The sequence below is a fragment of the Streptomyces sp. NPDC002446 genome (assembly GCF_053595675.1).
This window is the reverse complement of the sequence record NZ_JBSFYC010000013.1, coordinates 1-57,671: the sequence shown is the minus strand read 5'-3', so window position 1 is coordinate 57,671 and position 57,671 is coordinate 1. Positions and strand designations below refer to the sequence as shown.

Genomic DNA, 57,671 nt, shown 5'->3' with positions numbered 1-57,671 from the left:
CAGGGCGACGAGGTAGCTTGCGGCGTTCAGGATGATCTCCGGCTCTTCCGTGACTCCTAGGATCACGGGAAGCGTGGAGTTCACCACCGGTCGGTTGCTGACTTTGCCCAGGTGGAAGAGAAGCAGACCGTCGGCCTGGTCGTTGAGCTCGTCCGGACCTTGGATGTTCTTCGTCTCAGGGCTGGAGACGCGGACGAAGAACGCCCGCAGCATGCCTGTGACCTGGTTGTGGCGGCCAGCGGCGACGGCAAGCGGGAGATAGTCGCCCAGTCTCTTAATGACCGAGGGCGTGTCGAGGTGGTTGATGATCTCCTTGACACGGCCGTCGATGTCGAAGTCCGTGCCTCGCCACACCCGGTACTCGCCGCTGAATTGTCGATGAACGAGGAACCCTCGTGTCACCAAGTTCTGCAGCTGCTTCTCCAGGGCTGCGAATGCCTTGGGGTCTGCGCTTTCGGTGGGCTCGTGCAGGGCGAAATAGATCATCGCCGCAGTGGCACGCAGAGCGCCGTCGGCGTCGATGAGGTTGAGCATGCCAACGGTGCGCAGAAGCTTCCGGTCCGCGGGGGACATGCCGGCGGCTTCGTTGATGCGCGATTCGATCTCGATCCAGCGGCTGGCGTTGCTGGAGGCCAGCAGCGAGGTACGGCCGGAGTTGAGGAAGAAGTCGTACAGCTGCGGGAGCTGAATGGTGTCAGCCCGGCTGGGCTCGCGACTTGAGAACTGTTCCAGAGCGCGGCGCACCGTGTCGGGTTCGTCGCTGTTCAGGAAACCCGACAGGCTGCGGTCGTGCTGGCCGATCTGGGCAGCGAGCAGGGGGGCCGCGACGGCGGTCAGCGGGTGCAGGGGATAGAGGTCCTCGAAGTCTTGTGCCTTGAGGTCGACGAAGGCGTTGAGCCCGTGGTCGAGCCATGCAGCTTCTGCAGCTGCGGCCTGCGCCCGGATGAGCGTGCGCCCGGCATCGGATACACCGGACCGGTCGAGCCGGCGGCGCATCAACTGGACCGCGTCGCCGAGATGCGGCGTGAAGGTGATGTCCTCGAACCGGCCCTGGATTTTGGCCCACTCGCGAGTCTGGAGCTGGCTGGAATGGGCGGCGTAGTCCATGAACGACATGTGCTGCAGCGTCATCATGAACAGCGGGAGTCCCTGGGGACCGGCGCTCTTCTCAGCCAGTTCCTGCAGCAGGAACAGGTCGTCTTTGGCGCTGGTCAGATCGCTGTTTCCGGAGAGGTGCTCCAGCGTCTTGCCGAACTCGTCGATGATCAGCAGGAGTGGCTGCTGTTCGCAGAGGGCGACCACAGCGTCCAGGATGTCCTGTGACGTGGCGGTGGCGGGATCCGCGCAAGCGGCGAGGGCAGCTGTGACCGCCTTGGGCGTGCGGGTCTTCCAGCGGCGCCGTGCCGCGGTGTGAAGGGCCCGGGAAAGGGTGGCGACTAGAGGTTCACGGCGCGCGGTGGCAACGGCACCAAGGAAGCCCATAGGGGCGAGTTCCCCGCGACTGGCCGTGAGTCGCTGAACGAGGCCGATGCTGGTCGCACCGAGCACCGATTCAGCCTCGGTACGGCGGGCACTGTCAGGACCCAGGAGGGCTTCGATGAAGTTTGCCAAGGTGGACTTACCGGATCCGTAGGGTCCAGTGAACGACCACGATCGGGGGCGGCGAAGGTCACCGAGCGCGTTGGTGACGCGATCGACGACATCGACGGCCCGCGCTCCGACGTAGGGGGTGTGCAGCCCGTCCTCGACGTCGCGCTCCAGGTTGGTGGAGCGCATCTGGGAGCCAACGAGGCTGATGCCGTGCGGGAACTGCGGAGCTGCGGGGGCCTTCTGAACAGAGCCAGGCCGCGTGGGGGTTGCGGTGGTCACACGGTCTCCTCGGTCAGGGCGAGCTGCGGGTCGATGATGTCCAGCTGCTTGAGCTCGCGCTTTTCAGCCTCGGCGAGCTTGGGGTACCTGCGAGCCCAATTCTCACGGGTGGGGAAATTCGGCCTGTCGCGGACGTTGTCGTACTGCTCGTCCAGCACGTCCCAGGCAAGATCGAATGGGTTAGAGGTGAACGTCAGGCTCCGTTGGCCCACTGCCTCTACGAGCTGCAGTTCCTGGTGGCTAGCGGCGACCTTCCCCAGGGCCGCCGCGATGTCGGCCTCGCGGATGCGGAAGGCTCGTCCAGGAGCACCGGGCTCGTTTGCCAAGCGTGCCAAGGAGATCGAGCCTGCATTGCGGGTCGTGCGGGCTGCGTAGTCCAGGCACGCGTAGGCAATGATGCGGGCCGGCAGAGAGGGGCGGGAGCCGCTCGTGAATTCCCATTCGCTGCTGCCACGTTGGCCCACCTGCTCCATCAGCCCGAGCTCACGGAACGGGCAGGAGAGAAGATCTTCGAATGCCCCCGGCGCCCCGCCCCTCAGTCGCTGAGCAGGGACGTACATCTTGGTGATGCAGTCGACGTCCTTGGCGATGGAGGCTTCCACCGGGCCTTCAGGGAAGGAGAGGTTGACATGCCGCACGATGACCTGGGTCAGGTCCGCCAGCGTGAACCGGGAGAAGGGAGCTAGGTGGAACGCGACATACCACGAAGGTGCCCAACTCTTCGCCCCCGGCCGGGAAGACAGAAGCCACCAGTGAAGAAGCCACAGGCTGCCGAGCTCTTCCAGGTAGGGGTCGGCTCCATCCTCGTCAAGCAGCCACCGCGCCTCCCAGGTTGGGTAGGACAGCATGGCCCTGGAGTTGGTGTCGTCGCCGTAGTGCTCCCGGGTGAGCTTGAAGGCACGGGACCAGTAGCGCATGGCGTAGACCATGTTTTTGCCAACGCCAAGCTGCACGGGGGCATCATCCGCGAGGAATGCCTCGGGGTTGCTTTGCACCTGCATGTACGCCTTGTGGAGCCACCCGAAGCGCGGCGCGAAGGTCTCGTGGCGCGCGAAGGAGGAATGGGCGGCTTCGGCGAGCCGACTGTCTGACATGCGAGGAATCTCCGTGTACGTTCAGATTTTGGTGGGCGTCAGGACTGAATGCTTCAGGTCAGATCGGGATCGCCAAGGTGGCGCGCACCTGCCGGACTGCGCGGATCGTGGAGGCGATGGCCTGATCGACATCGGCGCGTGTTGACGCGTACCCAAGAGAGAACCGGACAGTGGAGTCTGCCTCTTCCCGGCTACGCCCCATGGCCAGGAGTACGTGGCTCGGGCTCGGTGCACCAGAGGAGCACGCACTTCCTTCGGAGGCAGCGACATCTGGCATCGCGGTGAGGACAGCGTCGGCAGGGGCGCCGTGGAATGTGATGCTGGTAACACCAGGTAGCCGGTAGTCGAGCGCACCGTTGATCCGGCAGTCGCCGAGTTGCTCAACGAGAGCACTCTCCAGCAAGTCACGGAGGCGTGCGACCCGTGCGATCTCTTCCGCCAGGCCGCGGTGCGCTGCTGCCGCTGCTGCTCCCGCCCCCGTGATGCCGGCGACGTTGAGCGTCCCGGCTCGCCAGCCGCGTTCTTGCCCTCCGCCGAAGATCAGCGGGTGGTACGGGATCGAGATGCCACGGCGGACAAAGAGGGCCCCCACTCCTTGCGGGCCGCCGAACTTGTGAGCTGACAGAGACAGCAAGTCCACGTCGACCTCGGCGAGGTCGATCGGCAGTCGGCCAACCATTTGCGTGGCGTCGGTGTGGAAAAGAGCCCCCGCCGCATGTGCCGCTTCCGCAAGCGGTGCGAGGTCGGCCAGGACGCCCGTCTCGTTGTTCGCGGCCATCAGGGAAACGATCGCCACGTCACCCGCAGACAGGGCGGCATGGAGGCCGTCTAGATCCACCAGGCCGTCCGCATCCACCGCCAACAGTTTGAGCGCGTCGGGCGCGGTTGCCGTAAGGTTCTTGGCGGTTTCCAGCACTGCGGGGTGCTCGACTGTGCTCGTAATCACAGTCCCGCCGACGCTGTGAGCGGCTCGCAGCGCGAGGTTGTTGGCCTCGGTGGCTCCAGAGGTGAAGATGATCTCGCCAGGGGAGCAGTTCAACAGATCAGAGACTTGACGGCGAGCCTCATCTACCCGTTGCGCGGCGTCGCGGCCGGAACGGTGCGTGCTTGACGCATTACCTACCGTCTGCATCGAGGTGAGAGTGGCCTCTCGTGCTTCGGGTCGCATGGGTGCCGTGGCGTTGTAATCGAGATAGGCCAGACCTGAACTAAGCGTCCGTTCTGTCACAATCCACCCCGCTTCTCTGTGATCCATCTGCGCAACTGGTGGCTGCTCACGGCGGTGCGGCAGCTTCCACCAGTTGTCAACGGTGATCCTAGCTGCCGGTGGATGCGGGTGAGGCGCAGGCGCGGTTTTCGCGCGTTTGGTGAGCGCATGCGACCGCCGCCGATTGAACATATGTTCGCATCACGACTGCTTCGTGACCACCGGTAAAAGCCATGAGAGTCCGGGGAGTTGAGTCACATGGACCCGGTCCGTCCGGCAGCTCCGACTGCCAATCCACGTGGATTGCGCCGAGCCGGCTTCGGCTGTCAGCGGTCAGGACTAGGGTTGATCACGCGCTGAACCCCCACTGAATGGGGTGTGGCGGATGAGGGGTAAACGATCTGGTAAGGGGATGGGGTTGCACGCGGTAGGGGCGCGGCGAGTAGATGCGACGCAGACGAACTGGGGGGTGTTGTGATCGGGTCCCCGGGCATCGCGTTTCAGGCCGTCCTTGATGCGGCCCCCCTGACGTACATACGGCGCCTGCTTGGCGAGCACGCCTGCGAACTCCTCGCATTGCTGCGGGAGGGGTCCGTTGAGGATGCCATCCGGACGGTCGCAGCCTCGGCCGTCTCTCCGGAGCAGTTGATCGGCGATCCCGAGGAGCGCGCGCAGCTGCTGGAGCTGCTTCCCGAGGGCAAGAAGGCGGAACTAGCAGAACGCCTTGGCTGGGACACGTCTTCGTCGCCGGCGGAATTCCTGTCTGCTCTGCCTTGGACGCTTGAAGAGCGCCGCGCATTCCTTGGCTTCCTTGGGCTCGTCGTTGATCGAGCGCCCGAGGCACCCGTGTCCTCACGGAGACCGTCCGAACCGAGTTATGGCCTCTTCCCGCATCAGCGGCGTGCGGCCGGCAAAGTGCGGCGTCTGCTCTACTCCAGTGAACGTCGCACGGTATTGCACTTGCCGACCGGGGTCGGCAAGACGCGCACCGGCATGGACTTGATCTGTGACCACCTTCGGCAGCATGAGCCCACTCTGGTCGTGTGGCTGGCCCGGGGCCGCGAGCTCCTCGAACAGGCCGCGCTCGAATTCGAGCGCGCATGGGCCTCTCTCGGTAATCGGGAGGTCACCGTAGCCCGGATGTGGGGGGACGCTCCCACCGATCTTGATGACATCACCGACGGCATTGTCGTACTCGGACTGGAGAAGGCGGGTGCCGCGGCAAAGAGTACGCCGGGCTTTCTCGACCAACTTGCGCTCCGTACCACGCTCACAGTCTTCGACGAGGCTCATCAAGCCATCGCGCCCACTTACCGCCGGGTGGTCGAAGCCCTCACGCTCCGTAGCGATTCGAGCCTCTTGGGGCTGACCGCCACGCCGGGAAGGACGTGGGCTGACATCTCGGAGGACGAGAAGCTCGCGGAATTCTTCGCATGCCAGAAGGTGATGCTGGAGATCGACGGGTACGACAACCCCGTCACCGCTCTCATCGAGCAGGGGTACCTCGCCCGCCCAGACTTTCGCACAGTCGCGGCTGACTCCGGGATGAAGCTCAGCGCACGGGACAAGCAGGCTCTCGCTGCGTCCTTTGACATCCCCGATGAACTGATCACGGGTCTTGCCGACAACGTGCAGTGGAACCTTCAGGTCGTCCGCACCGTGCTCGATCTCAGCGAACAGCACAGGCGCATCCTGCTGTTCGCCGCCTCGATCGAGCACAGCCGCCTGATCGTCGCCATCCTGAGCATGTTCGGAATCGATGCCGAGCAGGTCACGGGCGAATCCTCAACGCGTCATCGCGATCGAGTGATCAACCGCTTCAAGGGCCCTGGAACCCGACCAATGGTCCTCTCGAACTACGGCGTGCTCACCACTGGCTTCGATGCCCCCGCGGCGAGCGCCGCCGTGATTGCCCGCCCTACTCGCTCACTCGTGCTGTACAGCCAGATGGTGGGCCGCGTGATCCGCGGGCCCAAGGCCGGCGGCACCTCCACATGCGACGTCGTGACCGTCGTCGACCCCGCGCTCCCGGGCTTCGGAGACGTGGCAGAGGCATTCACCAACTGGGAAGACGTATGGAAGGCTCGATGACATCCAAGTACTCGATCGTCACATCCGACCTGACGGTCAAAGCCTTGCAGGACAGCGGATACAAGTCGACGGCACACGCCATCGCCGAACTGATCGACAACGGCATTGAAGCCGGGGCCGACCTCGTCGAGCTGTTCGTTGTTGAGTCGACGGACCGTCCGTCGCAGCGCTCGCGCCACCGAGTCGAGAAGATCGCCGTACTCGACAACGGTAGTGGCATGGACCCCGAGACGCTCCGACAATCCCTCCGCTTCGGTGCGGGAACGCGGCAACAGCGGAAGGGAATAGGACGCTTCGGAGTCGGCCTGCCCAACTCCAGCATCTCCCAGTGTGACCGCGTCGACGTCTGGTCCTGGACCAACGGACCCGACAATGCACTGCACACGTACCTTGATCTGACGGAGGTGCGCGGCGGGCTCGAGGAGGTCCCCGAGCCCAAGCTCGACGGCGTCCCGGACGAATGGCAAGCGCTGGCCGAAGGGCTCGGCACCAGTGGCACCTTGGTGCAGTGGACACAGTTGGAACGGGTCCAGTGGCGTGGCGCGGAGGCGACTCTGGCCAATACCGAGAGCTTGATCGGCCGCATCTACCGTCGGCTGATCGCCGAGGGAACGCGGATCAAGCTGGTACCTGCTCGCGGGTGGGCTCCCTTGCCCGGCGTTCGTGATGCACGCCCCAACGATCCGCTCTACCTGATGTCCCCCAGCGCGACGCCGGCCCCGTTCGACACCAGGCCGATGTTCCGCCCATTCGGTGCCGGCAACGTCGGCGAGATCGGCGTCGAGCGGTTCATGGTCCATGGAGCCGACAGCAACGAGTACCCCGTCTTCGTCCGTTCCTCGATCGCTGTCGATGCAGCGCGACGTCCGGACATCGGAGGCGAGGAATGGCCCAAAGCCGTATCTCCGAGTCTCAACCCCGGTGAAGCTCCGTGGGGCAAGCACGCCGCCAAGAACCTCGGTATCTCGCTGATCCGCGCCAACCGCGAACTCGACCTCGACACGGGCTGGACGAACTCCTATGACCCTGTGGAACGCTGGTGGGGCGTAGAGATCGATTTCCCACCCGCGTTGGACGAAGTCTTCGGGGTCACCAACAACAAGCAAGCCGCCACGATCTTCTCTGACCTTGCCCACTTCAACTGGCGGGAAGAGGCCGCTGGCCTTACCTGGGACGAGTTCCGGGAGCAGCTCCGCGAGGAGGGGGACCGGCGGCTCCCACTCATCGAGATCGTCTATCACATCCGTGAGAAGCTGCTCGGCAAACTGCGCTCCGACCTTGCTGACCAGACCCGGGGCACGCGCGCCAACCGGAAGCGGCACGAGGACGTGGAGACTAAGGCCGAGGAAGCGGTCAAGCGACGGCGTGTGGAGACGAAACCCAGCTTCACCGACACGCTCGCCGAGCAGGTCACCGAGGAAGAGAGCAAGGAGATTCAGCTCGAAAACCTCGTGGAGACTCATAAGTACACGCCTGCCGACGCTCAGCGGATCATTGAGGAGTCGATCCAACAGGGCAAGCACGTCCGTCTGCTGACAAGCCGCAACCCCGACTCGCCGGCCTTCTTCAACATCGACTACATCCCCAACCTGCTGCAGGTCACCCTCAACCAGGACCATCCGGTCTACGCCGACCTCATCGCCGTGCTCGACGGCGACATCGACGGCGCCAGCAAGGAAGAACTCGCAGAGCGGCTGCGGGGTGCGGCTGGAGCCTTCAAGCTCCTGCTCATGTCCTGGGCGCGGTTCGAGGACGAGCTGCCCGACAAACCCCGGGAGAGGGCGAAGAAGATGCGACAGGACTGGGGCCGCATCGCCAGCGACTTCCTCGGTGCGGACGAGGCCGACGACGAGGACGATGAGTGACCCGAGACCACGTCTGGCAGCAGATTGAGCAGCTCCTCCGCGGTGCGACTCGTGATGTGCTCCTGGTGGCCCCCTTCATCAAGAAGGAGACCTTCCAGGCGGCCCTCACGGCAGTGCCGACCAGCGTGGAACGCGTTCAGTGCGTGACGCGCTGGTCCGTCGCCGAGGTCGCGGCTGGCGTGTCCGACCCGGAGATCGCGGAACTTGCTGAAGCCGACGGTCGGGTGAGCATCTCGCTCTGCCACAGCCTCCACGCCAAGCTGTATGCCGCCGACGACCGTTGCCTTGTCGGTTCCGCCAACCTCACGGGCAAGGCAACCGGGCGAGTCCCAGCTCCTAACATCGAGTTGCTTATTGAAGCTGAACTCGCACACCCCGAGGTGCGCCGGATACTCGACGCCATCGACGTAGCCGCTGTGCCTGGGACGGTGGAACTGGCGGGCCAGATCCGTGAACAGGCCGACCTCCTACGTGACGATGAGGACGCCCCGCAGATGCTTGTGATCGGAGAGAGCGAGACGCGGGCGCGCTGGCTGCCGGAAACCAGGAACCCTGAGCGCCTCTACCGGGTGTACAACGGCCGGCACCGGAACATCTCCAGCGACGTCCTCGCCGGAGTGTTGCGTGATCTCGTCCGCATGGACATCCCTCCGGGGCTCTCCGAGCAGGACTTCGGGGCCGCGGTTCTTGACCGGCTGCGCGCCCTGCCCGAAGTCCGCACACTCGCGGAAAGCGGGGCTCTGAACCTCGACGACGCGAAGAGGACGCTGATCGACGGTGGTTTCCACACGGCGGACCAGGCGCAACGGGCGGTGGAAACGATCGCCAGGTGGCTGAGCTACTTCGACGAGGTGTACCTCGTTCCGGTTGGTCCCTGGGAGATCCGGCAGGGCAGAGAGATCACGTGATGCCACTGGCGGGCCGGCGGACGCGTCGAGCGTGTGCCGGCTCGTCGGCGCGACCGTGAGCAGAACGCCGGGAGGAGGACGGGTTTGCAGAGCGGGCGGTATCTTTAGCGGCCTCATACCTTCCTCCGGGGCCTTCTCCTGCCACGATGATCGAAAAGGTGCTGTGCATGGTGGCAGTACGCAAGCCGTATCTGCTTGGACACGCCGAGATCGCCGCCCTGTACGGAGTGGAACGTCAGACCTCGCAGAAGTGGAGAGCCGACGGGACCCTGGCGGAACCTGATCTGGTGATCTCGGGGAACCCCTACTGGCTGTTGCCCACGGTGCTTCAGCTCCGCCACGACGGTGTCCGGGAAGTCGCAGAGCAACGCTTGGCCGAGTACGAAGCCTCTGTCCCCGGCGGATACCGCGTCGAACGATCAGAGCGACTCCCGACCATCGTAGGGATCACGGAGGTTGCCAAGATCCTCGGTCGTGACAGGGGGACGATTTCCCGCTGGCGTCACCGGAAGCAGATCGCGGCAGCTGACTTCGAGCTGTCCGGTTCGCCCCTGTGGCTTATCGATACCGTTCTGGCCGATGCGAAGGCCCGTGGCCGTGGAGTGCTGCAGGAGGAAGTCGAGCGGCTTCGCGGCGGAGCGCGTGGTTCTCAGAAGCCTCGAGGACGCCGGAGTGCACCGCCGGCCCCTCATCCTCCTCGGCCACCTATGCCGAATGCTCGGACGTTCACGAGCGACGAGGGCGACGAAGCGGCGAGCTTTCTTGCCGCAGCCCTGGCACAGGGGCACTCAGTGGTAATCCGCCCCGTGCGCCGGAAGGCGTAGACGTCGCAGCCGTCTTGGCGACGGCCAACCTGTGGTGGCGTACGGAGGGAAGCTCGTCGGATTTTGGGCGTGGTCTCCTGCGTTCCGCGGCGGCCACGGTGGTGTCGCGCGTGTAGAGGAAGACGCTGCTCGGCACGTCGGGCCCGTTCTTGGCAGGCACCGGGGAATTGCACCCTGCCTGGAATAAACAGTTGATGATGGCGTTGTGATCCATAGAAGCTTTCATGGCCGGGTATGGCTGCACTAGATCGGGAGCCACATGTCAGACGTCCATCTCCGTGACCCGCAACGCGAAGACAACGACACCCCTTGCCGGGGGAGGGCCTCATGAAGGTCATCTCGTACGGTGGCGGAGTCCAGTCGACGGCCCTGCTGGTCCTCGCGGCTCGGCGCGAGATCGACTATCCGACTTTCCTGTTCGCGAACGTGGGTGACGACAGTGAGCACCCTGGGACCTTGGCGTACGTTCGCGAAGTGGCGCTGCCGTATGCCACCCGCGCTGGGCTTGACCTGCATCAGCTGGAGCGTCGCCGTCGAGACGGTTCGACCGAGACTCTGATGGAGAGGCTGAACAGGCCGGACATTCGGTCGATCCCGATCCCCGTCCGCATGGCCAACGGAGCTCCTGGGCGCCGTTCCTGTACTGCCGACTTCAAGATCAAAGTCGTGGGTCGCTGGCTACGCGAGCACGGTGCCACGGCCTTCACCCCAGCTACTGTGGGCATCGGCATATCTCTCGATGAAATCCACAGAGCGAACCGTCGCCGCTGTGAGGCACACGAGCAGATCGAGTACCCCCTCCTCGACCTTCGGCTGCGTAGAAGCGACTGCGAACGCATCATCGAGGATGCAGGGCTTCCGGTTCCGCCGAAGAGCGCTTGTTTCTTCTGCCCCTTTCGTACTGTTGAAGCCTGGCGCCGCCAGCGGCGGGTCGAGCCCGAGCTCTTCAATGTGGCCGTTCAGTTGGAGGAGACGATCAACAAGCGACGAGCGGCACTCGGAAGGGACTCCGTGTACTTGACTCGGTACGGCCGTCCCCTTGATGAGGCCATACCGGGGCCCGACGCTGAGGTTGGTGCCTTGGACGTCGGAGATGGTGACTGCGACTCCGGGTGGTGCATGACGTGATCCGCCGGCCCTGGTGGTGCTGGAGCCTGCATCAGCCTCCAGCACCACCAGGGATGCAGGGTCTCCCCGGTGGCTGGAAGCTGGCATCAGGGCTGATCCAGTCAACCGTCAGCGCGGCGGACCAGCCGGTGTCCCCGCAGCGATCGGCCGGTGCGCGAGAGTGCCCGCTCCCATCCTTCCTCGTTGCCGATCAAGTGCGGATGCTCATACAGGCCGGCGCGTACCTCCGCTTCCGTCAACCGTTGGTATTTCGGAACGTCGGGATCGTCCGGGGCCAGGAACTCGTGTTTGCGGTGGAGTAGAGGACGGTTCGTCGAGTCGGCGTACGACATGTGGGAAGACTTCAGGGTCTTCAAGTCGACCGCGTAAGAGGATGAGAGTCTGGGGTGGGGATCTGAGTCGAACTCGGGGTAATCGAGCCAGCTCACGCCACGGCCCTGGTGGCGGAGCTTGACGACGGACCATGAGGGAGGACGGCCAGCGGCGATGCTTGCGCACTGCTCGTACAGGCGGAGGATGGTCGGGATCCGAGACAGCGCCCGGCGGTGCACATACAGGGCGGTGGCAGTGAACTTCCCAGCCACTGACCCGTTCATGGCGCGGCGCACGTACGCGTCATCGCGGAGTTTGAAGAGGAGCCGATCCGCCCGCTTGCATACCTCTGCGTAGGACGAGAAGAAGGCGCGGATGTCCAATTGGACGGGGATTGGGAGACTGCTAGCCGGACCGCGGCCGTGGAAGAGCTCGACTGCGAGGAAGAGCAGGGTGTCGAGAGCTGAGCGCTTGGCGCCAGCCTCGACCTTCAAGGGATCGGCGGCCTGCTCGACGAGCCTCTTAAGTTCCTGTGGCCGCATGTGGCCAAGAAGTCCCATGACAGGTTGCGGCATCTCTTCCAGCTGCGGCAGCCGGCCACGCTGCTCGAGATGATCCACGACGGCAGCGATCGCGGACGCGGTGTCATCGGAAGCGAGCCAGGCGGCGTCAGGCGTGACCTGACGGGCGAGATATGAGAGGCGTGCTTCGTCGCTCCTGAAGGCGTAAACGATGCCAGGGGCTGCCGAGAGGCACCGGACTCCGGTCACGTCCTGGACGAGGTCCCGTAGCTCGCTCGCAGCGAAGAGGTGCTGAAAAGTGTTGCGGCTCGTAAGGATGCCGTCGCCGTATTCCGTGCCCTTGACCTGGTTCCGCTCCCAACGGAGCCGGGCGGAAACAACGAGAGCAGCTTTCGTGTGCTCCCACGCCTTCGCGAGGGTTGCGCGCCGTTCATCAGGCTTCTCGATGACGTTCAGGACGTATGTGAGAAGCACGATGTCGGAGGGCCTGAGTTCACCGTCAGGACGATGCACAGGGTCCCAGCCGGAGGCATCAAGACCGAGGTGCTCAAGAGCGCGAACATCGCCACCACGGCCACAGCCATAGTCCAGGACCTGAATGCCGTTGGTCATCTGCAGGTCCATCACAGCCTGACGAGCGGGAGCAGAGAGCCCCACCCTTCCGATGGCAGTCCGATGCCTCTGGCTGCTCCAGGGCTGCAGTGTCATCGGCGCTTCCCGCGGGTCGAGGGGCGGATCGACGTACAGAGGCATTGAACCGTATACCCACGCCGCGCTGGAAAGATCTACGCGACGGACACGGGGATCCGCCTCAACAACTGCGGGCTGGTCCCCGCCATCGAGATCGGCAGCATGGTTGGGATCGATGGCGAGGAGATTGGACCACGGAGGCGCGTGCGCGCAAGAGATCGTTGAGCACGCGCACCGGAGACGTCGGACACTGGGCCAGTCGGGCGTCGACCGCTCTCTCCCACTGCTCGGTCAGACCGAGCATGAGGCGTTTGCGCATGCCCGGGGTGACGTGGGCGTAGCGGGCCGAGACCGAGCCGTCGATGTGACCCATGCGGTCGTCCATGAGGACCTTCTCGGTGCCGAGGTCCTCCATCACGGTCCGGTGGGCGTGGCGAAGACCGTGGGGTGTGAGTCCCTTGGCGATCGGGAGCCAGCAGGCGTCGGCCCGCTTACTGGCGCCGCGTCCTCGGGCCGGGATACCGGGCCACGGCTCGCCGAGCAGCGGTACGGGGCGGGCCTGCTGCGGTGCCTTCTTCGGGTACCACCCGGAGACCGCCGGGGTAAACAGCCAGGTCGCGAAACCGTTTCGGCGCCAGTGGGCGGCGTGCTCCGACGCTGCGCCGCCGCGCACGAACCCCAGGTCCGCGATGGCCTGCTCCACCCTCAGCCGTTTGGCTTCGGTGACGCGGTCGGGGTGGTTGAGGACGTTGGACACCGTGCCAGCGGAGACTTCGGCGCGGCGCGCGACGTCGACGAGCTTTGCGCTCTGGTGGCCGCCGGTGCGAGCCGTGCCCTGCCCGCGGAAGACGTAGGTCTTGCCGTGACACGGGCAGGGTTTCGGCTTCGTTCGGGCGACGTGGTTGGCGACCAGGGCCGACAGCCAGTCCATCGAGTCGATGGTGCGGTAGCTGTCGTCCTTGGGTGGGCAGCGCACCAGCTCGCCGGTGTCGAGTTCGTACAGCTGCCACTCGACGCGGACGGAGCCTGGGCGGGCGAACTCGGTCTCCAAGCCGACGATTTCGCCCCAGCGCATGCCGGTGTAGCCCTTGAGGACGACGGCGACGAACTCGTCGTCGCGGCCGGAGAGCAGGGCGGCCCGTTCGGCGGTGAGCAGGATGCCGAGTGCGTCGGTGACGACCTTCTCCGGGCCGCGGTTGCGGGAGCGGCCGGCGCGTTTGCCGCGTCCGCGCCGTCTGGCGGCCGGGTTGGACGTGATCAGGCCCTCGTCGATCGCGTCTTCGAAGATCAGATGGAGCGTCGAGCGCCAGGTTCTGACGCTGGAGGCCGCGTAGACAGCCTTCTCCCTCTTCTCCCACAGGTCGACGTCCGTGCGCAGGATGCCGGCGAGCGCCTTGTCCTCGAACTCGGGGAGCAGGTGCTGCTCGATGTGACGCCGATAGTTCTGCATGGTCGAGGCGGCCAGGTCTTGGGCTTCGTACCAGCGGTTCGCGTACTCGCCGAAGGTCTCTTGGTCGAGGGCCGGGCCACGCCAGTCGCCGTGCTGGTACTTGGTCTCGGCATCAGCCGCCGCCCGTTGGGCCTCGCCCTTGGTGGCGAAGCGGATCGCCTCGCCGTTCGCGTCGACGACCGTGTTGTGCTTGCCGGGCGCGGTCTTGTATCGGCCGCACCAGTAGTTCCCGCGCTTCTCCGTGAAACCCAACTTCCGTCTTCCTCTCGCGTGAACTCATGGCTCGCGCAGGCTTTCCACGACACTCCCGGGCAACTCGACACGCCGCAGAAGATCACGCGAAGAGACCGAACAAGGTCATACGAAGGGCGGGGAGATCAAGCAGAGGTGGCGAAGCCCCTGCTCGCATTGTCCGATGGTGACAACCTGGCTGCAGCCAGGAAGTCGGGGTCGCTGTCCGGGACTGGAGTGTCACCGGCGGCGATCAGGGGAGCGCAAGGGGAGCGCGGACGCCTGTGGACGGTGCAACACAGGGTACGAACAGTGGGACCGTGACATGTGCTCTGATCTGGGAAAACGAGATCTGACACGGCCACGCGGCACGGCGCGACATGATCCCTAGCGGGCTCGTAATGCGTAGGTCTCGGGTTCGAATCCCGAAGGCGGCTCAGTAAAAAGGCCAGGTCACACAGCCCGTGACCTGGCCTTTTGCGTTGCTCCGGGCATGACGCGTCGCACGGCCGTGGTGCCGCGGGATGGCTGGCGTGAGCGATGCGTGAGCGGGGGCGCTCAGAGACCTACTTCTTGGGCTTCCGGAACTTGGCCTTCTTGTCGGCCTTGGGCTGGGCTTTCGCCTTGTTCTTCGGCTTGCAGCCCCTGTCCTTGCCGGCGTTCTCCGCCGCGGCCTTCTTGGCCTTCTCCTTCTTCGCGGCCTTGCGGGCCGCCTTCTCCGCCTCGGTCTTGCGCTGAAGTGGGACCAGCTTCGCCGTCGCCTCGGCGGCGCTCCTGCCGACCTGGGGCAGGACGCTCTGGTAGATATCCCGCGTGATGCGGGTATCACTGTGCCCGAGGGTGTCCGACACGATCTTGATGTCGATGTCGGCGGCCAGCATGAGCGTTGCTGCGCCGTGGCGCAGGTCATGCAGACGGATCGGCGGGAGGCCGGAGGCGGCGACGAGCCGCTCAAAGAGGTCGGTGATCTGTCGGTCTTGGGGTCGGATGCCTCGATGTCCCAGCCGTCCTGCACGAGCTGCGAGGAGGCGGTGAGGGAGTGTGTGTCGAGGTTCGTCTCCGACCACGGCTGCCCGCACGCCTCACCACGGCGCAGGCAACGGAAGGCGATCCGGTGCCACATCGCGTACAGCCGGTCCTCTGCTACGAAGCCGAGGAAGGCGCCGGTCTGTTGGGGCGTCCAGACCATCACGGGCGACGGCTTCTCGCCCGTCTGCTCCCACTTGGCGACCCGCTCGTCCGTCCACACCAGCGCCTTCGGCTTGCGCACGGGATCGATCTCGACATGAGCGGCCGGGTTGAACGTGATGATCTGCTGCCCGATCGCGTCGTTCAGGGCCGCGCGGAGCGTGGCTTTGACGTGCAGGCGCGTGGCGGGGCCGGTAATGCGACGGAAGGGAGGCATCTCGTCGATCGCGGCCTTCATCGCCTTGCGCCGGGCTCGGTTCTCCGCGCCCTTCCACGGCACGGTCGCCAGATCATCGATCGCGGCTCGCCGTTGAGCGTTCTGCTCCAGGATCTGGGCGTTGGCGTCGCGGATCTCCGTGAACATCTCGCTGAGGTGGCTGACGCGCAGCCGGTCGAGTCGCCGGTGCCCGATGTGCGGCTTGAGGTGCACGCGGATGTCGGTCTCGTAGCGGCTCAGGCCGGACTTGCGTATGCGCTTGCCCGCCATCCACCGGTCGAGCCACTCGCTCACGGTCAGGCTGCCGATGAGGTCCTGGCCGGTGTTGAGGCGCCGCCGGATCTCCTCGACGTCGGGCAGGGGAGTCTTCTCGCTGCTGACTTCGGTCAGCATGGCGGCGATCAGTTCCGTGCCCTCGGGATCGTCCGACTCGGCCAGGCCAAGGAGGGCGCGTACGTGGTCGAGGTCGGCCTGGGCGGCCTTGCGGCTGTCGTAGCCGCCACGGGCGAAGGACCTGCGACTGCCGTCCTCGCGGGGTGGCAGCTCCTGGCGTATGGAGTAGGTGCAGTGGTTCCTGCTGTTGCGCTTCGGGCAGGAAGTGCCGAGTTCCTTGCCGGTCTTCGGGTCGCGGCAGGAGCAGCGGCGGTAGGTGGAGCCCTTCAAAGATCGTTCTCCTCGGTGGGGTCGGTATCAGGCGGGTCGATGTCGGCGAGCTGCGAGGGCAGGTGTGGTGGGGTGCCGCCGCCTTCGCGGATGGCGTCGCGGTGATGGAGCAGCTCGCGCTTGGCTTCGGCTGCCTGGTCGGCGTATCGGGCCAAGGCGCGCTCGGCAGCTTCCCGTTGGACGCGGTTCGCGGCAGTCCTGACCTTCCAGCGTTCGTAGTCCTCGCTCTCCACGGCGGCCAGGGCCGAGCGGAGTTCGAGGTCGTGGGCCAGGAAGTGGTCGAGCATGTAGTCGGTAGCGCCCTCGGCGGGTGAGTTGCCGGTGAACCACTGCAAGGCGTCCCAGGTCGGTCGCGGGTCCTCGTAGGGGAGTTGGCGGACCTCTGCGACGTAACCGACCGGGTACAGCAGGCCGATCGGGGACATGCGCAGGGCTTTCGCGAGGACCATGACCTCGACCAGAGGGAGGACGGCGCGGCGGCCGGACTCCATGTTGGCGATCACATTGCGGGGGATCGGATAGCCGATCTCCTCGCACCTGTCGGCGAGGTCCTGTGCGCTCCACCGCAGTTCCTTCCGTCGTCTGCGGACCTCGCCGGCCACAGTGGCCATGACGTGGTCCTCCCATTCGAGGTCGTCGACCTCGCTGTCTTCCTCATATCCATGGTCGGAACGGCGTTGTGTCATAAAGACACATTAGCTTGCCTAGCGTTGATTCCATGGCCTGGAGACGAGCGCGATCGTCGCGTTCGCCGAGGGCTCAGTCATGGATGGAGCGCGTATGCGCGAGTACGAACCCGTTGGCCGGGTGAAGGGCATGAGCCGTGAGGAGCTGCTGGAGCTTCCCGCTGCCGTTGACCTGGAGACGGGCAACCGGGCGTTGGGGCTCGGGCGGAGCATGGGGTACGAGCTGGCCAAGCGCGGCCAGTACCCGTGCAAGGTGCTGCGACTGGGCAATGCCTACCGGGTGGTGACCGCCGACTTGCTGGCCTTGCTGGGGCTGGCCGCGTGAGAGCGGGGAGCCATAGCAGACCGTTCTGCGCTGAGCTGACACAGAAACGCTGGACTGTGGCGGGGCGTGGACGTACTGTCCGTGGTCCCTCGCAGTACGCGAACGCTCGCGAGAAGGGGGAGAGCCCCCGGCGGTGCAACGCCGGAGGCCCGATGACTCCCCACCAGTCCCATGTGAACCGACCCGGCGGCCAGGGCATGCGCGCCCGCAACCGCCAGAGGAGCTGCCTGGTGCAACCCGAGAACCCCGAGTCCTCTTCCGCCCCTGCCCAGGCTGTCTGGCCCGCAGCGGCCATCCCCGGCCAGCCCGGCGCCCACCTGCGCGCCGCGCAGGCTGACAGCGCCGATCCGGACCTGAGCGGCGATGCGGAGGCCCGTAGCGCCGACGAGGCGGAGGCGCCGAGCGAGCCGGTGGCGATACCCGACGTGGAGCCGACCTACGGCTCGGAACTGCTGGATGAACTGCGCGCGCAGATCGCCCAGTTCGTGATCCTCCCGAGCAAGGAGACGCTGGATGCGGTGACGTTGTGGGTGCTGGCGACGCATCTGCAGGCGGCGTGGCAGCACGCCCCGCGCCTGGCGGTGGTGGGGCCGGCGAAGCGGTGTGGCAAGTTGCGTCTCCTTGACGTACTGACCGAGACGGTCCACGACCCGATGCTCACCATCAACACCACACCAGCGGCGATCTTCCGGTCCATCGACGCGGACGATCCGCCCACGCTCCTGGTGGACGAGGCGGACACGATCTTCGGCTTTCCGAAGGTGGAGGAGAAGAACGAGGAGATGCGCGGCCTGCTCAATGCCGGGCATCAGCGGGGTCGTTACGTGACCCGGGTCGTCGGCAACGACCACATCCCGCACCGGTTCGCGACCTTCGCCATGGCGGCCATCGCGGGCATCGGCGACCTGCCCGACACGGTCATGGACCGGGCGGTGGTCATTCGCATGCGGCGCCGGGCGGAGGGGGAGAAGGTCAAGCCGTTCCGCTCCCGCCGCGACATCCCTGCCCTGCATGATCTGCGTGACCGCATCGCCGAGTGGGCCAGGCCACTGCTGGATGAGGCCGCCAACCTGGAACCGGCCATGCCGGTCGAGGACCGCGCCGCCGACACCTGGGAGCCCCTGGTGATCGTCGCTGACCTGGCGGGCGGCCACTGGCCGCGCCTGGCCAGGACCGCGTGCGCGCAGATGGTCGCCGCCGAACGTCAGGTTACGGCTACCTCTGCGCAGTGATCGTCGGCGTCCGCGGCTGGGACCACGGGAACGGTTGAGGGCGAAGTCCGCTGCGGTCCCGCCGAGCCCCGTAGGCGCGGGGCCGTATCGATGTGCAGCTCCGCCGCGTGGGCGCGACTGGCCACGACGGTGCCGCAGACGAGGAACGTCCGGCTACCCTGCGCTCAGGCCAGCAGTGCGGCCCGTAGTTCCGGGTCGCGCAGATGGTGGAGAGTCTCCTCGCCGAGGTCGAAGGCGAACGCGGCGGACGCCCTTGGCAGCATGGCCTGCCGCAACATGAACTGGGCGACGTCGGCAAAGGGCTGGTTCCGGATGGTCCGTACGGCGACGGCCATCTTCCGCTCGTTTCCCTGCTCTCTGCCGGACAGCCAGCCGTCCACACACATGACAACCCCGTCCCGCGCGATGCACCGGGCCTCGGGAAGGTCGTCCCGGTTGAGTCCGCAGACCCGCTCGGTCTGGCGGCCTTTCTCCGTTCGCCCGAGGTACAAGCCAGTGTCGAGGCCCAGGTATAGGTGATCGAAGGGATCCTCGGTCGTCGGGTCGATTAGCAGGGGTGCGCCGGTTTCGGGATCGCGTGGAAACCTGTCCTTCTTGTGAGTGCTATTGCACTCTGAGCAAGCCAACAGATGGTTGAGCCAGTCGAAGGTCCGCAGTGGGTTTTCGGCAATCGGCTCGAAGTGGTCGATGTCCGTGCTCAGATCATCGCCGCAGTACATGCAGCAGCGGTTTCCGTGAGCCATCTCGCGGAGCACCCCGCGCAGGGGAGTGACGAGGTTGCGCCGATGCGTCGTGTTCTTCCACAAGCCTCTCGCCTCGGAGACACGCACATCGCTGGAGAACTCGTTGATCTGCTCGGTCAGACGTACCGCCCGCGCGGCCAGTTGACGCGGCAGCTCGACACGCTGCACCCGAATCATTCGTCGAGAACTCCGAGGCGCTTCAGACGAGCCTGCAACTCGGTGGCGCGCGTCCGGGGGGAACTGCTCAACCTAGCGCGCAGCGTCGCGTGCCGGGCCTCCTCGTCGTCAGTCGCCTCGCCGGTGACGACACGCGCCTCCAACTCCACCAACTCCTGCCGGAGGGCACGGGCTTGTTCGGAGTAAGGGGTGTCGAGGCCGAACAGCTCGGAGAGGACGGCATCGTCACCGGTGCCGTACACGATGCGTTGCCGCAGCTCTTCGGAGACCGGCCCGGGGGAAGCGTTGTCGGTTGGGCCAGGTACGCGGATCAGGCCGCCTGGATCGGAAGCCTGGCAGACGTATGGGCTGTGTGTGGTGACGATGAACTGTACTGCGGGGAAACGGGACTTCAGCCAGTCCCCGATGCGTTGCTGCCACGAGGGATGCAGGTGAGCGTCCACCTCGTCGATGAGGACGACGCCGGGGTGCGGCAGGTAGGTGCGTTGGTGCTCCGTGCGGAACGTAAGCTCCCCGTAGGCGGCGTGCATCTGGCGCACGATGTCCAGAACCAGTGCCACCACGGTCCGTTGCCCATCGCTCATGCGGCGCAGCTCGATCAGGGGTCCCTCGGCACCGTCCTCACCGCCCAGGTGCCGTAGCCACATTCCGTCGGAGTCCACATCCTCGATGTGGTACGGCTCGGGCAGTAGCCCGCCGTTGAGGAAGTCGATGACCCCGTACTTGAGTGCGGCGGCTCCGGGCTTGTTCTCCAGCGCCCGCAGGTGGAGAGACAGCAGCCAGTCGAACGCCTCGGTCAGCGCGGACTGTTCCTCGAACAGGGTGCGCAAGGCGGCCGTACGGTCAGGTACCTGTGGCGTTCGCTCGTACAGACCGGTGCCGGTGAGCCGGCGGAAGGGCCCGTACGCGGCGTGGAACCAGCCCGGGGGTGGAGTCGACGACCACAGATAGTCGAGGACGCTGCGGGCGCTTCTCTCTCGGTCCTGCTGGAACACAAGTTCGACCGGAGGGTCGTCCTGACCGGGTTCCGACTCCCATTCCGGCTCCCAGAGCGCCACGGCGGTGATCTTGTCCGGCTCGCGAGTGCCTGTGTCCACGCCAGGGTCGGGCAGGACGTCGACCGCCAGCTTCCCCTGGGACGCTCCATAGGACAACTGGGTCTCCAGGTCCCCGTCGAGCTGCCCGGCCCGTCTCGGTCCTGCGAGCCCGATCGCGATCGACCGCAGCAGCGTCGTCTTCCCCGACCCGTTGCGCCCCGCAAGCACCGTCCAGCCCGCATATCCGCCGTCAGGCCGCTCGAAGTCGAGGTCACAGGCACGAGGCCCGTGGAATCCACGGAACCCGTTGATCCTGAGCCTCGCCACGTACACCGGCCGGTCCTCTCTTCTCCTCGTTCTGTACCGTCACCCACCGCTACCCGCAGTGACACCGCCCACTGTACGGAGCGGTTACGACACCCGCCGCCCGGGTCGGGATCTGTGCTGGCCCGATCCTGCCGTACCCCCGCGACCCGCGTACACCAGCTGTTCTAATCGGTGTACGCGCGGTGGGACAGAGTCAGCAGGGAGGGACCGTGAGCGGCACGGGGCCGGAGTGGGCAGGGAAGGCGGAGGCGGCGCTGACCGCCGCCGGATGGCGGGTGCACGAACCGGCCGACCGCAAACTCGGCGTCGAGTACGAGGCGGTGAGGGTCCGGCCAGAGGTCGATCGGGTGCTCTTCGTGCTCTATGTACGCCGCGCGATGTGCGGGATCGTCGTGTCCGGGCCGTCGGACAGTGACCCCGAGACGCTATTCGACGCGGCGGAGGCGTACGCCGCCAGAGTCGCCACTATCGACAAGAACCGCGTATGGCGGGAGCGCGGTCTGCCGCCCTTCCAATACGTCATCCACGGCGCCGCCTGGCACTTCCGCAACATCCTGGACGGAGAACGCCTGGACGGCACGTCCGCCCCCGACGCGCCCCAGGGAGGCGCCCACAGCCGCCGGGTCTTCGCCCCGCACCAGCCGACCACCCTGGACCGCTGGATGAGCGAGGCCGAGGAGAACCCGGACACGCCGACGCTGCGCGCCCGCCTGCGGCGGCTACCGGACAAACGTCTCGACCACAGGCGGCTCAGGGCCGCCCAGCGCCGCTCGATCAAGGGGCTGGAGCGGTCCTTCGCCAAGGGGCAGGAGAAGGCCCTGATCGTGATGGCGACCGGCTCGGGGAAGACGTACACCGTGGTGCAGAGCAGCTACCGCCTGCTCAGACACGCGCGAGCCCATCGGGTGCTCTTCCTCGTGGACCGCAACAACCTCGGTGAACAGGCGTACAACGCCTACCGCGGTTTCACTCCGCTTGGCTCTGAGCGACCGCTCCACCAGCAGATGCCGCTCAGGCTCTTCAACAAGGGTGAGGTCGCGGAGTCCGACAAGATCGTGATCTCCACGATCCAGCGGCTGTGGTGCAAGCTCGCCGGCATCCGGACGCCGAAGCCGGACGACGCGGAGTTCAGGGACGACGAGGACTTCAAAAAGGACCTCGACGGCTTCGGGGACTTCGAGACGAAGGCGGTGGACCGGCTGGCGGGCGACGTGGCACGCGTGAGCTACTGCCCCGAGCTGCCCCCCGACACCTTCGACGTGATCGTGGTCGACGAGTGCCACCGCTCCATCTACGGGCGGTGGCAGCCGGTCCTGGACTACTTCGACGCCCATGTGGTGGGCCTGACCGCGACGCCGATCGACGAGACCTTCGGCTTCTTCGACAACAACTTGGTCAGCCAGTACAGCTATCCGCAGGCCGTCGCCGACAGCGTCAACGTCGACTACGACATCTACAAGATCTGGACGAACATCACCGAACGTGGCTCGACCATCCCCGAGCTGAGCGAGAAGGTCCATCCCGACGGCCGGGTCGAGCGATATAACTCGGTCATCGCCAAGGTACACAAGGAGAGCAGGGCCGAACGCTGGCACACGGTGAAGGAGGCCGACCCGTACGCTCCCGTCGAGATCAACCAGCGGGTGCGTTCGAAGGACCAGATCCGCCTCGTCGTGGAGACCTTCCGGGACAAGCTGTTCACGGAGATCTTCCCGCCCGTGAATGACCGGGTGACGGGTGAGATCCAGAGCCGTGAGATCGTCCCGAAGACGCTGTTCTTCGCCCAGAACGACCTGCACGCCGACGCGATCGTGGCGGCGGTCCACACGGCGTTCGACGCGGGCCCCGGTTTCTGCCGGAAGATCACCAGCCAGGAGCCGCAGGCGAAGAAGGCGCTGAGCGACTTCCGCAACAAGCCCGGTATGCGCATTGCCGTCACCGTCGACATGATCGCCACGGGTACGGACATCCCCGCCCTGGAGTGCCTTGTCTTCATGCGGGACATCCACACCTGGTCGTACTTCGAGCAGATGAAGGGGCGCGGCGCCCGCACCATCAAGGACCACGACCTGCGGAAGGTCACCCGTGACGCCGTTCACAAGGACCGCTTCGTGATCGTCGACGCGGTGGGTGTGACCGAGCACCCGAAGGTGGACTCGCGCCCGCTGGTCCGGGACGACGAGCCCCCGGTGCCCAGTCTGGAGCGCCTGCTGACGGCCTGCGGCGAAGGCCGGGCCCTCCACGTGGACGATGTCGCCACGCTGGCGGGCCGTCTCAGCCGCCTGGGCCGCCGTCTCGACGACCAGGGCCGGGCGGTCATCGAACAGCATCTGAGCGGCCGATCGTACGAGGAGTTCGTCGTCACCCTGGTCCGGGCCGCCGACACCGACCGCAGGGCGGAGGCCCGTGCGCAGGGCGAGGTGGTGGACGAGGGCTCGGAGATCGCCGCCGCCGTACTCCCCCTCACGGACAGCGACGCACTACGGGCGGCCCTGCTGGAGGCGGCGCGCGACAGCTGGCTGCTCATCGACCACCTCAGCCGGGACCAGCTCATCGAGGCACGTGGCCTGCACGACGAGGAGGAGGCCCGCCAGGTCGTCGATGACTGGCACACCTACATGGCCGAGCATGAGGACCAGATCGCCCCGCTGCGCATCGCCTTCCACGAACGCCGCTCGCCGCGCGAGGTCCTGCGTGTGCTGAAGGAACTGATCGCCAAGGTCAGGGCGACGCGGCGGGAGTGGACGGAGGCCAGGCTGTGGAAGGCGTACGTCGACCTGGAGATCGCCAGGGGCGGCCCGCGACGCAACGCGGGCCTGGTCGAGTTCCTGTCGATCATGCGGTACGAGCTGGGGTTCGACGGCGAGGACTTCCATCCGTATCGCAGTACGGTAGAGAGCCGCCTGGAGGGATGGCTAGCCCGTCAGGAGACGGCCGGCGTCACCTTCGACGACCGGCAGCGCGCCTGGCTGCGCCGGGTCGCCGACGTGGTGGCCGCCAACGCCACGGTCAGCGTGAAGTCGCTGATGGAGGGACATCGGCGGATGGAGGGCGGCTACGGCGATTTTGTGGACGCCTTCAGGAACAGCCGGTGGGAGCCGGTCAAGCTGGTGGACGAGCTGGACAAGGAACTGGGTGCGTGAGCGGGAGCGGTAGGGGCGGAGACGGCGGGGCTTGGGGGCTTGGGCGGGGGGAACTGCCGGAGGGATGGGCTTGGGCGACGGTGGGGGAGGTCGCCGAGGTCCGATTGGGCCGTCAGAGATCACCCAAGCACGCCGAGGGCGATCACATGCGTCCCTATGTGCGTGCCGCGAATGTCGACTGGGGAGGCCTGCGGCTCGCCGACGTGAAGAAGATGAACTTCACGGACGACGAGTTCGAGACCTACCGGCTCCGGCCCGGCGACATCCTCCTCAACGAGGCCTCCGGCAGCCCGAGCGAGGTGGGGAAGCCGGTGCTGTGGAACGGGGAGATCGAGGGCTGCTGCTTCCAGAACACGCTCATTCGAGTGCGTCTTGACGAGGGCGACCCGCGTTACTTCGCTCATCTGCTCTGGTACGAGGCGGCGAGGGGGCAGTTCGCGCGGGCCACACGAGGGGTCGGCATCCGTCATCTTGGTGCAGCGAAGCTGGTGGGTTGGCATGTTCCCGTGCCACCGGTGGCTGAGCAGAGGAGGATCGCGGATGCGGTCGATGCGGGGGTGGCGCGGTTGGATGTGCTTGAACAGAAGCTGCGTGCGGCCCTGAAAGGCATCTCCGAGACTTGGAATGCGGTACTCGACGCCGTTGCAGCGGGCACCATGCCCGGAGTGGATGTGGCGGCTCCGAAAGACCACCTCGTCGAGTTGGTCGCGGAGGTAAGCGGGGGAATCCAGAAGCAGGCCCGACGACGTCCGGTGGACAACGCGTATCCGTTCCTTCGCGTGGCCAACGTGGCGCGAGGCATGCTTGACCTGGCAGACGTACACAAGGTCGAACTCTTCAAGAACGAGATCGAACGGTATCGCCTCGCAGACGGCGACCTGCTTGTTGTCGAAGGCAACGGAAGCCCCGATCAGATCGGCCGGGCAGCCGTCTGGCATGGGGAGATCGAGGACTGCGTGCATCAGAACCACCTGATCCGTGTCCGTCCGGGGCCTGAACTCATTCCTGCCTACCTGGAACTCGTCTGGAACTCGCCGACGGTTGCTCGCCGCCTGCAACGTGTCGCAAGTTCCACCAGCGGACTCCACACACTCAGCACACGGAAGCTGAAGGCGCTGACCATTCCGTTGTTTGCGTTGCAGGACCAGGAACGCCTTGTCTCTGCAGCCGAGGTGGCGCGTGCGCGTCTGAATCGGGCGAAAACAAGCGCCAGAACTGCCCTTGCGCATGTCGTTGCCCTCCGTCGCGCCCTCCTCGCCGAAGCTTTTTCCGGCCGCCTAGCCCCCCAGAAGCCGGACGACGAGCCCGCCGAAGTCCTCCTTAAGCGCATCCGCGTCGAACGCGAGGCCGCCGAGGCCGCACGAAAGGCAGCCCGACGTGCCGCCCGCACGAAGCGAAGGCAGGCGTCGACCCCGGCACCCCCACCCCACCGCGACACCCCCGCCCTCGACGGCGAACAGACCACCCTCCCACTGGAGTTCAGCTCGTGAATCAGGAAGCCCGTCGGCTCGTCGAACGTCTGTGGAACTACTGCAACGTCCTCCGCGACGACGGAGTCTCCAGCATCGACTACCTGGAACAGCTCAGCTTCCTGGTCTTCCTCAAGATGGCCGACGAGATCGAGAAGCTGAACGCATACCTGCCCGCCGAGGAACACGAGCACGTCCTCCCGACCACGGATGAGTGGAAGACCCGAGGCTGGTCTGAACTCGTCCGCCTGGAAGGCGACCCCCTGGAGCAGGCATACACCAAGCTCCTCACCGACCTGGGCCACCGCAGCGCCGCCGACGACCACACCACCCTGAGCCTGATCTTCAACCGGGCCCGCAACCGCATCGAAAACCCGGCCAACCTCCGCCGTCTCATCGTCGATCTGATCAACGAGGAGAAGTGGTACGAGGGCCGCTCCGACATCAAGGGCGCCGCCTACGAGGCACTGGTGCAACGCACCGCCCAGGACACCAAAGCGGGTGCCGGGCAGTACTTCACACCGCGCGTTCTCATCGAGTCGATCGTCCGTTGCATGCGCCCGACCCCGCAGGACACGATCACCGACCCCGCCTGCGGCACGGGTGGTTTCCTTCTCGCCGCGTACCAGCAGATCATCCGGGAGTACGGCAAGGATCTTCCCGACGAGGACCTGAACCGCCTGCGCACGAAGCAAATCTGGGGTACAGAACTGGTGCCCAGCACGGCTCGCCTGGCTGCCATGAACCTGCTCCTGCACTCCCTCGGCGACCCGGTCGGCCAGCCGCTCATCGAGGTCCGGGACGCGTTGGAGAAGCCGTCGGACCGGCTCGCCTCGATGGTCCTCGCGAACCCGCCTTTCGGCCGCGCCTCGAAGCTGGCCATCTCCGGCGGGAACGGCGATGAGGACGACGGCAACCGCGACGATGTGGCGTACTACCGCCCGGACTTCTGGCTGGGTGACCTCACCACGACCAACAAACAGCTCAACTTCCTCCAGCACATCGGGACTTTGCTCACAGACCGGGGCCGGGCAGCCGTGGTCCTCCCGGACAACGTCCTCTTCGAGGGTGGGAAGAACAGCGCGGGAGCCCAGATCCGCCGCGAACTGCTCACCAACTACAACCTGCACACCATGCTGCGCCTGCCCGACAACATCTTCCTCGCAGGCGGCGTGAAGGCGAACGTCCTCTTCTTCGACGCGGTCCCCGACCACCGCGAGGACGACGACCCGCCGAACACTGGCCAGCTGTGGGTCTACGACCTGCGCACGGGCAGCAACTTCACTCTCAAACAGCGCCCGTTGAAGGCCGAGCACCTCGCCGACTTCGAGCACCGGGCCTTCCCCGCCGACGACCCGCACCGCCAGAGCCGCAAGGAACGGCAGTCCGACCTCTTCCGCCCCTTCGACGCCAGCGAACTGCTCGCCGACGAGAGGGTGAGTCTCGACATCGGCCTGCTGGACCCCTCCGCCTCCGAGGCCGGGGAGTCACCCTCCATCGAGCAACTGACGGCCTCCGTCACCGATGACCTGAGGCGGGCGCTGGCCGAGATCGAGGCGTTTGCTCAGGATTTGGGGGTGGAACTGCCCGCCCAGGTCGACTGACCCGGGCGATACCGGTGTCCTGCGAGGTTGGGGCCTCTTCGGGTGTGGGCGGAATTTTGTGACGGTCACCGTCCACGCTCGTAGGACAACCAACCGGGGGAGTTCCGTAGTAGCAAGCTCGGCGGCGCCGCGGCCGGACGGCGGGCAGGGTCTCACCGGCGACGATGCGACTGGCTGCCTGGTGGATCACCGTGGGATCTGACCTACTGAAACTCGCGTGGGTGCCGGCCACGTGAAGACAGGCAGCGACGAGCGGAAGGAAGGGGCCGTCCAGGGCGACATCGCCGTGGAAGCCGTCCTTGCCGTCGATCGAGCGGTCCCAGCTCGTGGTCCGGTCGGTCGCCACGAGCCGTCCGGTGGCATCGCCTGCGGGGTCTGACGCCCGACCCGCACGGCCACATCGCCTGGATGATGCGTGCCCTCGCCCACCAGGCCCTCAGCCTCAAGCAGCCCCACCGGATGAGTCGACCTCGAGCCGCCTCGCTGAAGGGCTTTTCGACCCCTTGCCGTGGGTGAGTGAGTGTTCCCCAGCCAGCGTTGCGGCGTTGCCCGCACTCATTCCTGTTCGGCCTGCTCGTCAAGCAATGTCCGTGCCAGTTCTGAGAGGGTTGCGCCACCGTCCAGAGTCCACCGTGCAGGGCCCTGGACCGCCACAGGCGCTTCCTCCCAGCCGGCGAGCTCGTAGAGGTTCAGGACCAGCCGCGTCGGCGAGTAAGCACGCCCGTCTACCGCCCACACTAGGCACCGCGTACGGTCGTTCACCCAGGTTGCCTCACCGCGTCGGGAGTCCTCGGCTAGCCACGGGGTGAGCGCATCGATCTCGGGTTTGTTCCACAGACGTAGGTGGACTGGTGTCCCGTTCCTGATCTTCCCGTGGTCCACGAGGGTGGGCACAGCGTTGGGGCGGCGTGGCTTGCGCTTGCTCTCCTTTGTGGCCTTGTAGATAGCTGGCAGGTCGGGGATGACCCCTTCCCGTTCGGCGTCACGCAGGACTAGCTCCGCGAGGTGCTTACACCGCCCGGCGTCAGTGAGTGTTCCACTGAGGAACGAGGTCTGCCCGTACTCCGTGTCAATGTGGTGGATCAGCCAGGACAGGACGCGATTGGTGAGTCCGGGAACTTCTCGCAGCGCCGCGTTCCAGTCGTACTCGGGATCGTCGATACGGTCCTGATCGAGAAGCTGAAAAACCAGATGGGTTACGAGTAGGTCACCTCGCTGGCTCACGTCGGCGGCGCGCTTCTGGAACCGCTTGCGTTCTTCGTTCAGGGCGGTGCCCACAGTGCGGTGCACGAGTACCGAGCGCCAGATCTGGAAGGCCCCCGGTCGCTCCCCGAAGAGCCGAGGGTAGGCACCTCCGCTGCCACGCTCCCAGAGAAGGTCAGTGTCCCGCTTTGCGCGCACGGCGAGTTCGGTATTGCGGTGCGCACAAGCCAGGGCAATGGCGGCGTGCACCACAGAGCACCCTTCGTCCGGCGCTGGATCGGGTTCACCACGCTTAAACACGTAGGACTTTTGCAGGGACAGCATGAAGTCCTCGCGGATCATCGCCTGCACCTCGTCGAGGGCGATGAAGTCGCGTTGCTCCACATGGTTCTGCGTATTAGTTGTCTCGGTGATGCGTTGTGCGAGATCCGGCATGTCCTTGTCGACGACGATCACCTTGACCGTGACCTCGGCGTCCTCGACCGCCTCGGGGGCCGCCTTCGTGGCGCGGTGTGCCGCTGCGACGGTCTGTGCGCCGTTCACGACGCTGACCCCTGAGATGCGCAGGTGCACTGGCTCGTCCGGACGGCGGCGCCCCGGCCAATCCTCCTCCAGCTCATCGCACAGGACGGTCACGCCGTTGTTGAAGAGCCAGAAGTTCTCCGGCTCGTCCACCAGGGTGCCGAGCATGCCGGAATTGACTCGGGTTGTACCGAGGGACTGACGTAGGTTCTGCTCGTAGAGCCGGTTTTCGTGCTCCTGGTACCACTCGGCGATGTTGCTGGCTGGAACGGTGCCCTGGTAAGCGGTGAGTGGAGTGTTCCGCCTGAGCCAGTTCGTCATTCGTACGGTCACCCGCACAGGTTCGGGAGTCAGGTCCTCCCGGATCTGTTGCAGGATGTCCGCAGCATGGACCACCCGGTACTCGAGCACCGGACCGAGGCCGTTGAACTCGTTCCGGGCATCGTCGAGAACGGTTGTGGTCTCCTTGCTGAGGGTCCCCACACCCATGACAGCGATTACGAGAGTCACCTTGAGCCGGGCATCGTGCATCGCGGCGTTGACTCGTGCAGCGATTGGCTCCAGGCGGTCGTTGAAGCGGTCGAAACTTCGTTGCTCGATGAGGCGGAGACCAGCGATGAGCTTGTGCGCCGCGTTGGTGTCGAGCTTGCCCTTGCCCTCGTCACTCCACTTGGCTTGGACGAGCCAGACCTCTTGTGTGCCCTCGGTGACAGCAACGCCGTCGATGCCTTGGTCATCTTCACCATCAATGACAGAGGCGCCGGCGCTCTTGTGATCACAACCCGTCACTTCGCGTACTGCAGCCGCTGTCAACGCGCGGGAGAGGAAGCGCTGTTCGTAGCCTTGCTGGTCGTACCCTTTGAGGTCTTCGTCGTAGATGAGGCCCCGGTACTGCTGCAGAAGCGCAGTGCGGATCTGGTGGATACGGATGGGAGCCGTTGCAGCCCTGCGCTCTGTCTCTTCCAAGTCTTCCCCCAGTGCCCTGCGTTGCGTCGCCCTGACACAGTCTAGGGACAGAGCAGGAGGGCAGGGTGCTGATCGTTGCCACAGTGGGTCCTGAGCTCCGATCGCCCGACGCAGGGTCATCCCGTTGACCGTTCTCGCAGATGCCGCTGCTGACGCGTGAGCGCTGCGTGAGCGGACGGGGTGGTACAGGATGGGCCGGACGGCACGCGGGGCTTGATCTCACCTGTCTGACCTGGGAAAACGGGATTCGGTGGCACCTCCCACCCTCACCTGTCACGATCTTGCAGGCCCTCGTAATGCGTAGGTCTCGGGTTCGAATCCCGAAGGCGGCTCATCTTGAAACCCCAGGTCACATAGTTCGTGACCTGGGGTTTTATTTTGCGCTGGCGTCGGCGACCGCCGTGAACATGTCGCTGAGGTGGCTCACGCGCAGCCCATCGAGGCGCCGGTGCCCGATGTGGGGCTTGAGGTGGACGCGGATGTCGGTCCCTCGTAGCGGTTCAGGCCGGACTTCCGGATCCGCTTGCCCTCCAGCCACCGGTCGAGCCGTTCGCTCACCGTCAGGCTGCCGATGAGGTCTTGGCCGGACCGGCCGCAGCCGCATCCCCAACCGCCGGGCCGAAGCAGCCCTCCGACGCTCGGCATCACGGGCTCGGTCCCCACCCGGCTGGCCCGGGACCCCGGTCCTCTGCAACCCCAGTACAGCCCGGCGGCCAGCAGGCGCGCCATCAGGCGAGAGTGCTCGCCCTACTGCGGCAGCCCTGCCGGGCCGCGCTGTTGCCTGTCTGGGCTTGCAGGCGATGTAGAGATTTCGTGATCGCCAGACGGGCATCCTCTCCGCGTGTCACCGTTCGATTGCGCTATGAAACCGCATCCACCCTTTGAGGAGCGCGATGCCCGCACCTACCCCTGAGCAGAGCACGGCCGTAGACACCTTCCGGCGCGGGGACCACCTGGTCCTCCAGGCCGGAGCGGGAACCGGCAAGACGACCACGCTGGCGATGCTCGCGGCCAGCACGACCAAACCTGGCCGGTACATAGCGTTCAACAAGTCGATCGCGAATGACGCCGCGCGCAAGTTCCCGGCCAATGTGCGGTGCAGGACCGCCCACTCGCTCGCCTTCGCAGCCGTGGGCCGCAAGTACGGATCCCGGTTGAACGCGCCCCGGGTGCCTGGCTGGAAGACCGGCGCCTCGCTGGGCATCGCCGTCAACATGAGGGTCCGGATCGGCGATCGCAACGTCACCAACAAGGCGCTGTCCTACACCGTGCTGCGGACCGTCACCCGCTTCTGCCAGTCCGCGGACCGCACCATCAAGCGCCGTCACGTTCCCCGCCTGCGAGGTGTCGAGGCTGAGGACCTGCACGCGCAGCTCGTGGACATCGTCTTGCCGTATGCGGCCAAGGCATGGGACGACCTCCAGAACCCACAGGACGGCGTGGTCCGCTTCGATCACGACCACTACCTGAAGATCTGGGCACTGACCGAGCCGAGGATCGAAGCGGATTTTCTGCTGCTGGACGAGGCCCAGGACACCAACCCGGTGGTCGAGCAGATCTTCAACGCCCAGCGGCATCACAGCCAGTTGGTGATGGTCGGTGACTCGGCCCAGGCCATCTACGGCTGGCGCGGGGCACGGGACGTGATGAGCGACTTCGATGGCAGCCAGCTGGCTCTGTCCCAGTCGTTCCGCTTCGGCGCCGCGCTGGCCGAGGAAGCCAACCGATGGCTGCACATCGTCGACTCCCCGATTCGCCTGACCGGCACCCCGTCCATCGACACCCGGCTCGAACGCCTGGAGGAGCCGGACGCGATCCTGTGCCGGTCCAATGTCGGCGCCATGCTCGAAGTCATGCGCCAGCTGGAAGCCGGCCGCCGCGTCGCACTCGTCGGTGGCGGTGACGCACTGCGGGCCCTGGCCCGGGCCGCCCGCGACCTGAAGGCCGGCAAACGCAGCACCCACCCCGAACTCATCCTCTTCGACACCTGGGGCGAACTGCAGGAGTACGCCGAATACGACCCGTCCGGACGCGACTTGCTGCCTCTGGTCGACTTGGTCGACGAGCACGGGGTGGACGTCATTCTGCAAGCGGTGGACCGGCTCGCGGCCGAGCAAGGGGCCGAGATCGTCGTCTCCACCGCCCATAAGGCCAAGGGCCGCGAATGGGCCGCCGTACGGATCGGCGAGGACTTCGAGGAACCGGTCGACCAGGAGGAGACCGACGAGAACGGCGATCCACTGCCCGGCGACATCGACGACGCCGAGGCCCGCCTCGCCTACGTCGCCGTCACCCGGGCCCGGCACGGCCTCGACCTGGGCGGTCTGTCATGGATCAACCAGCATCCGGACGGCAACCCCGGCGGCAAATGCCTTCCCCAGGACCCTGAACGGCCCTCAGGGTGGGACGCGCTGGGGAAGCGCAGCTTTCCCCGATAGCCACAGACGACATCAGGCAGCGCATCGAACGCCTCGCCGCCGCCGACGGTGCAGAGCGTGACCAGTCGATGTCGGTGGAGCCAACGTGGGCGGGGTGCCCGGGCAGGGTTGATCGGGGGAGGGCCGGGGCGCCGTGCGGGCCGGCCGGCCTGCCCGCCTGCCCGCCGGCCGGCCGGTGTGGACGCTGCTCGGAGCAGCCTCTGTGGACGCTGCTCGGAGCCTCCGAGCCTCCGAGCCTCCGAGCCTCCGAGCCTCGGGACCTCGGACCTCGGACCTCGCGCCTCGGCCCTCCGCCCCCGCCCCCGATTCCGCCCCCGCGGAATTCAGTCGGATCCTGGAATCTTCATGGCGTGAAGCAGCCGCCGTCCGTGCCGTACCCGGGCAGGTGGCGAAGCCCGGCAGGGGCCTGTTGGGCTGGGGCGTGGTGCAGGGGCACAGGGGATGTCCAGAAAGTATGCAGAGTTTGCCCAGTTGGGTCGATGCAGACTGGCCAGCGAGCGCCAGGGCAGGCGCGGACATCTCTCGGTCGCCGCGTCTGTACCGGAAGGGGGGAGGCCCACGCATGTCGTCCAGTCTCTGGGATGCCCGCTGAATTCGACATCGCGCTCGTTGAGGGAGGCCTGGCGCAGTGAGTGCGGGCGGGTGTTTCGCGAGGGTCCTTGACTGGCAGGTATCCGGTATCCCTTTCTGCAGGTATCCGGTACCCCTCCTGAAATTCTGCGGTGGTGAACGAGCCTTGTGGCAGCGGGAATTCCTGAATTCCTCCTGCCCGGCTTCATCTTCCACCCCCGAAAAGTGCTGAACGTTTGCGGGAGCGTTGCGAGAAATTTCGGGGTGCCAGTCCGGGGGTGGCACCGCATCAGGCAGGGCGGACTCCGGGGTCCTTCGGGAACGTGCCGGGGGGCTCCGGAGCGCGGCAAGAAAATTCAATGAGGGAATTGAAGGGAAAGTGCACACACATGTCCAAAACTGTTAGTTCTGAGGCTGAGGTCGCATCCACTTCCCCGTTCATGTCCACGGCGGACAAGATTACTGCGTTGCTCGATTCGGCACCCGAGAAGGTTGACGCCGTCCTGTCAGGCAGCGAGCGGGCCCGTGTCCTGGAGGACGTGGCCGGCATCAACAAGGCCGCGGCCGGGGGCGACGCGGCAGCGCTGTACGCGCAGCAGTTCCTGCTCGACCGTATCTACCGTCTGCACACCAAGATTCCGCAGCAGGAGACTGCTGAGGGGTCCGTCGCGGTGTACGAGATAGGCCGGCTGCTGGAGACCGCCACCGCCGAGTCCCAGGACCGGCTGATCGAGCCGGGACTGCTCGAAGAGGCTCCCTCGGAGCCGCGGGCCTATCTGTCCTGGCTCAAGCAGATAGCCCGCACCCACCGGGTGTACAAGCACCCGTATTACCACGAGTTCATCCGCAACGAGGCCACCGAAAAGGACCTGCGGAACTATGTGATGCAGGAGTCGGTGGTCGACGGCCGCTTCGACGACCTGCTCGCCATGATGCAGGTGGGTACCGCGGGCGCGGCGAAGATGGAGATCGCCTCCAACTTCTGGGACGAAATGGGCAATGGTGACCACGAGCAGGTCCACACCACGCTCTTCAACAAGATCTACGAGGTATTCGAGATCACGGAGGAGGAGCTGGAGCGCTCGCTCTCTGCCACCTCTCTGCTCAACGGCAACCTCGCGCTGCTGCTGAGCCGCTACCGCACCATGTATCCGGAGGCCGTCGGCTACCTCGGTATGACCGAGTGGATGGCGCCGGACCGGTTCGTCCAGGTCGTGCACGCATGGGAGCGGCTGGGCCTTCCCGAGGTGGGGATCACCTACCACCGGCTGCACATCACCATCGACTCCCAGCACGCTCAGGGCTGGTTCCACAACGTGGTGCTGCCCGCCGCCGAGTCGGCGTACATGCGGCGTGCCATCGCGCGCGGCATCATGTGGCGCCTGAACTCCTCGGCCGCGTACCTGGATGAGCGGATGCCGTCCGCCGCCTGATTCCGCCACCCCCCCATCTGGAGGAGAACAGTCATGCCGCTCGGCAGCCAAGGCTTCACCGTCATCGACCTCCCGGATGCCTCGCCGGACATCCTGCCCAGCTACGACGACTGCCCGGTCGACGAGTACATGGGCAACGGCACTCGGTTCAAACGATTCTCGCAGTACCGCCTCACCCCGGAAGGCAGTGACGGGTGGTCGTTCGAACGACTCCCGCACCGCGACTACACGACGTACAAGAAGTTCAACTCGGTCGGCGGCGGCATCCGCCGTGTCTACGAGCCGATCAAGGTGGACTTCACCCCGCTGATCGGGGTCGGCATCCGCGAACTCGGCCTCGACAGGTCCGAGGCCTGGCAGATCAACGTCCACCAGAACAGGACCCGCGCCGACGGCGGCAAGCCGGGGCCGCTCACCCCTGAGGGCGTGCATCACGACGGGCACGAGTTCGTGATGATCGCGATCCTCAACAAGGTGAACGTGGCGGGCGGCACCACCCGCCTGTGGAACCCGGGGGCCGACGAGCCCTTCTGGAGCGGCACCCTCGAACCCGGCCAGGCCGTCCTCCTCGACGACCGGGCGCTGGCCCATGACGTCACCGACGTGCTGTCCGCCGACGGCGGTCCGGGCCACCGGGACATCGTGATCGTCGCGTTCTCCCGCTGGGCGGAGAAGTGGTACGGCGACGAGCACGACGCCGCAGCGCTCGCCGAGAAGTAGGACCGAGACGCAGGGCCGTTCCGCGGAGGGACGACGCCCCGGAGCGGCCCTGCGCCCGCCACGTGACAGAGACGAGTCATGATCGACTTCTTCAAGTACCAGGCAGCGGGCAACGATTACCTGGTGATCGACCCCCGCCAGTCCGACTTCACCGTCTCCCCGGAGGCCATCCGTCTGGTCTGCGACCGGCACTACGGAATCGGGGCGGACGGTGTGCTGTACGGGCCGCTGGAGCAGCCCCGCCCCGGCGTTCCGGTGCCGCTTGAGCTGTACAACTCCGACGGCTCCGTCTGCGGCAGGAGCGGCAACGGTCTGCGGATGTTCGCCCTCCACCTCGCCGAGCAGGAGTCGGGCGCCTGGGCGGAGGGGACGGAGTTCACGCTCCGTACGGCCGCGGGCGACTGCCCCGTGCGGATCCTGGACGCCGCCGCCGGGCGGGTGCAGGTCGGCATGGGCCGTCCCAGCTTCGACGCCGCCGACCTGCCGCTGCTGGCCGAGGAGGGGACCCCGCTCGCCGGCCGGTCCGTCGGCGTGCCGCTGACCGCGGGCGGCGAACGGCTGACGGTCACCTGTGTCTACAACGGCAACCCCCACACCGTGGTCCCCGTCGACGAGCCGTCCGCGGAGCTCGCCCAGCGGCTCGGCCCCCTGATCGCCCGTCATCCCCGCTTCCCCCAGGCCACCAATGTGCAGTTCATGCGCATGATCGCCCGCGATGTGATGGAGATCGAGGTCTTCGAGCGCGGCGCCGGATATGTGGCGGCGTCCGGCAGCAGCGCCTGCGCCGCCGCGTCCGCCGCACGTGAACTGGGGCTCTGCGACGACCGCGTCGAGGTCAGGATGCCCGGCGGCAGCCTGGACATCGCCATGGCGGCGGACGGAGGCATCACCATGACCGGGGACGCCGAGCAGGTGGCCACCGGAGTCTTCGCACCCCGGCTGCGCACCCGCCTCAACCGCATACCGGAGGTCGCCCGGTGAACGCCTCCTCCGGACAGCTGCGCGACTACCCGATCCGCCAGTGGGTGTTCGAGGACGCCGCGGGGCGCTTCGACATCGACCTCGGTGACAGCAATATGCGTCCGGGGCGCCTGGACCAGCTCGCGGTGCCCCCCGGCCTGGAACTCGACTACGGACACGACCGCGGCGTCCGCGCACTGCGCGACCGGGTGGCCGGACTCTACGGCGGCACGGTCGACTCGGTCCTCATCACCCAAGGCGCCCAGCAGGCGCTCTACCTCGTCTACGCCACACTTCTGACCCCGGGCTCCCAGGTGATCGCCTTCCGGCCCGGCTGGCAGCAGTCCTGGGACGTGCCCACCGAGCTGGACTGCCAGGTCGACCTCGCCGGGTACCGCCCCGATCTCAGCTTCGACGTCGAGGCCGCCGAGGCGCTGGCCGGGCCCGGCCTGAAGCTGATCGTGGTCAACACCCCGTGCAACCCGACCGGCCGCCACATCGCGGAGGCCGATCTGCGCGCCCTGCTGGCGCTGGCCTCCCGTACGGGTGCGTATCTGCTGCTCGACGAGGAGTACGCGCTCGATCTGGCGAGCTCACCCGCTCTCGGCAGCGACCGGGTGATCTCCGTGTCGAGCCTGTCGAAGGTGTACGGCTTCCCGGGGCTGCGGGTCGGCTGGCTCTACGGCCCGTCGCCGGTGGTCGAGGCGTGTGCGCAGCGCAAGTTCCTGTCCACCATCGCCAATTCGGTGCTGTGCGAGACGCTCGCCTGCGATGTCCTGGATGGCCGGGAGCGCCATCTGCGCGCCTACCGGGAGCTCACCGGGCAAGCGCTGGAGCTCGTGCGGGAGTTCGCCGCGCGCAACGCCGACGCGGTGACCCTCGTGGAGCCCCAGGACACCCCCTTCGCCTGGCTCTGGCTCACCACCGGGGAGGAGCCGCTGGCGATGTGCCGCAGAGCGCTGGACCTGCGCGTTCTGCTCATGCCCGGCGAGACGCTGGGCGCCAGTGACGGTTTCCGGATCTGCTTCGCGCGTGACCCCGAGGCCGTGGCCGAGGGGCTGCGCCGCGTGGAGCGTGTGCTCAGGCCCTCTTCCCCGTAAGCCCCTTCTGCACGTACACCCCTCATGGAACACCCCCGCGAACAGCCGAATGGAGTCTAGTGACGATGAGCACGGACGCTGCCGAGTCGCGCATGCAACTGTCCTTCGGGCAGGAGCAGTTGTGGTTTCTGGACCAGATGAACCCCGGGGAGACCACCTACAACGTCATCAACGCCTATCGGCTGCACGGCCCGGTGCGCGTCCCGGCCCTGGAGCGGGCCGTCAATCTGCTCGCCGCGCGCCATGAGCAGCTGCGGGTGACCTTCCACGCGGCGGACGGCGTCCCCTATCAGGTCGCCGCACCCGCAAAGGACCGGCCGCTCACGGTCCGGGACCTGTCCGATCTGACGCCCGAGGACCGGGAGAGCGCCCTGCACAAGGCGCTCCAGGCCGAGGCCGACACCCCCTTCGACCTGGCCGCGGGGCCGATCTTCCGGTTCCAGCTGTTCCGGCTGGCCGCCGAGGAGCATGTGCTCTGCCTGGGCTTCCACCACATCGTCACCGACGGCTGGTCCGGCGGCGTGATCAGCCGCGAGATATCCCAGGCCTACCGGGATCTGGTCGCCGGCCGGGAGCCCTCGCTCCCGGAGCCGTCGGCGGGTTACGCCGAGCACGTCCAGCGGCAGCGGGAACAGCGGGCCGACGGTGTCTGGGACACGGAACTGGACTTCTGGGAGGAGCGGCTGGCCGGTCTGGAGGCGCTGGAACTGCCGGCCGACCGGGTGCGCCCGGCGGAGCCCACCCAGAACGGCGAGACCTTCGTCGTCACCTTCCCCACCGAACTGCTCACGCAGGCCCGGGCCCTGGCGCAGGAGCAGGGCGCCTCGCTGTACATGGTGGTCGCGGCCGCACTGAACGTGGTGCTCAGCCGGTACAGCGGACAGGACGACATCCCCCTCGGCGTGCCGATGCTCGGCCGGACCGAGCCCGAACTCGAAGACGTCGTCGGCCTGTTCATCAACATGGCGGTGCTGCGCTCCGACCTGTCCGGCGGTATCACCTTCGCCGAGCTGGTCGAGCGCATCGCCGACGCCAACCTTGACATGTACGACAACCAGGACGTGCCGTTCGACCATGTCGTCGACCGGGTGCAGCCGGCCCGGGACGCGGGCCGCAATCCGCTGTTCCAGATCGCCTGCCAGCTGCTGGGCGAGACCACCACCGGTGACGCCCTGGACCTGGAGGGGCTGACGGTCGAGTCGATCCCGGTGGCCGGCACCCGCTCCCGGTTCGACCTGTCCTTCAGCTTCGTCGAGGGCGCGGAACGGCTGCGGCTGATCGTCGAGTACGCGACGGACCTCTACGACCGCTGGCGGGTCGAGGCCCTGGTGCGGCACTTCCAGACGGTGCTCGCCGCCGCTGCCGCCGATCCCGACACCCCGGTCGCCAAGCTGCCGCTGCTGTCCGAGGAGGAGCGCCGCGAGCTGCTGGAGGTGGGCCGCGGTGCCGACTTCGACTATCCGACCGAGCCGGTGCACACCACCATCGCCCGGATCGCCGAGGAGCACCCCGATCTGGTCGCGGCGGTCTGCCGCGGGGTGGAGCTGACCTACGGCGAGCTGATGCGCCGCGCCGGCAAGCTCGCCCGGTACATCCGCTCCCGGGGCGTGAAGAAGGAGCAGGTGGTGGCCATCGCGATGGACCGCGACCTGGACGCGCTGGTGGCGATCCTGGGCGTGATGGTCTCCGGCGCCGCCTACACGATCATCGACCCGTCGCACCCCAACGCGCGCCTGGACCACATGCTGCGGGACACCGAGGCGCCCCTGGTCATCACCAGGGCGGCGTCGGTGAAGGACCTGCCGGACTCCAGCGGCTGGGAGAGCGTGCGGATCGACTCCGAGTGGGACGCCATCGAGGCGCAGCCGGACGACGAGCCGCTGGAGGAGTGGGCGGAGCCCACCTCGCTGGTCTACGTCCTCTACACCTCGGGGTCGACCGGGCGCCCCAAGGGCGTGATGATCGAGCAGCGTGGTCTGCGGATGTTCATCGAGGCCTACCGGCGGACCTTCGGCGAGTGGACCCACGAGGACCGGCTGCTCCAGCTGCCCGCCCTGACCTTCGACATGTCGCAGGGTGAGATCTTCGCGGGCCTGATCAGCGGCTCGGCCATGGTGCTGGTCGCGCCGGAGGACGCCTCGTCCCCGGAGGCCCTGGCCACCCTGATGCGTGAGCAGCGGGTCACCTACGCCGGTCTGTCGCCCGCGATCCTCTCCGTGGTCGAGGCGGGACCGTACCCGGATCTGAAGTACATCATGGGCGGCGCGGAGGCACTGCCGGCCGAGCTGGTCAACAAGTGGAACCTGCCGGGCCGGAAGTTTGTGAACCTCTACGGACCCACCGAGGCCTCGGTGGCGACCACCGAGTACCTGTGTGAGCACAGGGAATGGCAGTCGTCGCCGCCCATCGGCAGGCCCGAGTTCAGCCGTCTGCACTATGTGGTCGACAAGGAGTTCAACCTCGTACCGGTCGGCGTGCCCGGTGAGCTGCTGATCGGCGGCGACGAGGGACTCTCCCGCGGCTACCTCAACCTGCCTGAGCTGACCGACGAGAAGTTCGTCCCCGACCCCTTCCTGGGCGAGGGCCGGGTCTACCGCACCGGTGACCTGGTGCGCTGGACCCCTGATCTGCAGATCGACTTCATCGGCCGGCTGGACAACCAGGTCAAGCTGCGCGGGCTGCGGATCGAGCTCGGGGAGATCGAGTCCGGACTGCTGACCCACCCCAAGGTGCGGATGGCCCTGGTGCTGCTGCGCGAGGACGGCGGGGAGAAGCAGCTCGTGGGCTACTACACCGTCCTGGGCGACGAGTCGCCGACCGTGGCCGAACTCCGTGAGCACCTGGGCCGCACCATGCCCGAGTACATGGTGCCGACGGCCTGGGTGGAGCTGCCGGAGTTCCCGCTGACCCCGGCGCGCAAGATCAACCGTGCCGCGCTGCCCGCTCCGGTGTCCAGCGCGGACGCCGCGGCGGACGGCTATGTCGCCCCGGTCACCCCGACCGAGGAGAAGGTGGCCGAGGTGGTGGGGACCGTCCTGTCCCAGCCGCGGGTCGGCACGGGCAGCAACTTCTTTGAAATCGGCGGCAATTCGCTGCAGGCGATGCGTGTGGTGAGCCGGCTTCAGAAGCACTTCAAAGTCAAGATCAATGTCCGTATGCTCTACGGCGGCGCGACGGTCGGCGCGGTCGCCGCGGCCATCGACGTCCTGCTGGAGAAGGCGGCTGGTACCCGTGCTTGAGCCTCAGCGAGGCACCGCCCCGGCCCAGGAGGCCGGGGCGGGTGGCGGCTCGGCGCAGGCCGTGCTGCTGCGCCACGGCGCGGAGCTGCTGAACCGGGCCGATCCCGAACTGGCCCGGCTGCTCGACTCGGAGGCCGAGCAGCAGGCCGCGACCCTGGCCATGGTGGCGTCCGCCAGCGTCGCGGATCCGTCGGTGCTGGCCGCGGGCGGATCCGCCCTGTCGAACGTGACGGCCGAGGGCTATCCGGGGGCCCGCTACCACCCTGGTGCGGGCCGCTTCGACGCGGTGGAGCGGCTGGCCGTCGAGCGGGCCAAGCAGGCCTTCGGCGCCTGCTACGCCAATGTGCAGCCGCACTCCTGCTCGTCGGCGAACCAGGCCGTGCTGGCGAGCCTGGTTCCTCCGGGGGGCACCTTCCTCGCCCTGGACCTGGACTCCGGGGGCCATCTGACCCATGGGTCCGCGGCCTCGGTGACCGGGCGCCACTACCGGGCGGTGCACTACGGCCTGGACGGGCAGGGGCTCATCGACTACGACCAGGTCGCCGAGCTGGCCCGTACCCATCGGCCCCGGGTGCTGATAGCGGGGGCGAGCGCCTATCCGCGGACGCTCGACTTCGCCCGGTTCCGGGCGATCGCGGACTCCGTCGGGGCCTATCTGGTCGCCGACATCTCGCATATCGCCGGGCTCGTGGCCGCGGGGGAGCACCCCAGCCCGATCGACTGGGCGCATGTCACGACCACCAGCACCTACAAGCAGCTGGGCGGCCCGCGCGGCGGGCTGATCCTCATCGGCCGGGAGCACCGGACGCCGGGCCCGGACGGCCGCACTCCGCTGTCCCGGCTGATGCAGCGAGCGGTCTTCCCGCAGTCCCAGGGCACCCCGAGCCCGGCCGCGATCGCCGCCAAGGCGCGTGCGCTCGCGCTGGTGACGGAACCGGCGTTCAAGGAGACCATGCGGCTGGTCGTCGGCAACGCCGAGGCGCTCGCCGGTGCCCTCAAGGAGTTAGGGCACCGGGTCCTGACCGGGGGCACCGACAACCACATGGTCCTGCTGGACATGCTCGGCCGGGGCATGACCGGCGTGGTCGCCGAACGCGCCCTGGAGGACTGCGGCATCCTCACCAACCGCAACCGCATCCCCGCGGACACCAAGCCCCCGCTCGTCACCAGCGGTCTGCGCCTGGGCACGAACGTACTGGCGCAGCGGGGCATGGGACCGGCCGAGACGCGGATCTGCGCCGCCCTCCTGCACAAGGCGCTGACCGCCACCACCGCGCTCAGCGACACCGAGTGGCGCACCGATCCCGCCGTGCGTGACCAGGTGCGTGCCGAGGTGGCCGCCCTGTGCCGGGCGCATCCGCTGCCCTTCTGGCCCGCGGCCGACGCCGTCGGACTCCCTGACCGCTACCCAGGAGAGAGGTCGTGACCCGGAACAGCGTGTCCCACTTAAGCCCTGCCTCAGCGCCACCCGTACTGCTGCCCACCGACCGGCCGCGGCTGCCCGCCGCCGCCTCCGAGCGCACCGGCGTCGAGCGGCTGAGGCTCGACGGCCCGGCCCGGACGGCGCCCGACGAGGTGCTCCTGGCCGCGTTCGCCGCCCTGCTCCACCGCCTCTCGGGCCAGGCCGAGTTCGGCTTTCCCGTACGCACCCCCTCAGCCGGTGCGGTCCGTCTGAGCTGCACCGTCACGGACGGGACGGCCCTGGACGAGCTGGCACGCGACGTCCTCGCCGGACCGGTCCCGGCCACGGCCGGCGCGTGGCCCGACGAATGCGAACTGGTCCTGCTCCCACGGGACAAGGGAGCCGAGGAGGACCGGGGAGAGGCGACCGGCGAGGAGCCCCGCCTCCTGGAACTGCGGTACCACGCGGGCCTCTTCACACCGGCCACCATCGCCCGGCTGCTCACCTCCTACCGCACCCTGCTCGACGACGGGCTGGCCCACCCGGGCCGCCCGGTGTCGCGGCTGCGGCTGCTCCCCGACAGCGAGCTGCACCGCATGCTCGTGGAGTGGAACGACACCGCGACCGACCTCCCCCATGAGGTCTGCCTGCACACGGCGTTCGAGGCCAGGGTCCGGCAGGCGCCCGAGGCGCTCGCCCTGACGGGGGGCGGCCAGGAGTGGACGTACCGCGAGGTCAACGCGGCGGCGAACCGTCTCGCCCACCATCTGCGCGGTCTGGGCATCGGCCCTGACCAGCGGGTCGGTATCTGCCTCGACCGGTCGCCCGAGCTGCTGACCGCCGTGCTGGGCGTCCTCAAGTCGGGCGGTGCCTATGTGCCGCTCGACCCCGAGTACCCGAAGCAGCGCCTCGCCTCGATGGTCACCGGCAGCTCGTGCGCGGTGATCATCAGCCGCAGCGAGCTGGCCGCGAACCTCCCCGTGCCCGACACCCGGCCGGGCGGCGGCATGCTGCTCCTCGACCGCGACGAGGCGCTGCTCGCCGACGGCCCCGACCACGACCCCGAAGGCGGCGCCGGGCCCGACGACCTCGCGTACATCATCCACACCTCCGGGTCCACCGGTGCCCCCAAGCCGATCGCCCTGCGCCACCGCGGCGTGATGAACAATCTCGCCGACCTCAACTCCCGCTTCGAGGTGGGCGCCGGCGACCGGGTGCTCGCGCTGTCGTCGCCCAGCTTCGACATGTCCGTGTACGAGTTCCTGGGACTGACGACCGCGGGCGGCACGGTGGTGCTCCCGGACCCCGGACGGGCCAAGGACCCCGAGCACTGGGCCGAGCTGCTGGCCGCGCACCGGGTCACCATCTGGAACTCGGCCCCGGCACTGCTGGAACTGGCCGTCGACCACCTGGAGAGCACCGGTGCGCAGCCGCTGGGCGATCTGCGCCTGGCCCTGCTCGGCGGCGACTGGATACCCGTGTCGCTGCCCGAAAGGACCCGCCGGGCGGCCCCCGGCCTGCGCTTCGTCGCACTCGGCGGGGCCACCGAGTCCTCCATCCACTCCACCCTCTACGAGGTGGAGTCGACCGACCCCGGGTGGACGAGCATCCCGTACGGCCGCCCCATGGCCAACCAGCGCACCTACATCCTCGACGAGGGCCTCAGGCCCGTGCCGCCGGGTGTCCCCGGGGAGCTCCATCTGGCGGGCATCGGACTCGCCCGCGGCTACCTCGACCAGCCCGAGCGGACGGCGGAGCGGTTCTTCGAGTGGTCCTGCGGCGAGGTCTCGGGCGAGCGCCTCTACCGGACGGGCGATGTGGCCCGCTACGGGCCCGACGGTCTGATCGAACTGCTCGGCCGGTCGGACTTCCAGGTCAAGCTGAACGGACTGCGGATCGAGCTCGGCGAGATCGAGGCCGCGCTGCGCGCCCATGACGCGGTCAAGGACGCGGTCGTCGCCGCGCACACGGACGCGGCCGGCGAGCGGCGGCTGGTCGGCTATGTCGTCACGCGCGCCGGCCGGACCGTACGGCCGCGGGTGCTCGGCGAGTTCGTCGCCGGCTCCCTGCCGCGCTACATGGTGCCGAGCACCGTCATGGTCCTGGAGCGCCTGCCGCTCACCGCGAACGGCAAGGTCGACCGCAAGTCCCTGCCCGCGCCGTCGGACGCCCCCGAGGAGTCGCAGCAGGCGTATGCCGCCCCGGCCACCGCGACCGAGGAGAAGGTGGCCGAGGTCTTCGCGACCGTGCTGGCCGCACCGCGGATCGGCGCCCACACCGGCTTCTTCGCGGCCGGCGGCAACTCGCTGCAGGCCATGCGGGCCGTCACCCGGCTGAACAAACACTTCGGGATCAAGGTGAACGTACGGCTGCTGCACGGCGGCAACACGGTCAGCCAAGTCGCCTCCGCGATCGACCAGCGGCTCTCGGAGGCGAAGGACCAGGCAAGCGCGAACGGAGAGCGGAATCAGTGACTGAACTCCCCCTGGAAGGCCTCGTCCCCCTCCGGGAGACCGGCAGCCGACCGCCGTTGTACTGCATCCATCCGGTCTCCGGATCGCCGTACTGCTACGCCGGACTCGCCCGCGAACTCGACCCGGAGTACCCGGTGTTCGGGCTGGAGGCGCCCGGCTTCGACGGTATGTCCGAGCCGGCCGGGTCGATCCGGGAACTGGCCGAACTGCACACCGCCGCCATCAGAGCCGCCCGTCCGCACGGCCCCTACCACCTGCTCGGCTGGTCGCTCGGCGGCGTGGTGGCCTATGAGGTGGCGCGGCTGCTGGCGGCCGCGGGAGAGCAGGTGCCGCTGCTCGTCATCGTCGACGCGGCGGTGGTCCGGCAGGGGCCGCTCCCGCCCGAGGACGAGCTGGTGCGCTACTTCCTGTACGACTTCCTCGGCGTCACCAGCGGCCAGGCACCGGAGATCGACAAGGCCCTGTCGGGCCTGCGGCCGGCGGCGGGGCTGGCGGAGCGGTTCGCCGCGGTGGAGGACTCCGGTGCCGTTCCCGAGGAGTTCGACGCGGAGTTCCTGCTGGAGCGCTACGCCCTGTTCCAGACGCATGTCTCCGCCTTGTGGCGGCACCCCGTCGAACCGGGCCACGACGGTCCCGCGATCCTGATCAAGGCCGCGGAGTCGGAGCCGCACCTGCTGCGCTGGCAGCCCTTCCTGAGCCGGCTGACCGAGCACACCGTGCCCGGCGACCACCACTCCATCTGGCAGGATCCCGGGCTGACCGCCATCGCCCGCATCGTCAACCAGGCACTGTCCGGGGGGACTTCAGCGTGAGCGAGAACAGCAGGGGCACCGAAGCGGCCACCGCGACCGTGACCGAGGCCGAGAGCCCCCCGCGCAGCCTCTGGCACAACCGGGACTTCCTGGTGTTCTGGGCGGGCGAGGCGCTCTCCCTGTACGGCACCCAGATCACCAACCTCGCGCTGCCGCTCACCGCGGTGCTGGTCTTCCAGGTGGGGCCCGAACAACTGGGCCTGCTGCGGTTCGCCCAGCTGGTGCCGTTCCTCGCGCTCGCCCTGCTCTTCGGCGTGTGGGTGGACCGGGTGCGCAAGCGGCCGGTGATGCTGGGCGCCAACCTGGTGCGGATGGTGCTCATCGGCCTGGTGCCCCTGCTGTACTCCCTCGATCTGCTGACGCTCCCGCTGCTGTACGCACTGGCGCTCGGCGTCGGAGTGGCCGCGGTGCTCTTCGACGTCAGCTGGATGTCGTACGTCCCGGTGCTGGTCAAGGACCGGCGGAATCTGCTGGAGGCCAACACCAAGCTCAACGCCACGCTGTCGTCCGCCGACGTCGCGGGGCCCGGTATCGCGGGCACGCTGGTCAGCGCCTTCTCGGCGCCCTTCGCGATGGCCGCCAACGCCTTCTCGTACGTCCTGTCGGTGATCTCCCTGCTGATCATCAGGGCGCCCGAGCCGGCCCCGCCCGTGCCCGAGACCAAACGGCGGCTGCGCACCGAACTGGCCGAGGGCCTGCGCTGGGTCTTCGGCAACCGCATGCTGCGCGCGATCGGACTCGTCGGCTGCTCCTGCAATTTCTTCCTCACCATGGTGCAGTCGCTGTTCCTGCTGTACGCGGTGCGCGACAAGGAGCTGTCCGCGGCCACGGTCGGCTTCGTGATGGGCGCGGCCGCGGTGGGGGGCCTGCTGGGCGCGCTGGTCTCCGGCATGGTGGTGCGCCGGATGACCGTGGGCACGGCCTACCGGGTCTCGGTCTCGATCATCTTTCTCGGCCCGCTGCTGATCCCGGCCGCGGGCGGCCCCCGGTGGCTGCTGGTGGGCATGTTCGTGGCGTCGTTCTTCCTGGAGTACTTCGGCAGCAGCATCTCGAACGTGATCATCGTGAGCCTGCGCCAGACCGTCACACCGCAGCATCTGATGGGCCGGATGACGGCCGCGATGCGCATGCTGCTGTACGGAGGCGGCGCACTGGGCGGTCCGGTCGGCGGTCTGCTGGCGGCAGCGGCGGGACTGCACGGGGCCCTGTGGATAGCGGGTGCGCTGTCCGCCGCGATGCTGGTCCCGATCATCCTGTCGCCCGTCGGCAAGTTGCGCAGCATGCCGCAGTCGCCCGAAGATGCCGTCGGATGAGCCCCTATCACCGAGGTGAACGCGCGGTACAGGAACGGGCCGGAGAGCGGGACCGGGCCGACCGCGCCGCCAGGACGATCCGCGACGGCATGAGCGAGGTGGTCGCCGCCTTCCTCGGCGTACAGCAGATGGCGGTGGTCGGCGCCCGCGACCCGGAGGGCCGTGTATGGGCCTCGCTGCTGACCGGCCCCCCGGGCCTGGCCCGGGCCACCGGCCCGCACACGCTCTCCCTCGCCCGGCAGTGGAAGCCGGACGATCCCCTCGCGCGGACCTTCGCGGCCGGGCCGTTCCCGGTGGGGACGCTCTTCACCGATGTCCGCACGCGCCTGAGGCTGCGGATCAACGGCACCGCCCGGCCCACCGCCCGCGGCTTCGCCGTCGACGCCGACCAGGTCTTCACCAACTGCCCCGGGCAGCTGCGCAAGCGGGACAGTCCCGCCCCGCCGCCGGGCGCACCGCGGCCGGGCGGCTTCGGGACGGCGCTGTCCCCCGCCCAGCAGGCGTGGATCGCGGGTGCCGACACGTTCTTCATCTCCAGCGCCTCGGACACCGGAGCCGTGGACGCCAGTCACCGCGGCGGGGAGCCCGGCTTTCTGCGGGTCGTGTCACCGACCGAGCTGAGCTGGCCGGACTACCCGGGCAACGCGATGTTCATGACGCTGGGCAATCTCGCGGTCAACCCCTCCGCAGGTCTGCTCTTCCTCGACTGGGCGGACGGCAGGACGCTTCAGCTCACGGGTACCGCCCGCACGGAGTTCACCGGCGCCGACCGCACCGTCCGGTTCACCGTGACCCAGGCCGTGGAGACCTGAGCGGCAGCGGACCGGCTCCGCCAGGCTCTCACCCTCAGCGCCCGTTCGTACCCCGCCCGGTCGCCGACTCGACGGTGCGGGCGTGCGGCGGCGGACGGTTGTGCTGTGCCGTGAGCGGCGCGGTGGGGGTCTGTGGCGGGGTGTGCCGGGCGGGTCCGCGTCTGACGTGCTGGCGGACGTCGTCGATGCCCCGCCGCAGGGCGGTGCGCAGCCACTTTCCGAGGGGGCGTTCGACGAGCCGGTGGATGCACCAGGCGAGGGCCAGCATCAGCACGGTCACCGAGGCCACCAGCGCCGGGGCGGGGATCACGTCCCGGTACTGGTGGATGAGGGTCATGCCGATGGTCATGTGGATGAGGTAGAGCGGATAGGTGAGCGCTCCCGCGGTGGTGAGCCACTTCCACTGGATCCGGTCGCAGGCGCCGAGCGCGATCGCGCCGATGAGGGCGAAGGCGGCGACGATGACGCAGCGGGCGGGCCATGTGGGCAGGGCGTCCGCGGCGGCCTTGCCGAGGCTGCTGGCCAGGCGGTAGCCGATAGAGCGCTGGGCGAGCAGCAGCTGGAGGATCACGATCGCCCACAGGATCGCGTTGGGCCGGTGGCGGCGCATCAGGTGGAAGGCGATGCCCGCGATGAAGAACGGCGCGTACTGCGGCATCGCGAACGCGGTGAGCAGCGGGGTCTGCAGGGCCGGCGCGAGCGCGGCGGCCGCGGTCCACACCCCGCACAGGATCAGGCAGTTGCGGTAGGTGACACCGAACAGCATGACCACGGCCATGATCAGATAGAACTTGAGCTCCACGAAGAGCGTCCAGTACACCGGGTCGACGTCGGGCGTGTTGTCGCCGCCCTGCAGCATCGTCAGGTTGGTGATCACCGTGCCCCAGCCGTGCAGCGAGGCGACCTCCGGCCACGCCTTCACCACCACCGCGGTGAGCAGGATGGCGGCCCAGTAGGCGGGGAAGAGCCGGGAGAGGCGGGAGACGGCGAACTCGCCCACCGTTCGGCCCCATACGCTCATGCCGATGACGAAGCCGCTGATCAGGAAGAAGACCTCCACCCCGAGCCACCCGTACTGGGCCGCCCGGTGTGCGGTGGGGAAGATCGTGTCCGTGGCCTGGCCCCATGGCCGGGCCAGCGCGACGTAGTGGTAGTAGACCACCATCAGCGCGGCCAGCAGCCGCAGGCCGTCGAGTGCGGTGAGCCGGTTCCCCGAACGGTGCTCGGTCATCGTGCAACCCCCAAGCGCTCTGGTCAGAAGCGCTCCGTGTCGGAAGAGGCGCACAGGCCGCGGGGAACCTGTGGGCCAGTCGTACGCCATCCGTGCTATCACCCACAGATGTGCGTCGGCCGTTATTACGGCGCGTCGCGATGCCGGGGGTCGGATCAGGAGGGAAAACCGGTGGGAGCGCGAGCCGGGAGGGGGAGGCGAAGTGACCGAGTCGCCGCGTGAGGCCGGCCGGGCCGGGCCGCTGCCCAGTGGGCGGCATCACCTCAGCCGGGAGCAGGTGGTGGCGTCGCAGCGGGTGCGCATGCTGACCGCCACCGCGGAGGCGATGAAGGACAAGGGGTATGCCGGGACCTCGGTGGCCGAGATCATTCGGCGGGCCGGCGTGTCGCGGGAGACGTTCTACCAGCAGTTCCGGTCCAAGGAGGACTGCTTCGTCCAGGCCCTGGACGCCGCCACGGAGCGGCTGGCGGGGCTCCTCGAAGTCGCCCGGCAGCCGGCGGACGCCTCCCCGGAGGCGGTGCGGCAGGCCTCCCCGGAGGAGACCTTCCGGCGGCTGCTGCGCCTCTATCTGCACACGCTCGCCGAGCAGTCCGCCTTTGCGCGGCTGTTCCTCGTCGAGGTGTACGCCGCGGGGCCCGAGGCGATGGCGCGCCGTATGGAGTGGCAGCGGTGGTTCGCGGACGCCATCGCCGGGATCTTCGGCGTGGCGGCCGGGGGCGGTACGGACGAGGGCGGTACGGACGAGCGGCGCTTCGGCTGCGAGGCCCTGGTCGCGGCCGCCGCACAGCTGGTGACGGCGCGCCTGGCCGCGGACGACCTGAAGGGGCTGCGCGCGCTGGAGGATCCGCTCGTCCGTCTCGCGGTACGGCTCCTTGCCTGAGCGGCCGACGGGCTGGGCGGCCGACGGGCTGAGCGGCCGACGGGCTGGGCGGCTACGGGAGCCAGGGGAAGTGCGCCAGTTGGTTCCGCAGGTGGGCGGGGAGCAGCGGGGTGATCATCGCGCGGTAACCGGCCACCTGCCGCCGGCCCTGTGCGAGGTCGCTCTTGAACAGCTCGTTCGGCGTCCTGCTCGGGATCGGCAGCCCCGGTCCGCAGAGCGGGATCTTCGGGGGCTGGCGGTTGAGCTGGTCGCCGCCGCCCGTCACGGCGTTCGGGTTGATGTCGTATCCGTGGTCGCCGGAGAAGTAGCCGACCACGCCGTTGGCGAAGCACGCCAGGTTCGTGATCACGTTCTCGGAGTAGCAGATGCCGTCGTTGGTGTTGCAGATCTCCTTGACCGTCAGATCGCCGAAGCCGCGCGGCCCCTTCATGGTCATGCCCGGCAGGATCGTCGGCAGGTTCGTCTCGATGCCGCCGGGGCCGCCGTCCACACCGGGCCGCCGGGGATCGCCGTAGAGCACGCCGTTGATCTGCTGGTGCGGGATGGCGTCGCTTTCGGAGAGGGCGGCCAGCTCATCGCCGGCGACGATCGCGCCCTGCGAGTAGCCCGCGATGGTGATCCGGCTGCCGGCGCACTCGCCGTGGAACTTCCTCACCGCCGCGTCGAGTGTGGCGATCCCCTCGGCCACGGAGTCGTCCAGCGACACGGTGTCGCCGGGGTACGGGGCGATGGACGCCGAGTAGTGGATCTTCGTGAACGACACGCCTTCGGGGAGCGTGGTGTTGCCGGCGTCGTAGATCGCGGCGTCGCGGTCGAGATGGCCGCCCACCTCGAAGATCATCTTGCGGGGGCAGTCGGCCCGGGTCTGCGCCGGTTCCCCTGCCTCCGGGGCGCCTGCGAGGGCTTGCGGTGCGCTCAGCCCAAGGACCGGCAGCGCGACAAGTAACGCGAGTAGCGATCGTGCCTTTCGCATGTGCACCTCGTCTCAAATCGGCCTGGAGGCCGGTGAGTTGACCCCCAGTGCGACGCCAAAGGTAGCGTTGGGCGAGGTTCTGCGAACAGAGGTGTTCGTGAAAGTGTGGTGTGGGTGGGTGGCGGCCGGGGGGCTCGGTCAGGCGTCAGACGTCCGCGCCCGCCGGTTCAGCGCCGCCGCTCCGGGTGGGGGTGGCGGCGCATCTCGACATTGCAGTCGGTCGCCTTCGACCGGTCCCCGACGGCGTACGCCGCCGCGCGCTGCTGGGCCAGCGCCCCGCACACATCGCATCCCGCGATCGGCTCGGGATCCCGCGCAAGTTCCCTCAGGTGAACGTCGTGCATGTCGTCAATCTCTCTGGGTGGGGGTCTCGCATTCGGGCATGCGGAAACAGGCCGACCTCGGCCGAACGGCCCCTTACTCTGGGTGTGTTCATCGTTGCTCAGCGGGTTGTCCGGTCACAACGCTGGGCGCGTGACATTGATCCACTGTCACGAGGGGGATGCCGTGAGCCGACGCAACGCAACAGGGGGGACCGCGGCCACCACGGCCGCCGTGTTCGGAGAGGTGCTGAAGCACTTCCGCGAGGCGGCGGGAATCACACAGGACGGCCTGGCCCGCGAGATCCCGTGCGACCGCTCCCATGTGGCCCGCGTCGAGGCGGGAACCCGCGTACCGCAGGACACCTTCGCCAAGAAGTGCGATGAAGTCCTGGGGACGGGTGGGGTGTTGCTGCGGTTGTGGGGGCGGATTGACTGGTATCCGGAGGTGGAGCATCCGGACTGGTTCCAGCGGCGGGCCAAGATGGACGCGGAGCTCGTGGCGCTGCGCGAGTACCAGATTCGTGTCATGCCTGGCTTGCTGCAGACGGTGGATTACGCCACGGCGCTGTTCTCCCGCCGCGGCGTGAGCCCTGCGGAGGTTGAGGAGCGCGTCAGGGCGCGATTGAGCCGACAACAGCGGTTCCTCGCTGAAGGAGGCCCGCTGTATGTCGTCGTCCTGGACGAGAGCTGCCTACGTAACGTGGTGGGGAGCGCGGCTGTCATGCGCGACCAGTGCGCGCACTTGCTAAAGGTGGGCCAGCGACCCAACGTCCGCGTCCAAGTCGCCCCTGCCGACAGCCCGGAGCTCGAACGCCCCGCGACGTCCATGTCGTTGATCAAGCTTCCTGGTGGGCACGAATGGGTCTACTCGGAATCCCTGGACCGTGGCCATTTCAACGACGATCCGGCCGTCTGTGCGCGCCACAGCCAGACCTATGATGTGCTCAGGGCGGACGCCCTGTCAGCCAAAGAGTCTGCCGCTCTGATCACCAAGGCGATGGAAGGGTACGGGCAGCATGGACAGGCACGAACTCCGCGCGGCAATGTGGATAAAGAGCAGCTACAGCGACCGCGACGGCGGCAACTGCATCGAAGTAGCGCTTACCTGGATGAAGAGCAGCTACAGCGAAGCCAACGGCGGCAACTGCATCGAGGTAGCCCCCGGTATCCCCGACGTCGTCCCGGTGCGTGACAGCAAAGACCCGCACCGCCCCTCCCTGATCTTCCCGGCCGCCGACTGGTCCGCCTTCCTCGCCGCGGTCAAGCGCGGGGACCTCTCCGCCTGAGCGGTCTCGTCCTCACCGGCCGAAGGGGAGCCCGAGGCCGGTGAGTTGAGCGAACGATTTCGTCCTCGCCTTTGCCATGGCTAATTCCGCGAGGATCTGCGCCGCGATATTCCAACTTCTGCGCCCCTGTGGGCAAACGGGTGACCCGAGGGGTGCTCCCGTGACCCTGCACAGGGGAAGGCTCGTTTCCTTTCCGGAGTACATCCGCGGAACAGCGGAATCGGGAAGGAGTGATGGGGGCCGTCGTCGGCTTTGAAGGGTGATGGAGAACGGTGCGGTGGTGCCGTCGCGAGCCTGCGCGGTGTTTCCGCTGTGGGCCGACACGGGGTGTGTAAAGGAGCGAAATCCCGGAATGGCTACTTTCGGTGTGCCTAAACTCACAATAAGTAGTCAAGTCAGGTCTCCATCTACATGTAATGAAGGATCAAGGGTTCCATGCGCAAACTTCAGCAAGTCGCCATCGCCGCCGTAGCGGTCGCCGGTCTGTCCTCCCTCGGTGCCGGCGTCAGCTTCGCTGACGGGTACGGCGGCGGTCCCCAGGTCGCCGCCTGGGCCGCTTCTCAGTCCGCCGCAGGCGCCTTTGCGTCGGGGGGTGGCTCCCCGCACGGTGGTGGCTACCAGGCCGCTCCGGCTCCGCAGGCCCAGGCTCCGCAGGCTCCCGCCCCGCAGCAGGCCGCACCGCAGGCTCCGGCCCCCCAGGCCGCCCCGCAGCCGGCCCCGCAGGCCCAGGCTCCGCAGGCTCCCGCCCCGGCCCCGCAGGCCATCACCCCGCAGGCCCCGGCCCCGCAGGCTCCGGCTCCGCAGGCCGCCCCCCAGCCGGCCCCGCAGGCCCAGGCTCCGCAGGCCCCGGCCCCCCAGGCCATCGCTCCCCAGGCTCCCGCCCCCCAGGCCGACTACAAGGACAAGGACAAGAAGGACGAGAAGGGCGTCGACATCAAGCAGCACACCTCGTGCCGCTCGCACGACCTGAACGTCAGCCTCCTCGGCCAGGTCGGGCTCCTCAACGGCGCCCTGGGCAACGCGCTCAACGGCGAGGGTGACCCGGGCAAGCAGGGCACCAAGATGGGCTCGTCCATGGGCTGCAACAACAACGCCCTCAGCAAGTAACCGCAAGGGTCCCGGCGCCGAGCCACCAGGCCCGGCGCCGGGGCCCTGTTCCGACCTTCTGCAGGGCCCGGGCGCGTACCGCATCGCGGTACACGGCGCCCGGGCATCGATCACAAAGGAACGCAGCACATGTTCAGTCGGAAGACGATCGCAGCCGTCTCGGCGCTCCTGGGCGGTCTCGCCCTGAGCTGCACCGGTGCCGTCCAGGCGCACGCCTCGGGGGCCGAGGGCGGATGCGCCCGCCACGCCATGGGCGAGAGCACCTGCGTCAGCAAGAGACAGATCGTCTACACCACCAAGGGCGGCAAGCACGTCGTGCGGCAGCACAAGAGCTGCTCGTCGGACTCCCGGCATCATGTGGTGTGGCCCGAGAGCGGCCTGCTGAACAACGGATCCACGAGTGTCGGCCAGGTCATGGACTGCTCCAACAGGGCGCCGGCCCCCAAGGGCTTCAAGTTGCCCCGCCTGTTCTGAGCCGCGTACGCCCTGGCAGCACCGAAGCCCCACCGGATCCGGTGGGGCTTCGCCGTGTGCGGGAGGGCGCCTCACCCTCGCGGCTGTCACCGGGTGCGCGCCGCGGAGAGCTCTGATGATGTTGTCGGCATGGGGCTTCAAGAAGACATCGGACACGAGTCAGCGGGCGCCAGCAGCGGTGCCGCCAAACCTGAGACACCGCAGGGGATCGCCACGCACTCGGACATCGTGGTGGGCCCCTCCGGGCCCACGACGAAGGTGGGCACGGTCTTCGTCAGCGGTATGCACAGCGGTCCGAACCCGTCGCCGGGGCTGAGCGTGGCCCGCTCCCTGCGGCTGGCCCGGCCCGACCTCCGGATCGTCGGCCTGGACTACTCACGGGAGAGTTCGGGACTGCACTCGGAGCTCCTCGACGACCTCGTGTGCCTCCCCGCGTGGAGAGAGGCGCACCTGGCCACGTGGATCGAACAGATGGACCGCCTCCTTGAGCCCGAGGACGCGGTCCTGATTCCTTGTCTGGACCTGGAAGTCCGGCTGCTGGCCCGGGAGCTCGGGTCCCACGGCCGGATCCTGGGACCCTCGAAGGCCGCTCTGGAGCTGGTGGGCAAGCCGCCCGTCGAAGCGGCACAACGGCTCGGGCTGCGCGCCGCGGAGTACGAGACCGACACCAGCTGGCAGTCCATCGACCAGTTCATCCGCAGGTCGCCGTACGGGGTGTGGGTCAAGGGCCAGCACTACGACGCGTACCGGGCGCACACCGCCGGGGCCGCGCTGGCCCTGGGCGATGTCGTCCAGCGGACCTGGGGCGGCGAATGGCACCTCGAAGCGCATGTGGCCGGCCAGGAGTGCAGCATCGCGTTCACGGCCCTGGACGGCCGGCTGCTCGACGCGGTCTTCATCACGAAGGCGATGGTCACGACCGAGGGCAAGACCTGGGCCGGCGAGGTCGCCGAGCTGGATCCGGCCATGCACGACCGGCTGGCGGCGCTGCTCGCCGACGCCGGCTGGACCGGTGGCGGTGAACTGGAGCTGATCCGCAGCTGGAGCGGCGAACTGACGCTCATGGAGATCAACCCGCGGCTGCCGGCCTGGATCCACGGGGCCTCCGTGTGCGGCGCCAACCTGCCCGCCGCCCTGGTCACCGGTCAGCCCGCCGACCGCGGCAGAAAGCTCACACCGGGCTTCACCCGCGTGGTGGAGGAGATCCCGGTGCACCCCGCCCTGGGCATCACCCCCATCGCCTGGGTCGCGGGCGGCATCTCGCGTCCGGGCGACAAACGGCATTCGGGCATGCCGTCGCTCGGCCAGCGGCGGCTGCTGCCGGCCGACAGCGCCGAGGAGCCGATCGAGGGCCACGCCGCTCCGGCGGCGGCCGCCGCGGCCCTCGGCGGAGCGGCGGACTACGCGGGGGCGGGGGAGAGCGCGCACGGCACGGGGGCGGTGGGGACGGCGGGACACGCCGGGATGCCGGCGGAGACCGCGGAGGGACGGGACACCCGTACGCAGCCAGCGGCCGCGGCGCGTACGGACGGCTTCGAGAAGCTGCTCGATCCCCCGGGGAGCACGGCCACTCCCTACCGGCAGATGCTCCTTCCCCTGTTCACCGAGCGGGTCGAGGCGCTGCGCCGGGAGGTCGAGGGGGTCGGCCGGGTGCTCCTCGCGCACAGCGTGAAGACCTGCCCCCAGCCCGCGGTGCTGCGGGAGGCCGCGCGGCTCGGGCTGGCCGCCGAGGCGATCAGCCTGGACGAGCTCGATGCGGCCGAGCGGAACGGTCTGGCCGCCGAACACGCGATCCTCAACGGGCCGGCGAAGTGGTGGCCCGCCACCGACCGGGTCCGCTGCTTCGCCTTCTTCGCCGACTCGCTGGCGGAACTGCGCCGGCTCGAAACCCTGCTGGACAGCGGGTTCAAGCTGGAGGCCCAGGTCGTCGGGGTCCGTGTCGCACCCGCCGGGCTGGTCAGCCGGTTCGGCGTCCCGCTGCACGAGCGCGACACCATCGTGGAGACGGCCCGGCTGCTCGGCAGGCTCGCCGACCGGCTCGAAGCCGGGTGGGGGATGCACTTCCACTTCGCCCAGAGCGTCCTGGGCGCGCCGCGCTGGCAGCGCGAGTGCGTGGCGGCGCTCAGCGCGGCCGATCCGCTGGCGGACCTGCTGGGCGGGCCCCCGGCCGTACTCGACGTCGGCGGCGGATGGCATGTCGACGACCTGTCGTACCTGCGTCCCTCACTGGAGTACGTGCTCGCGCACGGCCCCGCCGCCGCCCGTGACGGGGACCCCCTGCTGGTGATGGAGCCGGGCAAGCTCCTCACCCAGCCGTCGGCCGCCGTCGTGACGCAGGTCCTGGGGCGCCGGGCATCCCACCGCGGCTACGACATCGTCGTCGACGCGGCCGAAGGCGATATGCCCGAAGCGCCCTTCCATCCGCACCCGGTGGCCCGGTTCGACGGCTCCCGCTGGGTGCCGCTGCGCCCCGGCTGGAGCTGGATCCTGGGCCGGTCCTGCATGGAGCACGACGTGCTGTCGGTCCGGCTGGACCTCAGCGACGTCCGGGACGGCGACTACCTCGCGTTCGGCATGTGCGGCGGATACGACACCTCGATGGCCTACGAGTTCGGGCGCGGAACCGCGCCACGGGAATTGGGGCAATCATGACCGGTCTGCTCACAGACCTGAAACGCTTCGACGGGATCGAACTGTCCAAGGTCGGCAGTCACGCCAAGGCGTGCTGCCAGATGGTCCGGCACAGCGTGTTCGCGCAGCTCATGCACTTCGGGGACACGGGGACGGCGCTCGCCGCCGTCCCCGGGCTCTTCCGGTGGGGGCCCGTGCAGTGGCCGGCGCACTGGTGCGACCTGGTCGACCACGGCGATCTGATCGGCGACTGCGGGGTGCACGCTGATGTGGCGGCGGAGCTCCTCACCCGCAAGTCCGTGCCGCACGCGCGCGCCCGCGCCGCCGTGCTGACCCCGCCGATGGCCCCCGCACACTGGCGGGCCGTGTGGAACGAGGCGCGGGTCAGCGATGCGTGGATCGGGCGGAACGTGGTCTACCACGAGGTGCTCCGGGTCGGGAACCGCTGGTGGGACCCGAGCGACGCCCGCTGGTTCTCGGGGCCGGGCAGTCACACGGGCAGCGGACACGTCCTGGGCCTGCGCGAGGACGGCGGACAGTGGCAGCTCGCCCCCGACCAGAAGACGACGGCCGCATCCGACGCCACGTCACGGGCCCGTACCCCTCAGGCCGCACCGGCACCGCACGGCAACGGCCCCCAACCGACGCACGTCCCATCCTCGACACCCGCCCCGTCCTCGACACACGCCGTGCCACAAGGCGTCCTGCCGTAGGTCCGGAGCCCAGGAGGCACTGTGATCACTCCCGACACGTGGAAGCCGGCCGTACCCGATCCCGCCGCGCAGGCCCCGGCGCTTCCCGGCCTCCCCGGCCCGGTCCGCCTCACCACGCAGCTGGTGCGCAGCTTCGGCCAGCTCAGCCTGCTGACGAACGTCTGGGCCGGCGTCCTGTTCATGCTGGCGGTGTTCGTGGGCAGCTGGCAGGCGGGCGTCTTCGGCCTGCTGGGCGCCTCGGTCGCCACCGCGGCCGCGTACGCCATGGGCGTCGACCGGCACACCATCGACATGGGCACGCAGGGCTTCAGCGGCTGTGTGACCGGCATCGCCCTGTACATCTTCCTGGGGCCGCACCCCTCGACATACCTGCTGACCATCGGCGGCGCGGTCGTGTGCGTACTGGCCTACTCCGCGCTGACCGCCGTACTGGCGCCCTGGCAACTGCCGGTGCTGACCGCGCCGTTCTGCGTGGTCGTCGGGGCGGTACTGGCGGCGGCCCCGGCCTTCACCCGGGTCTGGCCCGGGGGCAGCGTCGCGGCCCTGCCGATCGCCGCGGTCCCCGGCGTGAAGTACACCTGGACCGACCTGTGGCACGGGTTCTTCGCCAACATCTCCCAGGTCGGCCTCTCGGCGCACTGGTACGTCGGCGCGATCATGCTGGTGGGCCTCTTCGTCGGCGGGATCCGCCTCGGGGTGGCCGCCATCGCCGGCAGCGCCGGGGCGGTCCTGGTGTCCTGGGCCCTGGGTGCCCCGCCGGCCGCGGTCGCCGCGGGGGTCTACGGCTACAACGCGGTCCTCGTGGCCGTCGCCATGGGCGGGATGTTCCTCGCCAGAACGGTGCCGAACGCGCTCTACACCCTGGTGGCCGTGGGCGTCACCACGGTGCTGACGGCCGCCGTGAACGCCTACTTCACACCGTTCGGCGGGCACACGCTCAGCTGGCCCTTCATCATCACCAGTTGGCTCTTCCTCGCCGCGGCCACGTCCCTGCCGCAGATCCGGCGCGTCCCCTGACCGTCGGCGGCACCCGGGAGGAAAGAAAAGGGTCCCGGCGCGCACCGCCCGCGCCCCCCATTTGACTCCCA

40 protein-coding genes and 3 pseudogenes (1 of these 43 running past the window's edge) are annotated in these 57,671 nt (G+C 68.1%); 29 read left to right on the top strand and 14 right to left on the bottom strand.

Annotated features, from left to right (window positions below):
* The 3 genes in view from ACWD6P_RS10455 to ACWD6P_RS10445 are tightly spaced (at most 58 nt apart) and all read right to left on the bottom strand, a layout consistent with a single transcriptional unit that may run on beyond the window.
* A protein-coding gene (locus ACWD6P_RS10455) for an ATP-binding protein (RefSeq protein ID WP_451443633.1) crosses the window boundary here: on the bottom strand, positions 1-1,869 show its 5' portion. It extends 1,695 nt beyond the left edge of the window; the window shows 1,869 of its 3,564 coding nt (coding positions 1-1,869); the start codon lies at positions 1,867-1,869; the stop codon falls past the left edge of the window.
* Positions 1,866-2,963 (bottom strand): DUF4007 family protein, encoded by a 1,098-nt coding sequence (locus ACWD6P_RS10450; RefSeq protein ID WP_451443632.1) that lies wholly within the window; start codon positions 2,961-2,963, stop codon positions 1,866-1,868. Before ACWD6P_RS10450 ends, ACWD6P_RS10455 begins: the two co-directional genes overlap by 4 nt.
* A 58-nt stretch (positions 2,964-3,021) precedes the next feature.
* A complete protein-coding gene (locus ACWD6P_RS10445) occupies positions 3,022-4,131 on the bottom strand; it encodes a cysteine desulfurase family protein (protein WP_451443708.1) in 1,110 nt (369 codons plus the stop codon).
* A gap of 513 nt (positions 4,132-4,644) precedes the next feature.
* Between ACWD6P_RS10445 and ACWD6P_RS10440 the strand changes: the two genes are divergently transcribed.
* The 5 genes from ACWD6P_RS10440 to ACWD6P_RS10420 all read left to right on the top strand — a co-directional run bounded on the left by ACWD6P_RS10440 (position 4,645) and on the right by ACWD6P_RS10420 (position 10,986).
* Positions 4,645-6,261 carry a DEAD/DEAH box helicase gene (locus tag ACWD6P_RS10440; protein WP_451443631.1) on the top strand — a complete coding sequence of 539 codons (1,617 nt, stop codon included), beginning with the start codon at positions 4,645-4,647 and terminating at the stop codon, positions 6,259-6,261.
* Positions 6,258-8,126, top strand: coding sequence for an ATP-binding protein (locus tag ACWD6P_RS10435; protein ID WP_451443630.1), 1,869 nt, complete (start codon positions 6,258-6,260; stop codon positions 8,124-8,126). Before ACWD6P_RS10440 ends, ACWD6P_RS10435 begins: the two co-directional genes overlap by 4 nt.
* Positions 8,123-9,034: a phospholipase D family protein gene (locus tag ACWD6P_RS10430; protein ID WP_451443629.1), complete on the top strand. Its 912-nt coding sequence runs from the start codon at positions 8,123-8,125 to the stop codon at positions 9,032-9,034. Before ACWD6P_RS10435 ends, ACWD6P_RS10430 begins: the two co-directional genes overlap by 4 nt.
* 146 nt (positions 9,035-9,180) lie before the next feature.
* Positions 9,181-9,858: a hypothetical protein gene (locus ACWD6P_RS10425; protein ID WP_451443628.1), complete on the top strand. Its 678-nt coding sequence runs from the start codon at positions 9,181-9,183 to the stop codon at positions 9,856-9,858.
* Positions 9,859-10,185: 327 nt separating this feature from the next.
* Positions 10,186-10,986 (top strand): phosphoadenosine phosphosulfate reductase, encoded by an 801-nt coding sequence (locus ACWD6P_RS10420; RefSeq protein ID WP_451443627.1) that lies wholly within the window; start codon positions 10,186-10,188, stop codon positions 10,984-10,986.
* Between the two features lie 101 nt (positions 10,987-11,087).
* On the opposite strand, the gene ACWD6P_RS10415 is transcribed toward ACWD6P_RS10420, so the two are convergent.
* The 4 genes and pseudogenes from ACWD6P_RS10415 to ACWD6P_RS10400 form a co-directional block, all read right to left on the bottom strand.
* Positions 11,088-12,527, bottom strand: a complete 1,440-nt coding sequence (locus tag ACWD6P_RS10415) for a DNA phosphorothioation-associated putative methyltransferase (protein WP_451443626.1) — start codon at positions 12,525-12,527, stop codon at positions 11,088-11,090.
* A gap of 103 nt (positions 12,528-12,630) precedes the next feature.
* Entirely contained in the window at positions 12,631-14,211 is a 1,581-nt protein-coding gene (locus tag ACWD6P_RS10410; protein ID WP_451443625.1) for a LacI family DNA-binding transcriptional regulator, read from the bottom strand.
* Positions 14,212-14,756: 545 nt separating this feature from the next.
* Positions 14,757-16,258: pseudogene (locus tag ACWD6P_RS10405) on the bottom strand (tyrosine-type recombinase/integrase).
* Positions 16,255-16,944, bottom strand: a complete 690-nt coding sequence (locus ACWD6P_RS10400) for a helix-turn-helix domain-containing protein (protein ID WP_451443624.1) — start codon at positions 16,942-16,944, stop codon at positions 16,255-16,257. The pseudogene ACWD6P_RS10405 and the gene ACWD6P_RS10400 overlap by 4 nt, the downstream one beginning before the upstream one ends.
* Before the next feature lie 94 nt (positions 16,945-17,038).
* On the opposite strand from ACWD6P_RS10400, the gene ACWD6P_RS10395 reads away from it, so the two are divergent.
* A complete protein-coding gene (locus tag ACWD6P_RS10395; RefSeq protein WP_451443623.1) occupies positions 17,039-17,269 on the top strand; it encodes a hypothetical protein in 231 nt (76 codons plus the stop codon).
* A 230-nt stretch (positions 17,270-17,499) separates the two neighbouring features.
* Positions 17,500-18,471, top strand: a pseudogene (locus tag ACWD6P_RS10390) (DUF3631 domain-containing protein); the annotation flags it as partial.
* A 194-nt stretch (positions 18,472-18,665) separates the two neighbouring features.
* On the opposite strand, the gene ACWD6P_RS10385 reads toward ACWD6P_RS10390, so the two are convergent.
* Together ACWD6P_RS10385 and ACWD6P_RS10380 are read right to left on the bottom strand one after the other, a co-directional pair.
* Positions 18,666-19,421: an HNH endonuclease gene (locus ACWD6P_RS10385; RefSeq protein ID WP_451443622.1), complete on the bottom strand. Its 756-nt coding sequence runs from the start codon at positions 19,419-19,421 to the stop codon at positions 18,666-18,668.
* Positions 19,418-20,785 carry an AAA family ATPase gene (locus ACWD6P_RS10380; protein WP_451443621.1) on the bottom strand — a complete coding sequence of 456 codons (1,368 nt, stop codon included), beginning with the start codon at positions 20,783-20,785 and terminating at the stop codon, positions 19,418-19,420. Before ACWD6P_RS10380 ends, ACWD6P_RS10385 begins: the two co-directional genes overlap by 4 nt.
* A gap of 209 nt (positions 20,786-20,994) precedes the next feature.
* On the opposite strand from ACWD6P_RS10380, the gene ACWD6P_RS10375 reads away from it, so the two are divergent.
* Genes ACWD6P_RS10375 through ACWD6P_RS10365 form a run of 3 tightly spaced genes read left to right on the top strand, consistent with a single transcriptional unit; the run spans position 20,995 to position 27,001 of the window.
* Positions 20,995-23,928, top strand: a complete 2,934-nt coding sequence (locus ACWD6P_RS10375) for a DEAD/DEAH box helicase family protein (protein ID WP_451443620.1) — start codon at positions 20,995-20,997, stop codon at positions 23,926-23,928.
* Complete coding sequence (locus ACWD6P_RS10370) at positions 23,877-25,418, top strand: restriction endonuclease subunit S (RefSeq protein WP_451443619.1); 1,542 nt, start codon at positions 23,877-23,879, stop codon at positions 25,416-25,418. Before ACWD6P_RS10375 ends, ACWD6P_RS10370 begins: the two co-directional genes overlap by 52 nt.
* Positions 25,415-27,001, top strand: a complete 1,587-nt coding sequence (locus ACWD6P_RS10365; RefSeq protein WP_451443618.1) for an N-6 DNA methylase — start codon at positions 25,415-25,417, stop codon at positions 26,999-27,001. The genes ACWD6P_RS10370 and ACWD6P_RS10365 overlap by 4 nt, the downstream gene beginning before the upstream one ends.
* Positions 27,002-27,556: 555 nt before the next feature.
* On the opposite strand, the gene ACWD6P_RS10360 is transcribed toward ACWD6P_RS10365, so the two are convergent.
* Positions 27,557-29,692, bottom strand: coding sequence for an AIPR family protein (locus ACWD6P_RS10360; protein WP_451443617.1), 2,136 nt, complete (start codon positions 29,690-29,692; stop codon positions 27,557-27,559).
* A 376-nt stretch (positions 29,693-30,068) separates the two neighbouring features.
* Positions 30,069-30,280 (bottom strand): annotated as a pseudogene (locus ACWD6P_RS10355) (tyrosine-type recombinase/integrase); the annotation flags it as partial.
* A 305-nt stretch (positions 30,281-30,585) separates the two neighbouring features.
* Here ACWD6P_RS10355 and ACWD6P_RS10350 point away from each other — a divergent pair.
* From ACWD6P_RS10350 to ACWD6P_RS10300, 11 genes are all read left to right on the top strand, one after another.
* Entirely contained in the window at positions 30,586-32,130 is a 1,545-nt protein-coding gene (locus tag ACWD6P_RS10350) for a UvrD-helicase domain-containing protein (RefSeq protein ID WP_451443616.1), read from the top strand.
* A gap of 1,037 nt (positions 32,131-33,167) precedes the next feature.
* Positions 33,168-34,133: an iron-containing redox enzyme family protein gene (locus ACWD6P_RS10345; RefSeq protein ID WP_451443615.1), complete on the top strand. Its 966-nt coding sequence runs from the start codon at positions 33,168-33,170 to the stop codon at positions 34,131-34,133.
* 33 nt (positions 34,134-34,166) lie between these two features.
* Positions 34,167-34,853: a 2OG-Fe dioxygenase family protein gene (locus tag ACWD6P_RS10340; RefSeq protein WP_451443614.1), complete on the top strand. Its 687-nt coding sequence runs from the start codon at positions 34,167-34,169 to the stop codon at positions 34,851-34,853.
* Positions 34,854-34,931: 78 nt separating this feature from the next.
* Positions 34,932-35,834 carry a diaminopimelate epimerase gene (dapF, locus tag ACWD6P_RS10335; protein WP_451443613.1) on the top strand — a complete coding sequence of 301 codons (903 nt, stop codon included), beginning with the start codon at positions 34,932-34,934 and terminating at the stop codon, positions 35,832-35,834.
* Positions 35,831-36,913 (top strand): pyridoxal phosphate-dependent aminotransferase, encoded by a 1,083-nt coding sequence (locus ACWD6P_RS10330; RefSeq protein WP_451443612.1) that lies wholly within the window; start codon positions 35,831-35,833, stop codon positions 36,911-36,913. Before dapF ends, ACWD6P_RS10330 begins: the two co-directional genes overlap by 4 nt.
* Positions 36,914-36,978: 65 nt before the next feature.
* Complete coding sequence (locus ACWD6P_RS10325; protein ID WP_451443611.1) at positions 36,979-40,152, top strand: non-ribosomal peptide synthetase; 3,174 nt, start codon at positions 36,979-36,981, stop codon at positions 40,150-40,152.
* Positions 40,145-41,578: a serine hydroxymethyltransferase gene (locus ACWD6P_RS10320; protein WP_451443610.1), complete on the top strand. Its 1,434-nt coding sequence runs from the start codon at positions 40,145-40,147 to the stop codon at positions 41,576-41,578. Before ACWD6P_RS10325 ends, ACWD6P_RS10320 begins: the two co-directional genes overlap by 8 nt.
* An 11-nt stretch (positions 41,579-41,589) precedes the next feature.
* Positions 41,590-44,028 carry a non-ribosomal peptide synthetase gene (locus ACWD6P_RS10315; RefSeq protein ID WP_451443609.1) on the top strand — a complete coding sequence of 813 codons (2,439 nt, stop codon included), beginning with the start codon at positions 41,590-41,592 and terminating at the stop codon, positions 44,026-44,028.
* On the top strand, positions 44,025-44,840 hold the full coding sequence (locus ACWD6P_RS10310) for a thioesterase domain-containing protein (protein ID WP_451443608.1): 816 nt from the start codon (positions 44,025-44,027) through the stop codon (positions 44,838-44,840). Before ACWD6P_RS10315 ends, ACWD6P_RS10310 begins: the two co-directional genes overlap by 4 nt.
* Positions 44,837-46,153, top strand: a complete 1,317-nt coding sequence (locus ACWD6P_RS10305) for an MFS transporter (RefSeq protein WP_451443607.1) — start codon at positions 44,837-44,839, stop codon at positions 46,151-46,153. Before ACWD6P_RS10310 ends, ACWD6P_RS10305 begins: the two co-directional genes overlap by 4 nt.
* A complete protein-coding gene (locus ACWD6P_RS10300; RefSeq protein WP_451443606.1) occupies positions 46,150-46,965 on the top strand; it encodes a pyridoxamine 5'-phosphate oxidase family protein in 816 nt (271 codons plus the stop codon). Before ACWD6P_RS10305 ends, ACWD6P_RS10300 begins: the two co-directional genes overlap by 4 nt.
* A gap of 34 nt (positions 46,966-46,999) precedes the next feature.
* Here ACWD6P_RS10300 and ACWD6P_RS10295 read toward each other — a convergent pair whose 3' ends face one another.
* A complete protein-coding gene (locus tag ACWD6P_RS10295; RefSeq protein ID WP_451443605.1) occupies positions 47,000-48,196 on the bottom strand; it encodes an acyltransferase family protein in 1,197 nt (398 codons plus the stop codon).
* Positions 48,197-48,398: 202 nt separating this feature from the next.
* Between ACWD6P_RS10295 and ACWD6P_RS10290 the strand changes: the two genes are divergently transcribed.
* The gene (locus tag ACWD6P_RS10290) at positions 48,399-49,076 is read left to right on the top strand and encodes a TetR/AcrR family transcriptional regulator (RefSeq protein ID WP_451443604.1); all 678 of its coding nucleotides are present in this window, start codon (positions 48,399-48,401) and stop codon (positions 49,074-49,076) included.
* 52 nt (positions 49,077-49,128) lie between these two features.
* Here the strand turns inward: ACWD6P_RS10290 and ACWD6P_RS10285 are convergent, their stop codons facing one another.
* Together ACWD6P_RS10285 and ACWD6P_RS10280 are read right to left on the bottom strand one after the other, a co-directional pair.
* Complete coding sequence (locus tag ACWD6P_RS10285; protein ID WP_451443603.1) at positions 49,129-50,049, bottom strand: PE-PPE domain-containing protein; 921 nt, start codon at positions 50,047-50,049, stop codon at positions 49,129-49,131.
* Positions 50,050-50,216: 167 nt separating this feature from the next.
* A complete protein-coding gene (locus ACWD6P_RS10280) occupies positions 50,217-50,393 on the bottom strand; it encodes a hypothetical protein (protein ID WP_451443602.1) in 177 nt (58 codons plus the stop codon).
* A 163-nt stretch (positions 50,394-50,556) separates the two neighbouring features.
* Here ACWD6P_RS10280 and ACWD6P_RS10275 point away from each other — a divergent pair, with 163 nt between their 5' ends.
* From ACWD6P_RS10275 to ACWD6P_RS10245, 7 genes are all read left to right on the top strand, one after another.
* Positions 50,557-51,564 (top strand): helix-turn-helix domain-containing protein, encoded by a 1,008-nt coding sequence (locus ACWD6P_RS10275; RefSeq protein ID WP_451443601.1) that lies wholly within the window; start codon positions 50,557-50,559, stop codon positions 51,562-51,564.
* Positions 51,482-51,658 carry a DUF397 domain-containing protein gene (locus tag ACWD6P_RS10270; protein WP_451443600.1) on the top strand — a complete coding sequence of 59 codons (177 nt, stop codon included), beginning with the start codon at positions 51,482-51,484 and terminating at the stop codon, positions 51,656-51,658. The genes ACWD6P_RS10275 and ACWD6P_RS10270 overlap by 83 nt, the downstream gene beginning before the upstream one ends.
* 435 nt (positions 51,659-52,093) lie before the next feature.
* A complete protein-coding gene (locus ACWD6P_RS10265) occupies positions 52,094-52,765 on the top strand; it encodes a hypothetical protein (RefSeq protein WP_451443599.1) in 672 nt (223 codons plus the stop codon).
* A gap of 129 nt (positions 52,766-52,894) precedes the next feature.
* Positions 52,895-53,239, top strand: a complete 345-nt coding sequence (locus tag ACWD6P_RS10260) for a hypothetical protein (protein WP_451443598.1) — start codon at positions 52,895-52,897, stop codon at positions 53,237-53,239.
* 129 nt (positions 53,240-53,368) lie between these two features.
* Positions 53,369-55,891: a hypothetical protein gene (locus ACWD6P_RS10255; protein WP_451443597.1), complete on the top strand. Its 2,523-nt coding sequence runs from the start codon at positions 53,369-53,371 to the stop codon at positions 55,889-55,891.
* The gene (locus ACWD6P_RS10250) at positions 55,888-56,583 is read left to right on the top strand and encodes a hypothetical protein (RefSeq protein ID WP_451443596.1); all 696 of its coding nucleotides are present in this window, start codon (positions 55,888-55,890) and stop codon (positions 56,581-56,583) included. The genes ACWD6P_RS10255 and ACWD6P_RS10250 overlap by 4 nt, the downstream gene beginning before the upstream one ends.
* Positions 56,584-56,604: 21 nt before the next feature.
* Positions 56,605-57,600, top strand: a complete 996-nt coding sequence (locus ACWD6P_RS10245) for an urea transporter (protein WP_451443595.1) — start codon at positions 56,605-56,607, stop codon at positions 57,598-57,600.
* The last annotated feature ends 71 nt before the right edge of the window (positions 57,601-57,671 follow it).

Excerpts from the sequence above, each read along its gene's own strand:
- ACWD6P_RS10450 (WP_451443632.1), bottom strand. The coding sequence starts at position 2,963 with ATGTCAGACAGTCGGCTCGCCGAAGCCGCCCATTCCTCCTTCGCGCGC.
- ACWD6P_RS10445 (WP_451443708.1), bottom strand. The coding sequence starts at position 4,131 with ATGCGACCCGAAGCACGAGAGGCCACTCTCACCTCGATGCAGACGGTA.
- ACWD6P_RS10435 (WP_451443630.1), top strand. The coding sequence starts at position 6,258 with ATGACATCCAAGTACTCGATCGTCACATCCGACCTGACGGTCAAAGCC.
- ACWD6P_RS10425 (WP_451443628.1), top strand. The coding sequence starts at position 9,181 with ATGATCGAAAAGGTGCTGTGCATGGTGGCAGTACGCAAGCCGTATCTG.
- ACWD6P_RS10420 (WP_451443627.1), top strand. The coding sequence starts at position 10,186 with ATGAAGGTCATCTCGTACGGTGGCGGAGTCCAGTCGACGGCCCTGCTG.
- ACWD6P_RS10415 (WP_451443626.1), bottom strand. The coding sequence starts at position 12,527 with ATGACACTGCAGCCCTGGAGCAGCCAGAGGCATCGGACTGCCATCGGA.
- ACWD6P_RS10400 (WP_451443624.1), bottom strand. The coding sequence starts at position 16,944 with ATGACACAACGCCGTTCCGACCATGGATATGAGGAAGACAGCGAGGTC.
- ACWD6P_RS10395 (WP_451443623.1), top strand. The coding sequence starts at position 17,039 with ATGCGCGAGTACGAACCCGTTGGCCGGGTGAAGGGCATGAGCCGTGAG.
- ACWD6P_RS10385 (WP_451443622.1), bottom strand. The coding sequence starts at position 19,421 with ATGATTCGGGTGCAGCGTGTCGAGCTGCCGCGTCAACTGGCCGCGCGG.
- ACWD6P_RS10350 (WP_451443616.1), top strand. The coding sequence starts at position 30,586 with ATGCCCGCACCTACCCCTGAGCAGAGCACGGCCGTAGACACCTTCCGG.
- ACWD6P_RS10340 (WP_451443614.1), top strand. The coding sequence starts at position 34,167 with ATGCCGCTCGGCAGCCAAGGCTTCACCGTCATCGACCTCCCGGATGCC.
- dapF (WP_451443613.1), top strand. The coding sequence starts at position 34,932 with ATGATCGACTTCTTCAAGTACCAGGCAGCGGGCAACGATTACCTGGTG.
- ACWD6P_RS10325 (WP_451443611.1), top strand. The coding sequence starts at position 36,979 with ATGAGCACGGACGCTGCCGAGTCGCGCATGCAACTGTCCTTCGGGCAG.
- ACWD6P_RS10300 (WP_451443606.1), top strand. The coding sequence starts at position 46,150 with ATGAGCCCCTATCACCGAGGTGAACGCGCGGTACAGGAACGGGCCGGA.
- ACWD6P_RS10295 (WP_451443605.1), bottom strand. The coding sequence starts at position 48,196 with ATGACCGAGCACCGTTCGGGGAACCGGCTCACCGCACTCGACGGCCTG.
- ACWD6P_RS10285 (WP_451443603.1), bottom strand. The coding sequence starts at position 50,049 with ATGCGAAAGGCACGATCGCTACTCGCGTTACTTGTCGCGCTGCCGGTC.
- ACWD6P_RS10280 (WP_451443602.1), bottom strand. The coding sequence starts at position 50,393 with ATGCACGACGTTCACCTGAGGGAACTTGCGCGGGATCCCGAGCCGATC.
- ACWD6P_RS10270 (WP_451443600.1), top strand. The coding sequence starts at position 51,482 with ATGAAGAGCAGCTACAGCGAAGCCAACGGCGGCAACTGCATCGAGGTA.
- ACWD6P_RS10265 (WP_451443599.1), top strand. The coding sequence starts at position 52,094 with ATGCGCAAACTTCAGCAAGTCGCCATCGCCGCCGTAGCGGTCGCCGGT.
- ACWD6P_RS10260 (WP_451443598.1), top strand. The coding sequence starts at position 52,895 with ATGTTCAGTCGGAAGACGATCGCAGCCGTCTCGGCGCTCCTGGGCGGT.
- ACWD6P_RS10255 (WP_451443597.1), top strand. The coding sequence starts at position 53,369 with ATGGGGCTTCAAGAAGACATCGGACACGAGTCAGCGGGCGCCAGCAGC.
- ACWD6P_RS10250 (WP_451443596.1), top strand. The coding sequence starts at position 55,888 with ATGACCGGTCTGCTCACAGACCTGAAACGCTTCGACGGGATCGAACTG.